We start from the raw sequence: 57,671 nt of genomic DNA, 5'->3' as shown, positions 1-57,671 counted from the left end.
GGCGCATATCGGCGTTGAGCGCCGCGGCGATCTGCTGGGCTGTCCAGGCATCGAGGTCCAGGCCCGATCGGGTCAGCGCATCGCAGATGTGCCCGATGTGCCCACGGGCGAGACCTCCGCAGAGCCCCCGCCGGCCGTACTCGTTGCCCACCAGCTCGTCGGCGAGCTTCTGCACATGCAGGGCCCGCGGCGCGAAGCGCCGGGCCCGCTGTGCGGGTCGTTTCGAAGGAGATTTCCGTGACTGCGGCGCGCGCTTGCGCGTGCTTGGTGAGTTCTTACCAACGGGAGTTACCCGCCTATCCCTTCGGGATGGCGGTAGGTCGCAAACGGCCGAGTTATCCACAGGCTCCTTCCGGCTCACCAGATGCCAGACCGAGGGCCGCCGCAGGTCGATCGGCGCGTGGGCCGAACCGGTGCCGCGGCGGATCTCGACGGCCAGTCCGGCTTCGGCGAGCAGCCTGCGCACCGTCGTTACTGTGCGCGCCGAGCAGCCGGCGGCCGCGGCGGCAGCAGCATTGGTCACGGCGCAGTGCCGGCCGCTGCCGTGATCGGCGTGGGCCGCCAGGACCTCGGCAACCCTCAGCAGCAACGCCGGCCGCAGATGTGCGCGGCCGCGCGCGGCATCGCCCTCATCAGTAGCCAGCCACCGCTCGAGTTCGTCGAGCCAGCCGGCCCGGCTGACCCACACCGGCATCGAGGCCGGCGCCTGCCCTATTTCAACGATCCAACGCCGCCGTGCACGACCCTGCTTCGCGCGTAATGAACGCGGGGTGTGCGGCAGCGGAATATCACGATTTAGCTCACGAAGTAGCGCGTCCTGTAGCCCTGATTTTGGGTGTGCGCTACCGTGGCACCTGTCCGCCAAGACAAGTCCCCTTCGGGATAGGGCGCAAGCCCACGAGACGAGTTCGTAGCTCGGCTCGACAACTTCAGATCGAAGCCCTTAGCGCTGCCAGGCTGAGGGCTTCGATGTTTCTCAGACCCTCCGTTGAACGTGTGGGGTCTTGCGCCGCGTATTCAGATGTTCGTTTGGCCCCTCTGCCAGGAAGGGCCCCACCTTCTACATCGCCAGCGGCAAGCCCTCCTTGCGCCCGAGTTCGACTACGAGATCCTCGCGACCGACATGCATGGCCAGGACGTCAGCGACGTACTGGCTGACCGAGGACACCCCTGCACTCTTTTGGCGTTCGTGAACCGCGGTCCACACCTCGCGGTGCGGGCGCGTCTGCACCAGAGTGCGCCGACCCGGGTACGGGCCCGCCTGGGTCTCGGTGTCCTGATCGAGCGGTAGAGACTGCGTGTGCCCGAGTTCGGTCACCAGATCCTCGCGGCCCACGTGAATCGCCAGGACGTCGGCGAGATACGGGCTCAGCTCCTTGATGCCGGCAGCGTGCTGCCGACCGATGACGAGGTGAAGCACCTCGTCGTACGGGCGAGTCTGAATGAGCGCCCGGTCTCCCTTGTGTCGTCGGCCAGCCATGGCGTTCACCCTCTCACTCAAGATCGCAAATCTGATTCGGACACGCCGGAGATGAACCCTGCAATCCGTAACATCGCGCACTCCCCCTCGGCACATTCGTTCTCCTGCGAAATCGACCAGGAGTTGCCCTCTGGCGGGAAACGCGACTCTCCCCCAGGTTGCTCTGCACTCCCACCCTGTAGGAATCGGCGCGAACTTCTCGAATACGTGTCACCTTGCAAATCGCACGGTGACCGCAGAGCCCCAACGGGACTCCGCGCGAACCGACCTCACAGGAGGATCTCGTGGCTAAGACCTTGAAGCCTCGACCGCTGTTCACCGTGCGGACCGCCGTGGTGCTGCTGACTGCTCTTCTGCTCGCCGCAGTTGCCGGCGGTCTTACGTTCGCCGGCACCGGGAACCCCTCCTTCGCGGTGCTCGCCGCCGTCAGCGGGTTCCTGGGCGGGACGCGGTGGGCCCACCGCCTCATCGAGTGACGCCGATCGGGCGGGCCCCCTGCGCGGTTACTGAGCGTTGGGGCAGCCACTGTTGGCATGCTGCAGCGCGGTGCCGGCCTGTCCGTACCCGCCGGGTGGGCTGATCTGTGCATGGCATCCGGGACAGAACACCGACCACGTGTGCAGCCCGCGGTATCGCGTGGGCAGGACGCGGGGTTTGTGCACGCCGGCGGCGTGCTCCTTCGCCATCTGGTCGGCCTCGGCGGTCGACATCGGGGCGTAGGGCTCGTCAGCGCCAATGCCGGCCAAGGCCGTTTGATCTGGTGCGCAATCTGAAGCCGCGTAGGCCTGCGCCCACTGGTGAGCATCGGCGGGACTGGTGAAGCCACCCTCGGGAGTCACGAACCCGTCGCACCCGCCGCAGTGCGCGCCGAATGTACGCAACCCGTACCACCTGGTCTTCAGGACCTGCAGGGTGTGCCCCGCGGCGGATATCATCGGCTCGAACAGCGACTCGTCGGCTTCCACCCGCAGCGCGGCTTCCACGCGCTCCAGCGCTGATAAGTCGGCCGTCGATCGCTCCAGCGTCGCGCGAGCATCGCCGCTGCACCGCTTCGGGCCGCCTGTTTCATGGGCTGCCTTGCACATCAGTACTTCCCCTTCCCGCTACGTCCGCCCCCCCAGCAAGGAAGGTGTCGAACAGGAAGTACCTGCCGATGGCGCCGATTCCGTCAGCAGAACCAGCCGGGAGTGGTGTCCCGCGCCTACGCGCTGGTCCCGAGGAGTGGATGGCCGAGACAACTAATCTCGGAGATCGACGTCGACGCATACTCGCGCAGTGCCGCGCGGCCGTGCGCGGCGGCTTCTGACAAGTCCACTGCGTCCCGGTCAGCGCCTGCGACGGCCGCAGCAAGCCAGCCGCGGTAGAGGGCAGCCGGCTCTTGGACCTGTTCCCGAACACTCTCGTATGCAGTGGCCCACCGTGCGACGCTGGAGTTCAGTTGTGCGGCTGCGCCGGCTGCGTCCGTCTCAAGCCACCCCCCGAAGCGATCCAGCATCGCCGCGGGCCGGTCCCCGCTGCTCATCGCCGCGCGTAGAGTGCGCGCGCTGGCGTGTAGTGCGGTGGCTGCGGCGCGCAGCTGTGTGACATCGACGGGTGACTGTGCGCGAAGGTCCGCCCCCTGCGCGAGAAGCAACGCCTGGCTCAGCGCGCCATGGAGGTCGTCGGCCACACCCGGGGGTGGGGTAGGGGTGCCAGCGGTGCGCGGCGATCGCCTGATGCTGGGCTCGCTGGACGGTTCGAATTCGCCGATCTCAAGGCCCATGAGGGCCAGCTCAGTCCGCCGAGCGAGGGCGGCGCCGTCGTGGGCATAGGCGAGGATGGCCTCCAGCGCCCGGCCCAGCTCGTCGGCCGCCGCCTCCAGCAGGTAAGCGAGCCGACGTGATTCCACGCTGACGCCGCGGCTCAGACGAATCGTCAGAGCGTCTGGAGCCGGCGGCATCGTTGGTAGTCGCAGGCGAATCGACTGAAGTGTCAGGAGGCCAACGACGTCAACGACTCGGTTTGCGACATCGCGTACCGCAGCCATGTCGAGCTGTAGCGTGGTGGGCATGAGCCCTATCTTGCCCCTGAAAGGGTCACGGATTGGGCACCGGCGACTCATCAAGCTGCATGAACGCTTGTTCACGACGCATTCACAAACATTGTGAATCGTCCGTGCGGAGCCACTCACGACTCCCGAATATGAGGCTCACGTGCGTATCACGTCGAAGCATCATCGGCGTATCGATAGTTCGTTGTCAGCTTCATCACCCGATCATGTCGTCATCACAATCACTTGTCGTGCGATAAATAGGGACACGATAACGAGATCGCATGACGGCAATGAATGCCTCATGTAGGTCGGAGATGATGAACACATTGTCGGAATGTCCTCCGCACGTACAGTTCACCAACTAACTACATGACAACAACATGCACAACATGTGGCGCTTACAAAAAGCCGTGGTGAGCAGTACGCAGAACTCACGTTCATCGCACAGCACATTCACCTAACCAGCGCCCAATGACGGGATCACACTCACGACAGGTTCATGTCAGAATCGCATTACATCCACATCAGATAATCACGGCACGATCCGTCACTGTGACAGATCAGCACCGTTCACACTTCATATGAGACTTACGCAGACTGGGCGATCGCTTCACGGAAATCTGATGTTGAGCACGAATGCGCCGTGCGCAGATTGATCGCACGGCACGCTCACAATCCGCGCACAATTCATGTGTGCTGCAGAACGACCGTTAACAAGCCTGAACTGCGCAGATCACTTCACGGCGAGTTAGCTCGCTGGATTGCGCAGGCCCGTAACGCCGCCTCGCGAGGCCGCTGTGGGACGCCAGGGCGGTAGGGGGTGTCGTTACATGCGGATCGCCGTTCTAGGCCCGCTACGGGCTTCTCAGGGCCGATTTTCTTCGGCGTCGAAGGTTGCCGTCCCGAGCCCATGCCGCTTCGCCGGCCTATGTCCGCTCTTTGGACACGACCGCAAAAGCCCGTCTAGCAGGACGAACGTCGAAAGTCAGGCTCTGGCGTTACGCCGTAACGCGCGTGCCAGCGTCTCCCGGATGCTGCGTTGTGCTTCTAGGCGCGCCGGGGAGGGCTCCAACGGCGGGCGCGGTGCGGGGGAGTGGCAGGGGTCGCCGCCCTTGACGGTCGTAGTCACCGGGCGGGGCCGATCAGCCGGTGGCCGCGCGGGGAGATGGCGAAGACGCTGCGCGAGGAACGGGCCAGGACGCGTGATCTGATCCGGCCAAGTGAACCCGCGCTGCCGCATGTCCTCGTTGAGCGCCTGGACGAGCTGGGGCCCGGTCCATGCAGGCAGATCCAGGTGGCTGGCTTGCAGTGCGTCGCAGAGTTGTCCTACGACGTGGTGCCCATTGCGTGCTCCGAGGCCGGTCGCGGTCGATGCAAGCCAACCGGCGAGCCGCTGAGTGTGCAGCGGCCGTGGTGTCCGGCGCTGTCGGTGCTGCTTTTTGGAAGATTGATTTCGCCGCGGGGCGCTGTGCGCCTCGCTTGGAGTCTTCGAACTCACAGGACTAGACCCCGTAACCCTCCGGGAACGGGGTAGGTCGCAAAATTCTGCTTTATCCACAGGCTGCCGGCGCGAGGTGAGGTGCCACACCGAGGGCCGCCGCTGGTGAACCGGGGTACTGGCCGATCCGGTGCCGCGCCGCACTTCGACGGCGAAGTCCGCGGCGGCGAGCACGCCCCGCACGGTGGTCACGGTGCGCGGGCTGCAGCCGGCCGCCCGGGCGACGCGCGCGTTGGTGACGGCACAATGGCGGCCGCTAGTACCGTCGGCGAAGCGCGCCAGGGCTGCGGTGACGCGGCTGAACAGCCGCTGAGTGAGGTGAACGCGGCGGAGCGTCTGACGCCCAGCAGTACTGGCGGCCCAGGCAGCGACTTCGCAGGTCCACGAGGTTCGAGAGGTCCACATCGGGGTGGTGGGGGAGACGGCACCAGCGGCCCGAATCCACTCGCGGCGCCGGATCCGGTAATCGGCCTGTTCAAGGCGGGCGCTGCGGGCCTTCGAAGACTGCGTGGCGAAGTTCGATCCGTGACGGTCCTGTGACCGCGCGGACGCATTTTCGTCGCATCCAACGTTTGCCAAACGTGCTGGTAGCACGCTAGAATGGCGGTGTCGCCAAGACATCCGCTTCCCTCCGGGGGAGCCCGCCGGTTGGTAGTGCCAGCTACCAACCGGTTTTTGGTTTCTGGGTGAGGTATTCAGTTGTTCGAGCGCTGCCAGGCGCCCGATGAACGCAAATCGTGCCATGAGTTACCACCAGCGGCAATGTTCGTGCATGCAACCTCAATCCATTCAGGTGCCTTGTGAAGCAAATCTGATATGCCTGACCAGCGCTTTTGGCTGCCTGTGACAGGAGTGAAATTAACCCGTGTCGGCGTGTTGCGCCGTCTCGGTACCTGTGCCGGGAACATTGCGGCGGTTATAGTCAACGTGCCAGTAAGAGATCGTCGGGTCAGGGAAGGGAGACGCGCTTATGCGTTCCACGCCGGCAGCCATGCCCGGGGTCTTCAAGTACCGCAAAATGCAGGACCTGGCCAAGAAGCAGGGGCTGACCAATCGCGCCCTCGCGGCCGCGGTTGACGTCAACCAGGGCACAGTTACTCGGTGGGTCAAGGGGGAGGCGGCGCCGTCGCCGAAGTACATCGCACGGCTCGCGGAGCTTCTCGGTGTGGAGGCCAGCGAGCTGTACGTCGTCACCGAAACAGCCCGCAACCTCGCCTACTACCGCATCCTGGCTGGTTACAGCCTCGCGCAGCTTGCACCGCTGATCGGCACCAGCCCGGTGCACCTGGGGCGGATGGAAGCCGGCCGCAGCTCGATCCCCCCGCAGGTGCGGGATAAGCTCAAAGAGCATCTGAACATCGACGAGGACCGTCTAGCAAAGGCGATTCGCCGATCGCAGACCCGCCGCCGCGCACCGGTCGCCCGCCCGCTGGAGCCGTACGAGTTCGTGCCGGCCGTTCAGCCGACCAGGCGCGAACTGATCGGCGCCTAACGCCACTCCCGTCTCTCGCGCGGAGCCTGTCAGGCTCCGCGCAACTTCGTCGTGCCGCGCCGCAACCGTGTCGAGGCATGACGGACAGGCTCTTTCACTTTCCCAACTTCACCGTCACGGGGAAATCTCGCTAGCGACTGAATCCGCAGCGGGGTAGTCGATGGCCGTCCGGCGGAGAACTGACCCGGGGCCGTCTAGGCCTGACCGCCAGGCTGGCCCCTCAGCGGGGTGAGTGCCTGCGGCTCCACCCACAGCTGCATACGCAGACGAGATTGACCGTTGGCGCTCCCCGGCCAGCAAACGCAGTTCGCTAGCCATCCCCCGTCCGCTCGGCGGACCCACGCGAGTTGACGGCCGGGGATCTGCAACTCTAGGCGCAGACCGCACGCTCGCACCCACAGCGGCAGCTCGTCCTGGCGCCGCGTGACGTCTCCCAGGCCGGGGAACACCCGGGTGAGGTCGACGTACACCTGGCGATCCACCTTGAACAGCGTGGGATACGTCGCCGAGGAGACCCACTGATCAAAGGTCGGGTCCATCTACTCTCCCCGGAAAGAGTCGTCCGGCTGCTCCATGGGCCGCTCATCCATCTCGCGCAATTCGCATCTTCTGCCAAGCGGCGGGAGATAGGCCACGAAGTCACACGAGCAGCACGTATGGGTGCGATGCATGTGCCCGCAAACGCAGTGAGCTACGCCCACTAGGACCTGATACGGGCCCAGGGGGTGACCGCATCGTCGGCAGGAAGTCGGCCGCGGCTCAGCCCACCCTCGACGTGTGCGGCGCAGCTTCACAATTCAGGATCGTACATGTGTTCGAATGCGCCGACGGCTGCGTGAGGTGCTGCGAAACTGGGGTCCGGAGATCGGCGTCGGGCGCGCCGTTGTGAAATCGGCGGCCACCGAAAGATGACGTCACCACCCGGGCGCCACCGCTATCGCCCGTCGCGCGACGCAGTGAAAGCCGTCAGCATCTTCGCCGGCGTGATCGGGTTCGCCTCTGCCTCGTACGGCTTCATTCAGGCCTTCGGCTGGCTGCGCGGAGTACTCCTACTCCTGACAGCGGCGGCGATCGTGGCTACCGCCAGCGCCTGGCTGTTCAGTGGCCCGACGATGAAGTCGAAGCCCACCCGCGGCGGGGCAACCTTCGCTGGATTGTCCGTAGTCATCGCCATTGCCAGCGTCGCTGCGTTTGTGCTCACGCACACCAATGACACGCAGCGCCTCATGGAGGAATGGGATGGCAAGTTCGCGAAGGACGTCCTCAACTGCGGCCACGGCGTCGAGGCCAGCGTGCCCGTTGAGGGCCTCAAACCAGAAGTCATCGGCCCGGACGGAACGCCAATAGCCCAGATCCATCTTCGCCAGTACTCCAAACGGGAGTGCCCGCCGGCGGTCTGGGCATGGGTGCCCTGGGATGGCGATCCCGACGTCATGCTGCCGGTGCCGCAGGGCTGGACCATTCACGTGGTGATTCGCCGCGACAAGACTTCGACCAGGCTCGACGAAATGGAGTCGAACTCAGGGCAAGCGGTCCAGTACCCGATCAGCAAGATCCTCATCGCCACCCCAGAGGCCGGTTGCGTCGCGGTCGACGTGTTCTTCACCAATGACGCCGGCACTGCTCCGCCCACTCCGACTGCTACGACGGGGTGCGTGACCGCCGACTAGGTGGTCCCCTCCTGGTCCGCGACCGGCGTTGTGCATGACGTGTGGTCAGCCAGGGGGAGTAGGTCGGCCTCACCGCGCCGCTGGAGCAAGCCGTCCAGCTCGTCGGGATCGCAGCCGACCGCGCGCGCCAGAGCGGCGCGTGGGCTCGGTGCCACTGGCCCGCCGACCAGTGCGGCCAGACGGTCCACACTGTTGGTTCTGGCGACCCGCTGCACGGCGACGGTGGAGTCATGCACGTTGAAGGCGAACACCAGAGTGTCGGCGAGCTGGGCGTCCAACGCGGTGGCGATCGCGCGCAGCGATCCCACGCCGGCGCCGGTGGCGGAGAACAGCCTCCAGTACACGGTGACGTCGCAGGGTGTGCCGGTGAACGTCCGCTCGCTGCCAGGATGCACTCCGAGGGCGGTCGCGGGGGCCGCGTGCAGCTTCTGCCCCGAGCCGCGCAGCAGATCAGCGGTCACCGGATACGCGATGCGAAACTCATCCGGGCGGGGGTGAAAGACACCGCGAACGGAGTTCAGCGCCGGCACCGGGGGCCACCCGTCGGCGGCGGTCCGCCGCCGCACCGTGCGCTTGTCGACGACGAAGGCCGGGGCGCCCATGTAGCTCCGGATGGAGCTTTCATTGACGTCCGGCACGTTGGCCAGGATGTCAGCGATGACGTCCGACGTGGCGATGGAGCCGCCGGCCGCGTCGATCCGCGCGGCGATCTCGGTGAACAATCCGCCGTATTCGTCGAGGCCCCACCTCCTCAAACCCCAGGTGGTGCGGGTGGCGCGGCTGAACCGGGAGTTGTCGTGCAGCGCCTGGCGTATTGCCGCCTCCGCGTGAAGGGCACCGGTGAACTCGGCGATCGCCGCCGGTGACATCGGCTCCCCGCAGACGTGCAGCGCCGCCTGGGCCAGCTCGGCGGCGGTGGAACCCCACCTGACCCACTGTTCGCCGAAGCGGCGCAGCCCTGGTCGACTTTCGACGAACTCGAGTGCCGTCTCCGACGCGATACCCAAGCTGCCCAGCTTCGTTGTCAGCGTTGTGGTGGTGGGGGCACCCCAGCGGGTGAGCGCATCGTCGATCACCGCGACCGCCGAGTCCACGATGTCGGTGGTGGTCACCGCCAGCCACCCACCATTGCGCTCGGCGTACGGGCCCGCCAGGTGCAGCAAGATCTGCCCGGCGTCATCGGACAGGTTCACACCGAAGCCCTGTAGCGCCGCCTCGGCATCTGGCTTTCGCGTCAACGTGCCAAGGAGCCGGCCCAGCTGTTCGGCGCCCTCGGTGATGACTGCGTGCGACGGCTCCGGGAGCAGACTCTTGAACCTGGCGTACGCCCGCGGGAGGTTGCGGGTCACGTTGATCTGGGTGACACCGAGCTGCTCGGCGGTCACCGGCACCGTCTTGGGATGCAGTGCCCAGCCCCGCGCTGCCAGCAGCTGGTAGTCGTAATCGGTCAGCCGATCGACGAGCAGCGACACTGCTGTGGTGACGTCCGCCCCGACGTCGGGCGGCAAGATCGCCTGCGCGCGGGCAGCTGCCTCCCACCCCGCGATCAGGATGGCCCGGACGGTCCCGATGCCACCTTTCGGACGGTTGACCAACGACTCGATGGTCTCGTCCGCGAGATCGGACCACACCTGGAAACGGTCGCCGTAGAACGTCTCCGCGCGGCCAGGGAGCCAGTCGTAGGGCACAGGCAAGGGTGCGATCTGGTCGAAACCGTCGAGCAGCTCCCGCACTGGGGTCTGCGTCGAATCGCAAATGGAACGCCACCACTGGGCGGCATCGGGACCGATGCCGGCGGCGGTGTTCACCATGGCAATTCTTCCAGCTTCGCGCCCTACACCCCGCCGTCGCCTGGGCGGCCGTTCGTCTCAGTTCTTGGTGGCGGCCCACTCGTCGAGGCGCTCCGGGCGCAACCGACGTTTGTCGAACTGGAGCTGCTTGCCCTTATTCAGATCGAGCGCGATCTGCCGCAGTTCCTCGGGCCCGGTGCCGCCCCATTCGTTGCGCAGCGCCTCCACCATCAACGCGTCAGGATCGAGCTCAAAACCGCGGCTGCGCAAGTAGGTCAGCGCGTGGATGACCTCCGATCGCTCGCGCTTGTCGATTAAGCCTTGGTTACCGACCGCGAGCCCGGTGAGATCACGGATCGCCGCCCGCAGGGCTGCCGGCGCCGACGCAATAGGCGCGATCTCTCGTCCACCGAGGTGTTCGGGGTTGAAAGCAGTCACCCACGGGCCGTGGTGCGGCACCCCAGGAAAGCGTGACGGTCCGTTCGCGTAAACAACGACCAGGCCCTCGATCCCGCCGCGGCGCTCGACCTCCAGGACCTCGGAAAGGTTCAAGAACGTCGCAACGACCGTGCCTTCCGGGCGGCCATAGAACCGCGACTTCGATGACGGCGACGTCACCCTGATCCCCAGCTCGTGGAGGCGGTTCTCCTCGATGCTGCGGGTGTCGGGTGCGTGGATGGTGGCGCTGTCACCGGCCCATCGCAGAGCCTGTGCGAGGGCTCGGGGGAAGGGCTCATGGGATTCGACGTACGCGCGGCGCATCCTTTGACCCTAGAACCGGCCGCCGACACGGCCCGCGACGGCTACGCGGCGCGGTGGCCGATGATGCTGATCGACGACACCGCGAAGTCGTTCAGGTCACCGGTCTTGGGGGTGTCGGAGGCAATGACACCACCTTGCCCGGGAATGGTCGTGGTGTCGGCAACCGGACCGGTGGGTGTGCCGAACTCGGTGATCGTGATGGTCATCGCGGACGCCAGAACCGGCGGCTGCACCGGCGTGACCACTTCATCGCGCAAGTTCTTGGTCTGCTGCGTCAGCCGCGTCTCGTCGGGATCGTTGAACTGGTACTCGACGGTCGCCGCGGTCTTGTGCTTCAGCCACTCATCCGAGCCGTCCGGATTGACCCGGTTCCAGCCGGGCACGATGGAGACACCGGTGACGACATACCAGTTGTCGAACTCCACACGCAGGACCGTGCCGGGAACTCCGTATGCCGGCACGCACATCCACGCGGTGTTCACATCGGTGTCGAAGGCCTGCATCGGATCGGTCGACCCGGCAGTGCACCGACTCGCGGCGGACTTGATCCCGATGGGCCCGTCAGCAGCCGATGCACCGGGATCCGCCGGAGCCGGAGAGGAGGGCGGCTGCGCAGTCATTGTCGGCACCGAGTACGCCGGCGTCGTTGATGCGGTAGTCGACGATTGCTGTTCTCCACCACTCGGTAGGACCAAGACGACCACAACCAGAACAACCACCACCGCGGCGGCGATCGCACCGAGCCGATGCGAGCGCCGGCCCCCGTCGAACCACCCGAACTGCCACCACGGCTTGTCCTTGCCGCCATCCAGATCGACATCCCCAGCGCCCGGGTCAGGCACTGCAACGTCGTCATCGTCGCGATGGACGTAGGCGCCCCGCCCGGTTCCCGTCAACAGACCGTGATCGGCGGGACCCGTCATCACGCGGCCCAGCTCGGCCAGATCGGACTGCTCCTCATCGGTGAGGTCGCGATCGCGGCGATCATCACCGTCGTACGCCGCGTAGGCCGCGTCGTACTCCCCGGCGCCAGCACCGAGATCGGCGTCATCGGTGTTAGGCATCCACTCGCCGTAACCTTCATCGGAGTTCGACGCGAACTCAGCGCTCACGTCCTCGAACAGTTCCGGGTCTGCGAGCAAGTCATCGGCGATCTGGTCTGCATGGCGGTGATACAGATCGGACATATCGACATCACTTTCGGGGCCTGGAGCCGCACGCCACTCCGAGTCGAGAGCGTTACCAGCGTCGGGGAATTTTATCCCGTCCGGCCCAGAGAACCCGGTCATGCGGCCGCACCAGTTCCGGCGAACACATCGGCGCCGACGCGGCCCCACCGCGCCTCAACACAGGCCCGATCCAGATCATCGCGATCTGACTCCACCGCCTCGCGCAGTCGAGTCAATGCGCGCCGCAGACGCGACTCCAGCTTGTTCTCCGTGACACCCAACACCGCCGCGACTTCACGCACCGGCAGTGCGGCGTCACCACCAAACCGGATCTTCAGAGCACGGTGATCCTGCTCGACCAGAACACCGCGAGCCAGCGCCCAATCCAGGAGAACATCGGCGGTCAGGTAGGTGTCAACTTCGGCGTGCACATCCTCGCCGGCGACATCTTCAAACGACGGCTCCGCGGAGCACAGCGGCGCCTCATGCAGCTTCGTGACAGTGCGCAAAGTAATCCAGTACAGCTGCGCGTCGGCGTGCTTGTGCGTCGGCTTCACCGCCGGCAAGGCACGGGATAGGAACGCATCAACGGTGACCTGGAAGCGCTCCTCCAGGGAATCGCCGGGAGCGTGCCGCGCAACAGAGGACAGCATCACTGCCTTGGCTCCGAGCAGCACGGTCGCGGCCAGGCCGACGCCGCGGCGATGCTCAGCAAGAAGCAGAGCCGTCGATGTGGTGTCCCGGCCACCGAGCGCGTCAAAGAGTTGCTCGATGCTGACGACATCTACGGCGCGCAGCCAGTCGGTGACGTGCGCGCGGTGGGAGCGCAGGCCGGCAGTGCGGAGCGCATGCTCACGAAGCGCGGCGGCCGGGCGGGGGAGGGCAAGAGGTTGAGTGGTCATCGCCAGTCTCCTGAAGGAGTCGTGGTGCGCCAGTGCGGCGCAGCTGATGACCACAGCCTCGGAACCAGTTGTGAGCTAACCGTCAGCTACGACGTGAGCGACGGCGTGAAAGCGCCCCCGCAGAACTTCTCACGCATGTGATCTACGACACAAAACGAGGTCTCACACGTCGCTGATCAGCGCGCATGGGATGCCTGAGGGGTGCGCGACCGTAATTCCCAGTTCTCACGCGACGGAAAATCCAGGGCCCGAATTTCACGCTCACAGCACACTGATGGTGGACGTGCGCCCAGCGTGCGCGTCGATGAGCGGGCGGCGTGCACCCGGTCGTGCGCGTCATGTGCGCGGAACGTGCGCGGCTCTGCTGATAGCTGGTCATGCGCCCTGTGCGCGGCTCGTGAGCGGTCGCGCACAATTCATGTGCGCGACCTGCGAGGAAGTTATCGGCAACGGTTGTGAGGTCACATTCACACGGTTGACCTGCGAAAATAGCGCCAGCTACGTTCCCTCGGGTGGGCTACGCTGTCCTTATCGCTCCGCTGCACGGCCAGCGTACCCCCCCTGTCAAGGGGGGTTCAGCAAATCAGATACGCAGCAGGGTGCCCATCTTAGGGACGCGCTATTCCCAATAGCGGGTTAGCTGCTCACGCCCGGAACGAAATTCGACGCCCCGGCGCGCGACGGAAACCGCACCCGCGGCCGGTACTTCACGGATAGAGGCGGCACCCAGCCCCGCTCCCATTCCGAGAAGGACACCCAACCATGGCGACCTCCGCATCAGCTCGCTCGCGCAACATCGACATCAGCCCCGCGATCGCCGCAGTGCGCGCCTACTCACGCGACGTCAAGATCGCCTGCGACGAGCTGCACGACGATCCGTTCGACATGAACGCGCGCGCCGCTCTGCTCAAACTCATCGTCGATGAAAGCCCTGAGGCGGACGCCGCATTCACCCGTGCGCTCGCCGAGAATGGCGCCGGGACTGTGGGAGACTGATTTACCGTGACAGGTAAACTTCCCTCTCAAAGGAAGCACTTCGACGAGCTGGTCAAGCCCCTCGATCGAGGCCTACTCCTGAGCCGCTCCGTCAATATCCTCGGCATCATCGGCGGGCTCTTCGCCGTCATCTCTCTTCTCACATCGCTGTGGCCGGACACCGATCAGAGCGACCCCACACCGGGTAACGCCTCAGTGCCCGCGTCCACACTTGTCACCGGTTTTGCGCGCGATTACGTGACCACATACCTCACGGCGAAAGCGGGCGACGAACAAAAGCTCGCCCACTACGTGACGCTCAAGGACGTGAAGCTGCCGCCGATTGCCGGGCAGTTCACCGACACCGATGTGGCCTTCGCCAAGCAGATCACCACGACCGGCGACGGCGTGGCCCTGTGGACAGTGACGATCTCCGGACTGGTCAACGGAGCTACCACCACAGCACCGCAGCGGACCTACTACCGCGTGCCGATCACCGTGCTCGACGGTGCTCCGCGCGCTACCGCGCTGCCGATGCAAGTGGCCGGGCCCGGAGTCGGCGTCGACTTCCGTTTGGGCTACCGCTACACCGTCGCGGCGGATTCGCCCCTGGCGATGACCGCCACCGGATTCGTCCGCTCCTACTTGACCGGCGGAGCCGATTTCGCGCGCTACGTCACCGCCGACGCCACCGACAAACCAATCCAGCCGGCCCCCTACGCCAAGGTCGACACGGTGTCCATCGACGCGAACGTCAGCGGCAACGGCAGCGGCGCCGACACCGCCGAGGTCTACATCACCGTGGCCGCGCGCACCAAGAACTACACCCTCACCCAGCTCGCCTACCCCCTGACGCTCAGGTCGGTCGAGGGTCAGTGGCAGGTGGTCTCTATCGCCTCAGCGCCGCTGCTGCAGACACGGCCCGACACTCCGCAGGACGACAACGCCACCACCTCCACATCGACGACTCCGCCGCCACCACCGACGCGCGGCTGAACCCTCAACCGAGATCGAAAGGAACCCTCCAATGACCGACCTCCAGGTCCTCCTTGAGAACATCCGCGTCGTCGCCGTGGGCTGCGCCGGCACGCTGCTGCTGCTCTGGGGAATCTTCTACTTCTTCCGAAACCTGTTCGGCGAAGCGGGCCGCAATCCGGTGAAGATCGCCGTCTCGGCGTTGGCAATCACCGGTGCCGCCGGCGTCTTCGCCATGATCCCGTCACTGATCAGCGCCGGCAGCAACACCGGCGAGCAGATCGGCGGCGGTGGCGGCTACTCGATGCCCGCGCCGGCCCCGCTGCTGCCCGCGGCGACCGACCTGACCGGCGACCTGGCGGCCGCATGACCTGGGTGCGCTGGGTGCGTGTCGCCACCTCAGGACGACGCTTCCGGACCTACGTCGGACGCCTCCCCGGTGGGCGCAGACTCCCCGGCGGCGCTCGCCCCATCGAGCAGATCGTGGGGTTCACGGCGACTCTCGTCGCGACCATCTTCGCGACCCGGCTGCTGCCCTATAACGCGATCGCCGTGTTCGGAACCGGGCTCCTGCTCGCCTTCGCGGTCACCGCGGCCCTGAGCCTGATCAAGTACGACGGAGTGCCCGTCCTGGGCAAGGCCGCCCGCGTGGTGAGCCTGATCGTCGACCGCAAGCCGACCGTTCTGGCCCGCGAGGAGCTGGATCGGCAAGCCTCGGCCAACCCGCACGCATTCGTCATCGACGACACCCCCCTCAACGCCAGCTGACCTCCGCAACGCCACACCTGCATACGAAGGACCCGAGCGCACCGTGAAGCTCCGCCAGCCGACCGCAGCCCGCCGCCACCATCTGCAGTGGACCCACCACGGCGGCGTCTTCGCCACCTACTTCGTCGAGGCAATCGACTACGGCCTGCGCCAACCCGAAGACAAAGCCGGCGTCGCAGACGCGCACGAATCGCTCATCCTCAACTGCCCCGACAACACCTTGCTGCTGAGCCTGCAGGCGCCGCTAGATCTCGTCGACGTCATGAACCGATCACTCGATCGCGTCGACCTGCACCGCACCCCGGACTACATCAAGGAAACCCTCGCCGGCTACAAGCGCATCGCTGAGATCGCCCCGCTGACCCGCATCTACACCATCACCTTCCCTCTCGGGAAGAGCGCGCTTCGCGGAGAACCCTCCGCCCGCGACGTCGCCGAGCAGCTCGCCGCCGCCGAGGAGCTGCTCACCGTCATCGACCCCGAATCGAACTTCCGGTTGCAGCCCGTCCCCGAGGGGCTGCTGCCTTTCATCTGGAACCACAACCTCATGCGTGGCTCGGCACTCGAACACGCCCCGCACAACCCAGCCAACGCCTCACCGAGCACGACGGCCCCCACCCCGTACTTCCTCCCGGGCATCCTCGACGAAGGCGCCCGCACCGAGAAGTCCTTCCGCCGCAGCTTCGACCCCATGCTCAAAGCCATGATCCGGCTCGACGAGGGCGAGGTCATCAACAGCTACCAAGCCATGTTGACCCCGATGTCGTTCCCACCGGCCATGGGATTCCCCGGCCATTCCGAGTTCCTGTCCGTGCTCGACGGGATCCCCGACGTCAGCGTCGACTGGGCCATGCGCGTGCGCCGCCGCGACCGTGAGTCCGCGATGCAACTCAACGAAAAGGTGCTCGGCAAGCTCGGCGTCCAGCTCGGCGAACGCGACACTGACGTCGGCTTCCACACCCAAGAGCTGCGACGCAAAGTCGACACCCTGGCTGCCTACAACGACAGCCTCGCCACCAACGAGAACGCTGAAGAGGTCGAGTTCACCACCGTCCTGGCCGTCGGCGCCCCCACCCAAGCTGACCTGACCCGCAGCATCGGAACCCTCAAAGCCAAATTCCGTCGCCTCGGCATCCGCGTCGACACCCCCCGCGGAGCCCAACGCAAGCTCTGGATGATGCTCAACCCCGGCGCGCCGGCCGACAGCGTGTACACCGACTACCAGCACGTCACCGCCACCCCCGACTGGGCGGGATTCGTTCCCTTCACCACCGCGCGGCTGCTCGACGACACCGGCCCGATCATCGGCGTCAACCTCCTGTCAGGACTCTTCGAGCCGCTGCACTTCAACTTCCTGAACAAGGTGCTCTCCGACATCAGCCCGGCCATCGCCATCGCCGGCGAACTCGGCTCAGGCAAGAGCTACTTCACCAAGACACTGATCAGCATCATCGCCGACCTGCTCGGACAGTTCCTCGTCATCGACCGATCCCAGCAAGGCGAGTACATCCCACTGCTGCAGTCGATCCCCGGATCGGTCCTGATCACCCTCGACGACCCCCGGTTCACCCTCGATCCGCTGCGGCTGTTCAACGACCCGCACAAAGCCCGACGCATCACCCTCGACACCATCCTTCCGCTGCTCAACATCCCGGTGGTATCCGCGCCAGGCACGCTGCTGGCCGAAACACTGCAACCCGAACGCCGCGCCGCCCACCACCTGCGCTCCCTGGCCGACGTCCGCGACTACCTGGCCCGCCAGGCCGAGCGCTCCACAGGCCGCGACGCCGACGACCAACACGCACTCGTGCGCGCCATGGACGCCGTGGAAGCCCCGGTGCTCTTCGACCGGGCACTGCCACCCATGCCGCTCACGGCCACCGCGACCGTCGTGCGGACCCACACCCTGGCGCTGCCCACCGTCGACGAACTGACCTTGACCCACGCCTACGCGAACCTGCCGTGGCGCAAACGGCTCGGCCACACGCTCTACGAACTGGTCGGGCTCTTGGCGCGCGACCAGTTCCTCAAGCCGGGCCGCTTCGGCGCCCTGGTCGTCGACGAGGCCTACCACTTCACCGCCACCACCGTCGGCAAGCAGATCGTCGAAGAATTCGTCCGGGACGGCCGGAAACACGCCGCCGGCATCATCTTGTCCTCGCAAGATCCCAAGGCCGACTACGCCTCCACTGCGCACAACCTCATCCCCAACCGCTTCGCCTTCCGGCAACGCCACACCACCTTGGCGACCAACAGCCTGGAGTGGCTCGGCGTCGACATCGAGCGCGACGCCTACCTCATCAAGCAGCTCCGCGAGAACACCTCGCCGCCAGTGGGACGCGGCGAGACCGTCGCCCCCAACCGCCGCGGCGAGTGCTTCATCGCCGACGGCCGCGGCCGCATCGGCCGAGGAAAGATCTTCGGACCCGCCCGCGAAGACCGCGCCCGCGCGGTGTCCACCACACCCGAGCAGGTGACGATCTAGTGCTCGCCGCCGCCTTCTTCCGACCCGGCTGGGACCCCACCCTGCCCACACTCGGCCAGCTCTTCGCCCACGGCTGGGCACTGTCGAATGCCACCCGCCTGCGCCGGTTCACCATGCTGCCGATCTACCTGCAACTGTGCCTGTGCCTGGTCGCGCTGCTCTTTCCCGCCGAAGCACACGCTGCGATCGGGCCCCAAAGCCCCCTGCTCTACGTCCTCGGGGTCACCGACTCCTACGGCGTCCCGCTGTCGCGCTACGCCATCTCCACCGACTACGGATCCATCCTCGACGGCGGATCCCAAGCCGTCCTGGCCACCCTGCTCGAAGCAGAAGCCGGACTGTTCGTCGTCATCGGCGGCGTCGCCATCTGGTTCCTCATGTACGTCATCAGCTTCGGGTTCCTGCCCGACCTCGTACAGCCCGTGGCATCCGTCGTCCAGGACTACGCCGGCCAGATCCTGCCCGGCGTCGCCGCGATCGCCGCGATCGTCGCCGCCACCTTCGTCGCGGTGAACATCCTGCGCGGAAACCTGCCCCGCGCCGCCTCCCAAGGCGCGGCCGCCGTGCTCATCGCCCTCATCGGCGGAGCCCTGGTCTACTCACCCATCAGCTGGGTCATCTCCGACTCCGGGCCCCTGGCCCAAGGACGCGACGTAGCGGTCAGCCTGGGCTCGAACTCCGTGGCAGGCCTCGACAACACCTCCGACACCCTCAACCGCCTCGAAGGGACGCTGGCCACCTCGTTCGTTCGCCGGCCACTGCAGACCTGGAACTTCGCCGGGCAGCCCGACAGCACCCCGAGCTGCGCGGCGGCCTGGAGCGAGGGAGTGAGATCCGGGGACCCCGACAACATCAAGGACGGCATCCGGGCATGCGGTGCCTCCGACTCGGCCGCGATGAAAGCGACCGCCGACAACCCCAGCCCCGGACAGTTGGGCACCGGGGTCCTGATGCTGATGTTCATCGGCATCTTCGCGCTCTTCTGCGCCGTACTCGGATTCCACATCGTTCTCGAGTTCTTCCGCGCCGTGGCCAACGCCTTCAAGCTGTTGTGGGGCTTCGCTGTCGGCGTCATCCCCGGGGGACCCCAGGCGTCACTGGTGAACACGTTCGTCGCCATGCTGTTCTCCGGCGTGGCGATGTTCGGCTACATCACCATGACGATCTTCATCGGCGAGATCGTGACCGTCGTCTTCCGCCAACAAGGCAACGGCGTCGTGGCGATGATGTCGGCCCTCATCCTGATGATGGTCGCCATCCGGCTGGTCTTCGCGATGTCCAAGAGCCTCAAACAGTCCAGCGCCAACGTCGCCTCAGGGGTCATCAGCAGCGTCGGCGCCGCACCACCGCCGCCGACCACGAACATCCTGCAGGAGAAGGCCGGAGGATTCCTGCGCGACAGCAGCGTGGTCGCCATGGGCCTCGGCGCCACCATGGCCGGCGGCGCGCTCGCCGCCCGCTCACCGTCGGCCTCGCACGCCCTGCACGTCGTCGCACCGTTCGTCCGCGGGGGACGCAGCTCGATGGTCCGCCATCTCGACCGCGGCGCCGACATCTACGAGAACAAGAAGGCCGCCGAAGCTGCAGCAGCCGATAAAGCCGCCAAAGAGGCCGAGAAGGAGCAGAAAAAAGCGGCCAAGCAGGGCAGCGCCCCACCCACCGCGTCCACGGCGACGGCGCCGCCGGCGACAGCAGCATCTACACCCAGCAACGGGGCCCCCGCGGCGACCGGTAACGGTGGGGGAGCGGCGCCAGCACCGCAGAGCGGATCGGCGCCGGCGACCACACAGTTCAGCGCCGCACCCGACAGCGGGGACGTGGCATCGTCGCAGGCCACGCCGCTAACGGCCAACGACCTCCAGCCCCCGGCGCCCTCAGCGCCGCCATCGGCACCCAGCCCTGGGTACAGCCCGCCAGGAGGCAACCCCGCCGGCTCCGGGCCCCACGACGGACCACCCCCCGCGCCCAGAACGGGATCCGCGGCACCGCTTCCCGACTGGGGTAACGGTCCTACCAGCGACGATGACACGTCCCTACCGTCGGGGCCGGCGCCCGGGCCCGCCGGCGCCGAAGCGGCGCCACCCTCACCGTTCGAGCCGCCAGCGCACCCCGCACCGCCACCCGCTCCGCCGGCCACACCGCCTGCCACCGGATCCACCCGGCCCCTGCCGCCACCCCCAGGGCCCCGACACCGCGATGAAGGAGACGCCCCGTGACCTCACCGGACAACGAACCACGTCGCCAGTCGGCGCTACGCGGACTGCTCGGCGCCGCCGCCGTGCAGGGGACCCGCAAGGTCGCCGTCTCCGCGGGATCGGCCGTCGTCGGTGCCGTTGGATGGCCCGTGATCCTCGCCGTCGCCGCAGTCCTGATCCTGCTGGCCCTCGTCCTGGTCATCACCGCGATCGTCGCACTCAGCCGCATGTCCGATCAGCAGCAAAACTTCGCCTACCAGTGCGAATCCCGGCTCGGCTATTCCGTCGGCAACACCGCGGCACTGGCCGTCGTCCCCCGGCTGGCCACCTCGGTCCCCTTCGACCAGGCCCCGTCGACAGCCTGGGAGACCTCGGCGCTGCAGCCGGCGACGACCACCAGCGCCACCACCACGACCGCCACCCCGACGTCGACCCCCACCACGGCAACCACCAGCGCAAATAGCACGTCCCCCGCCAATCCGTACGCAACGCTGACCCCACCACCCACCGCGGACGCCAACACCACGGCATGCGCAAACGCCGTGCGTAACGGCGATGTCGTCGGCCCCCCGCTGACCACACCAGGCGATGAGATCGGCCGGCAAGCGGCCACCCTGGCCAACAACCAGGTCGGCCTACTGGCAACCGACGCCGACGGAAGTACCGCTGGCCCCACGAATGAGGCCTTTTCGGCAGCTAACTTGGTCAGATACGCCTACTACCAGGCCACCGGGGGAGAGGTCACCTTGCCCAAGGACGTCGCACAACAGATCGACACTGGCGATCGCGTCGACCCGAGCGCGATCAGCCCCGGCGATCTCGTGTTCTTCAACTTCACCCCCACCCAGGGACCGACCGCCGTCATGATCGCCATCACGCCGACCCTCGGCATCGACGCCACGACCGTGAACCAGCCGATCGCCGTAGGAGTTCTGCCCACCGGCAACATCATCATCAAGCGACCCCGCACCCAGACCCACCAGGAGGTGCCGACCCCGTGAGCGAAGAGCAGCTCGCCGAGACCTCCGCACCCCCGCTACCTCCAGGCATCGGCACATCCCCTGACACCGGCTCCCGCGACAACCGACGGGCCCCGATCCTGCCGATCACGCCGCGCCTACCCGGCGGCCCGGCCGCACCACCAGCACAGCAGCAACCGCCGGCAACCACGCCGACCGCCCCAGCGGCCGCGCAACCCGCAGCCACGAGTACGCCCGCGCCAGGACAAGCAGCACCGGTCCCGCCGCCAGGCACACCGGGCGCCGTCCCTCCGCCGGCCGCCAGCGACCCCGCCGCCGCGGCCGAACCCGCCGGCGGCACCGACGATCACGGCCACGATCACTCAGAAGGCGCCGACGACACAGCGGCCACCCCCGACGACGCGGCGGCCGACGCCGCCAAGCCCCCGATCAGCGCGCAGGACGCCGCCGGAATGCTCTCCGGCCTGGCCGAACCGCTGGCCAGCCTGCCGTCGGCACTGATGGGCATCGGCTCGGGCCTGCTCGCGCCCTTCGGCCAGATCCTCAACCAGTTCGGCCAAGGCAACCCGGCCATGCCGAACTCCAGCGGCTTCCCGCAAGGTGTCCTCGATCGACTCGGCTCCACCGATGCCAGCACCGGCATGCAAGGGCAAGCCGGAGACGCCTACCAGTCCGACGTCGACAAACAAGCTAACCAGGCCCGCGCCATGGACAACCTGGAGCGCAAACTGCGTTCCTCCCTTGAAGATTCGGCGTCGAACTCCACCCTCGGCCGCGACAAGATCGAACAGATCATCAACCAGGTCAAGTCCGCCCTGCAGGCAATGGGGCCCATCGCCAACACCCCAATGGGTCAGTTCGGCGTCCTGACCACCATCGCCCAAGGGCTCCAGCAAGCTGGAGCGGTCCTCACCGATGCGATCGGCAAGGACTCACTCAACGCCGGCACCATCAAATCGATGTCCGCGGACTACCTCAAGGACCTCAACGCCAGCGGGCCCGACGACCAAGAGCAGCAGCAGCTGCTCGCCGCCGGCGGACCCAAAGCCTGGGCGATCAAGGCTCTCGCCGCCAACGGCATCACCGACCCCCGCGCGGTCGCCAACTGGTTGCCCGGCCTGATGACCATGGGACAGCGGGAGTCAGGCAACAACCCCCGAGCCGTCAACGGCTGGGACTCCAACGCCGCCAAGGGAACCCCGTCCAAAGGCTGGATGCAAACCATCGATTCGACGTACGCGGCCCACTGGCGCCCGGGAACGTCACGCGACATCTTCGATCCCGTCTCCAACGCCGCGGCCGCCATCCACTACATGATGAGCAGGTACTCGGTGTCCGCCGACGGATCAGACCTGATGTCCAAGGTGCAGCAAGCCAACCCCTACGCATCGCCGAAGGGTTACTGATATGACGAAAACCGAAACAGCACAACGCAATCCAGGACTCGCCGCCATCGTCGCGGTGCCCGTGGTGATCGGCGCGTTGTGGTTCAGCGGCGCCGCCACCGCGACGTCGTGGGCACTGCGCAACGGATACTTCAGCACCACCAACCCGCTACTGGCCCTGCCCGGAGCCAACCCCCGCGGAGCCGGCCCCACCGTGCTGACCGTCGCCGCACTGGCCGCCATCGCCATCGGCATCGTCGCCGCGGTCATGATCGGGATCCGGATGGCCGCACCGGTTCAGCACGACCCCGACGACCGCCGTCCCGTCCCCTCCGTCGCCGCCCCCGTCCTGGCCGCCACCGCGCTCACCGGCGGTGTCCTCATCCTCGCGCTGATCCCGTTCATCCCCGACCTGATCGCCGCAGCGATCGGCGTCATCGCGGCCTACGGCGTGGCCGACCTGCTCACCGAGAAGCTGCGCGAGCGCCGCGAACGCGCCCGCTACCTCAACGAAATCGAATGGGCGCTCTACCCGTATCTCGGCTACGACGAGCTGCCACGCCGACGCCTGGTCGCCATCACCGAATGGGACGAGGAAGTCGAAGGACAACCAGAGAAACCCAAGACAATCCTGCTGGCCTATCGCGGCCGACGCGAAGAACTCAAGCCCGAACTGAGCCGCCGACTCGACGATGCGGTCGGCTCGCACTACACGCTGTCCTACGCGACCACCGACCAGCTGATCACCGCCAGCCTGGCCAGCGTCAACACGGAGTCCCCCACCGTGCGCGGACTTCGCGAGCAGATAGCCAGCACAGAATTGTTCGCCTCCGGCGCCACGGTCACCGATGTGCAGTACAGCGAAAGCGGCGACATACGCCAATTCACCGTCCATCACCAGATCGGCGCGAAACTGTCTGGCACGGACCGCCTTCGGTCGATCGCTCGCAAGATCAGCGACCTGCTTCCCGGCCGATGGCGCGCCACCCGCTGCGATCACCTCGCCGGTACCGCCGTCTTCGAGCTGCGCCCCGAGCTGCCCACCAAGGTCTACCCGCCCGTCCAGGCGCCGGTGTCCACCGTGGAGCAAGCGTGCGCCACCTACGACCACGCCGCCATCCCCCTGGCCGTCGACGAAGAGGGCACCGTCATCGAATGGAACCTCAAAGTCAACCCCCACATGCTGCTGATGGGACCCACCGGCACCGGCAAGACTGCCACCATCCACAACGCGATCGTGCAGGCCGCCCGCCTCGGGGTCCGCATCTTCATCATCGACTTCAAGGGCGGCGAGTTCACCAGCTACCGCACCTATCCCAACGTCGTGGCCGTCCTCACTGAACCGCACGAAGCAATCGCCTTGGTCAACACCATCTACAAGGAGATGCAGCAGCGCTACAACCTGTACAAGCGCAACCGCCGGGCCCTGTCCACCAAAGAGCCCTTCATGATCGTGTTCGACGAGTACACCGAATTCCAGGAAGCCATCAAGACCTTCTACGCCAACACCAAGGAGAAAGGCGCACCCCGGGACTGCCCGACGCTGCGACAGTTCTCCTCACTACTGCGCCTGGGCCGCACCAGCCGCTTCCACTGCGTGGCCGCCCTGCAGCGCGCCGACGCCGACTTCCTCAAAGGTGAGGCCAAAGACAACTTCACTCAACGACTTTCGCTGGGCAAGCTGTCCACCCAGGCCGCGATGATGATCCACAACGACGCCAACGCCGGACGCACCGTCCCGATCGGCGTCCGCGGCCGCGGCACCGCCCTCAACCGCGCCGGCTGGCCCACCGAAGTGCAGGCCTTCTACGTCCCCGACCCCTCAGACCCCGCCGACGAGGACGAGAAGCAGATCGTCGACGAGCTGCGCCCCCCGGTCGCGCTCTACGAACGCGGCATCGTCATGCCGCCGGAGACCGATCCGACCACCCAACCCGAGGGCTTCGGCACCTACCAGAACCTGCCCCTGCTCAAGGCCGCCGACTACCCCCACTTCGACCCGCACGCCGCCGGCTACGCACCCCCAGGATGGCTGGACTTCCAGGACCGCGGCGTGGAATCCATCTTCGGCAACGCCCCCGGCGGCCCCCGACCCGCGTCTGCTGCAGAGTTGGCCGAAAGCTACGTCGACCTCGACGTCGAAAGCCGACGCGTCGACGTCAGCGAGCTGGAGGTCGGCGACTACCTCTGCCACCCCGAGACCGGGGACTGGGCCATCCTCGACGAAGAACCCAGTCCAGGAGAGGACCCGGACACCACCGTGCTCATCCTGCGCGACGCCTTCTCCGGTGAGCGCGAGGAAACCGAAGTTGCCAGCGACGCGACGATCGAGGTCAAAGACCTCGCCGAAACCCATCTGGCGGCCGTATGAGCACCCCCAACCGACTCGGCAAATCCAACCATCAAGAAAACACGCGTTGACGTGCAGAAAATTGCCGGGTATCGCCAATAATGGAAACATCAGGGTTAACGAAAGGAGCCTCCACCGGTGGCTAAGAAGAACGACTTCACCAAACGCGCCAACGAGCTGCTCACGGCGCGATTGGATCCGGTCAAGCGCCTCGGCGAGCTGCTCGACGCCAAGGCCGAGAAGGAAGCCGAACTCAAGAGCCTGGACTCCGACATCGAGAAGGCCGCCCAGTCCTGCATTGAGGCGGGATGGAAGCCCGCCGAGCTGACCGACCTCGGTGTCCCTCGGGCAGCACTTCCACGCCGTCAGACCCGCACGGCAGCCCTGGAACCCCGCACCGACAGCAAGGATCAGCCCAGCGGCGGGGAGGGCGCCGCAGGCGGCGCCGCACCGGACCCCACCCCGTAAATGACGTCAGGCGGCGCAACTCGTGACGAGATCACAGCCATCCTCAACCAACTCCGAGGCCTCCTCGGAGAGGGGACACCTGTGACTGCGCCGCTGCCCTCGACCATTCCCGACGACGTTGGCCAACGCCTGGAGGCGCTGCCCAACGGCCTAGGCGACTTCATCGAGAAGCTGGTGCTCTCGCGGAAAAGTCAGGCCCAGATCAGTGCAGCGCTCGCCGAAGTCGACCCGTCGCTGGTGCCGGTCGTCGACGAGTCGGGTGCCCACGTGAACGCCGGCCGCGAGGACATCGACAACACCACCAACCAGTACGTCAGCCGCGACGACGCACTCACACCCGTGGAGAACACCCCGATGGGGGCCATGGCATCGCTGCAGAACAAGGCTGACGCTGTAGCCAACGGCTCCAACGCCGTCCGCACCCAGATGCCGCCGGCCGAGATGCGTCGTGTCCTCGTCGACGCCTTGGCCCAGAAGTACTACCAGCAGGCCAAGTCCGCCGGCTCCGGCATGCCGGGCATGGGCGGTGGCTCCGGTGGCGGCATGGGCGGCGGACCCGGCGGCGGCATGGGAGGCGGATCTGGAGGCGGCGGCGGTAACCCGCTGAGCGCCCTGTCCGGGCTGTCCTCAGCGCCGGCCAGCATGCTGTCATCGCTGTCGTCGGGCAAGGGCGGATCCGAGGGCACCCGCCTGGCCGCGCGGGCCACCCCAGACGGTGCGCTACCGCAAGGCGTGGCCCCCGAAAAAGGCTTGCAGCGCAACACAATCCTGCTGGCCCGCGCGATCAGCGCCGCGTTCCCCGAGATCTCCGACATCGGCGGATACCGCCAAGACGCACTCAAGTGGCACCCCAACGGCTTGGCGATCGACGTCATGATCCCGAATTACTCCAGCGCAGAGGGCAAAGCGCTCGGGGACCGCGTACTGGCCTTCGCCATGCAGCACGCATCCAGATACGGCCTGGACCATGCGATTTGGCGACAGACGATGTACACGCAGGGATCGTCGCCGCGGGGAATGGACAGCCGCGGAGGAGACACCGCGAACCATTTCGACCACGTGCACATCGCCACAGAAGGCGGCGGCTACCCCACCGGAGGGGAAACCTATGCCCTCTAACCGCTCCGCACTCCCCAGCTCCCGCGCTCACCGCTTCACCGCACCCGGAGGTATGTAGGCCCGTGACCGACAACAAGTTCAGTGACCTGACCCATTGGGAACCGCTCCAAACGGTCGGCTTCGGGATGGGTTGGTCACCCGGATGGCGACCCGAGGGCCAGTCGTGGAACATCGGCACCAACGACACCTACTGGGACACCGTGCTCGGGCGGGCGCGGGAGGCGTACGGCGACCCCAACATCCGCTTCGACAACACCGACGACACCTCATCTGGACGCCACCTGGTCTTCGGCGACGGCACCAGGTTGCCCGCCGACGGCACCCTGGCCTACCGGGACAGCGCCAGCAATCAGAACTGGATCAACAACGGTGACGGCACCTTCACCAAGGCCGACGAAAACTTTCAGCCGGTGGGACAACCGTTCCCGCCCGCGGGTTTCCGCAGGATGGCAGATGGCAAGTACGCGCCGGTGGACGCGCGCGGCAATCAGGTAGGCCCGCTCCACAGCCAGGCGCCCCCCAACTTCCCCGGCAGCCCGGCCTGGCACCATTCACCGCTCACTGACCTCTTCACGCCCGTGAACGCCAACGGCGATTACTACGAAATCGATCCCGCCACAGGACAACACAAGTACTTCGACAAGAGCGGCAACCCGATCAGCAAGGAGAAGTACTTCGCCGGGGCGCCGTCCCCCCAGCAGACACCCAACGGGCAGCCCGCACCCGCACCGGGCGCCAAGCCGCCGCTGCAGAGCACCCAAGTAAGCGTGCCCGAGGGCATGAGCACCCCGGAGTACCCCGCCTGGGCCACTGACATCGATCCCGACGTCCCCAACCAGATGACCGGCGTCGTCGTGCGCCTCTACGAACTGTTCGGCAGCGGGACACCGGCCACCAGCGAGTTGCCCGAGTTCCCGTTCAGCACCGACACCGGCGAGCAATCCGGTATCGACGCCTATGACAACGTCAAACCCGACTTCAAGCGCATCGAGTCCGAATTCGACGCCGCAGCACAAGCATTCAAGACCGCTGTCCAGAACTCGGCCAACGTCACCCAGGCCGGCCGCGATGCCATCAACAACGCCATCGGCACCTTCAACTCCACCGCCAAAGCTCTCGACGAGGGTGACTGGGACGGCCTGCTGCAGGCCGAGTCCACCCTGCTGGACACCGTGAAGACCGCAGTGGAGAACGCCGCCAACACCCAGCAGAACGTGCCGTCCAACCCAGCCGGCGGCCCTCCCACGCCGATGGGCCCGGCAGGCGCCCCGGCGCCGGGAATGCCACCCGCGGCGGGGGACCCCTCACTGAGCGCACCGCCCGCCGACGACAAGAAGAGCCTGGAGGATCTCCTCAACGGAGGCATGGGTTCACCGTTCGGCGGGGGAATACCGATGGGCGGCAACCCCTTAGGTGGACTCGGCGGCATGAACCCGCTGGGCGGGCTCGGCGGTGGCGGCAACCCGATGGGTGGCGGCGGCAACCCGCTTTCAGCACTGTCGGATGCGGCCAAGCCGCTGAGCAAGCTCTCCGAGACCGACACCGGCAAGCCCGACGACAAGAAGTCGCCGATCACCCCGCTCAACGCCGGGCCCCAGAACGCCCCGCCGCCGCCAGCCGCGCCGGGTGCAACGCCGGCCGAGCCGGCCGCGGTCGCCGGTGCCACCCCGGGACCGGCCGGCGCGAACAATCAGCCGGCCACCGCCACACCCGCGAGCAACCCCAGCGGAGCCAAGCCCACCGTCACCCTGCCCGACGGCAAGGTCATCGAGGCACCGAACAAGCAGGCCGCCGACGCGGCCCAGAACGCCATCGACAAGGCCTCGCCGGGCGGAGACGCCGCGCAGAAGGCCTACAGCCCGACCGGCCTGGAGCTGCCCGGGGATGGCAAGAACCTCGGCGCCAAGGTCGACCCCTCCGACATGCAGCCGGGGGACGTGCTGAAGTGGCAGGACAAGACCATGGTGGCGGTCGCGCCGGGTCTGGTCGCCGACCCGAGCGAAGCCGGCAAGATCCACACGCTGGAGGAAGTGTTCAAGGACCAGAAGGGCTTCGAAGGCGTCTTCCGACCCACCGAAACCGACCCCACGCTGTCCACGCACACCTCAGCCCCACCGCTGACAGATCCGCAGGCCCCACCGCAGCAGCCGGGTCAAACCCCTCCCGCTCCCGCGGCCCCGCCGTCGGACGAGGCGCCGGCACGTAAGCCGCAGACGCCCCCGCCCACCTCGGTGCCGGCCGAGCCGCCCCCGGACAGCGTCCCGCTGTCCGGCCCCGGGCCGGCCGGCGCCCCGGCGCCCCAACAGCCCGCGCCACCCCAGCCCAGCTCAACGGTGCCCCAGGCCGCGCCGCCGTCGCCGTTCGAAGACGACGCTCCGCCGCCGGCAACGCGCACCACCAAGCACGAACGCATCGCAGCAGGACTGGAATAGCCGCCCCATGAACGCCATAGAGGATCGGAGAGAATCATGACCACCTTCGACATCGCCGACATCGTTGAGCTCGACCCCAGCGAGCTAGGTCCGACAAACTCCATGGAGCTGCTGCCCGGCCTGTGGATCCCCGACCCCGGCGTCAACCAGATGAAGCCGGGTGTCGTGTCTGACAACAACGTCCGGATGCCGCTCTACGCCAGCGACATTCAGGTCACCGTCCCCGGCGCCCTCGGGCCCACCGGGATGCAGGAACTCGGCAAAGGCAGCGGCGTCTGGATTCCTGACCCACGCGCCAACGAGTTCCGGCCCGGGTCCTACACCCCGCCCAAGGGGGAGAGGCCCATCCAGATCGAGGACATCAAATTCCTGCGGCCTGGAGAGCTGGGTCCGCGCGGCTACATTCCCCTCGGTGCCAGCGGGGCGTGGATCCCCGGGCCCGACACCGTGATCAAGGGTGACCGCCCGGCCAGCAACACCACCGATCCCGACAACGAGCACACACAGTCCGACAAGGACGTCTTCGCGGTCAACTACGCCCAGCTGGAAGGGTTCGCGCAGAACCATGATCAGCAGGCAGAGCAGGTCGCACAGTGGGCGAAGACTGACACCGACTTCGCCGAACGGCTGCTGGCCACCCACGGAAAAGTCGCCTACGCGACATATCTGAATGTGAAGGGCTACAACGAGAGTCGTGTTTTCGAGGCAGGCGCCTACGCGCAGCGCAACTCCGACACCGCCGTAGGCCTGCGCGGCGCGATCGACTCGACGAAGGCCACCGACGAGAACTCGGCCAACGCCTTCCGCGCGCCGACCGTCAACACCTAGACACCTGGGGATGTGAGACACGATGTCCGACAACGATTGGTTCGATTCTCCCAACTGGCATGACGCCCACGAAGCGGTGGATCCCGGTGGTGCGGCCGCCGGTCCCGGCGCGATCGGACCCGTCCCGGCCCAGCTGATCAGCAGCACCAGCAGCCCCGGCGACTACCACTACGAAATCGGCGACGACGGCATGTGGCTCTACGTGCCCAACGAGGACCCCAGCGATCCAGGTGGCGCGGCTGCCGGCCCTGGCGCCAGCGGTGGACTGGCTCCGATCAGCAACGCCACCACCGAAGGCGGCCCCGCCAGCACCCCGGCCGGCGCCTCTGGGGCGCCGTTCCAGCTCAATTACTCGGAGTTGGAGAAGTTCGCCGAGGAACACGACCTCAACGCCGCTGAGCTGGCCGAGTGGGCCTCCGGAGACCCCGACTTCGCCGAGCGGTACCTCGCCACACACGGCAAGGTGAACTTCGGCACCTACCTCAAGATCAAAGAGTTCATGGCCAGCAAGCAGATCGCGGGCGCGGCCTTCGCCGAACACAACACGCAGACCTCCAACGCGCTGCGCTTCTCCATCGCCTCGACCAAGGCGCAAGAAGAGGCTAACGCGAGAGCGATCGACGCGACGAGGATGGTGTAGGAAACAACCATGGCCGTCATCCACCCTGATGTGAAAAACACCCTGCTGTACGCGGATACGGTCCATGACCATCTCCTCCGGCACATCGAGAAGATGAAAGGCATCGCCGCCGAGCGCCTTTCGGAGGACAAGGACATCGCCGTCAAAGTCGACATGAACGGGCAGCTGCAAGACCTGTGGCTCAAGCCCGGCATCCTGGACAGCAAGACCGCCGCCGAGATCGCCAAGGAGATCACCCGACTCGTCACCGTGGCCGGACAGGAGACCGCCGAGCAGATCGCCTCGATCTTCCAGGCGGCGCACAACCTCCCTGACTTCGACGAAGTGGTCGCCCAGCAGGAAAACGACCCCAGCGCGGAGCCCGAAATAGCCCGTCAGCCTCGATAGACTCACCTGCGTGAACGAGCAAGCAGCCAAGCTGACACGGTGGCTGCTCGCTGGGAACGGGGCGCTGAAGAACGTCGCCCAGCTACTGACCGAGGCGTTCGGACCCGTTGGCGCGGCCGCTGCGTCCATCGACGCCTCGACGATCACTGCCTACCCGGTCGACCCTGCTACCGAGCCCCAAGGGCATGACTGGACCCGGGCCGAGCAGGGATGGACCCATCCGCTGCGCTCGCAGTTGCTGCCACGAAGCATCTCGGCCTCCCACCACGTCGTCGCCGGCATCACCTCCCGCAACGAGGTCCTGGTGATCAACCTGGCCGCGGTGGGCTATCTCGGCATCGAGGGCGGCAACCCCACCTTGATCATGCGGTCGTGGCTCATGCAGGCACTGTCGAAGACACCCGCAGCAGTTGTCGCCGTCACCGACGCCGCGCTCGCAGTGCCCGGCGCGGAACGGCTGCACCTCGTCGACGACCCGCTGCTGCTTCCCGAGGGGACGTCGCTGCTTCTGAGCACCGAACACACCAACGCACCCGGCCCCGGGAAGCCGCACCCGATCCTCGTGTCCTCGCAGGCCGTCGACGCAGCCAACGTCGTGCTCTGCAACGAGGCGGTAGCCGGCATCTACCTAGCCAATCGCTACTGGCCGATCTGGCGGCGAATGGAAGTTGCCGATCAGCAGTGGCAGCACCTGAAGAACGTCTTGACCCCCACCGCGGCCGCGGCGCCCGAGGGCCCCGGCGAGTCGCCTGCGGGCGCGCAAGGACTCCTCGTCGAGGAGAGCCACTCAGCGGAACGGCAGACTACGACCCTGAACAGCGACGATGACACGTCCCCGCAGACGGCGCCGGGGCTGGGGGCGCCGTCTGCCGATCCGCACCCCAACCCCCTGACCAGCGAATACGACACGTCCCTGACCCTGGTGCCTGACGGGGATGCGGCACCCACCTTCACCGGCGACGCGTCGGCGCCGGGCCATGACGAGCCGCAAGAACCAGGCTCCGCAGATCTCCAACCCCCGGCGCCGCAACACACCTCGGAAACAGCTCCCACCAGCGCGAACGACACGTCCCCGGCTGGACCCGCCGTAGCCGCGGCGGCCACTGAACCCACGCCGGCGAGCCACACGGTGCCGGTGCCTGGAGCGCCGCTGCTAGTCGCCGACGTCCCGCCGCCGTTCGCCGACTTCGCTGACGGCGCCGGCGACAGCAGCGTCGAGGCGATCGCCGCGCTGCCCGGCCGGCCCGCCGAGGAACCCACCGAGCCCGGCCTCTACGTCTTGGGCCCGGTCTACGCTCTCGGCCGCGACCCCGAGACCGGCGAGCCGGTCAAGCACTCCGCGGTGACCCGACAAGGTGTACGCAAACCCGTCAAAGCGTTGATGGCGCTGGCCACTTCCAACGGCGTCACCTCCACGGAATGGGAAGAGAAGATCCTTCAGGTCACCCCGTCCAACCGCCGCCAGCTGCGCACGCAGATCCGCAAGATGATGGGCGGGAGCGACCCCATCCGCAACGACAACCGCGGCCTGCTCGTCGTCGACATGTTCTGCGACTGGAAGGAATTCAACCGCCTCGTCGGTCACACTCCCGAACGCGCCAGCACCGAAGCGCTCACCGCCGCAGTGCATCTCATCCGCGGCGCCCCGTTCGAAGACGTCCCCGACGAGGACTACGCCTGGCGATCGGTTCAGCTACTCAAAGACGAACTCATCGACCGCTGCAGCACTGCGGCCACCGAACTGGCTCAGCGCCAACTAGCAGCCGGCGCACACGCCGCGGCCTACCAGACAGCCCGCCTCGGCCTGCGGGTCTACGCCAAGCGCGAGGACCTCTGGCTCGTGGCCGCCGGCTCGGTCGCCGACACCGAACGCAAGGCGCTGATCTGGGACCTCAAGCAAGCCATCCCCGTGCCCACCCACCCCGAGCTGAAGCAGCTGCTCGCCGCTTCCCGCGCATCGTGACCCCCACCCGCCAGGAGACACCATGACCTCACCCAAAGATCAGAACCCGCAGCAACAGGACCGCTACGAGATCTTCAACCGCAACCGCACCATCGGCGTCTCCACCGTCCCCGGCGGCGCCGTCAACGGCGTCTTCCTGCACGAGAGCGTTCGGCAGATGAACGAACGCAACCTGACCCGAGAGATCCTCTCCGTCGCCAGCGTCGCCTCCATGCGTGGCCGCCTGGGCGTGCGGGAACGCATGGAAGCCGCCGCGGCCGCCAACGGAACGACGGTCCCCGCTTCAGCGTTCGAGGTCCTGCCCGACGCCCCCACCGCCGAGGAATACGAGCAGTACAAGCGAGAAACACTGCGGTACTGACGATGCGCCGAATACTGACCGCCCTGGCCGCCACGGTGATGGCCACCATCGCCGCCCTGGCCACCGCCACACCGGCCAACGCACTGGCCATCACAGCTGGCTTCATGATCACCAGCGGCGGCCGCTGGTGTACGGTCAGCTTCCCTGACCCCCAGAACCCCACCATCGTCTACACCGCAGGCCACTGCTACAAAGACGGCATCACCGAGGTTAGCCTCGGGAACATCAAAATCGGCCAGTTCATACCGGAAATCCACGACCCCGCAACCGATCTGATCGCCATCCGGCTCCACTCCAACATCCCCAGCGAGTACAGCCTCATGTCACGCGAACCCCTGCTGAACCCGTGGGTGCCCAACGAAGGCTCCACGGTCTGCAAATACGGGGCGACCACGCAGGAGACCTGCGGAACCGTGGTTTCGGTGGACGACACCAAGTTCGCCGTTCAGATGCCGGCTGACCACGGCGACAGCGGGGCGCCCATCTACGAAAGACTCAAGCCAGGCAGCAAGGGTGTCCATGTGGTGGGCACTGTCATCTCTGAAGACCCCCGCCGGCCGGGCGTCATCTACTGCTCCACCATCGGCGCCATCAACAATTTCCTGTCCCAGACCTGGGGCACCGACTGGGATATGGATTGACTAGCAGCGCATATCGCACGTCCGCGCCGCCAACGCCGCCGGCGGTGTGACCGCCGCTCTACGCGTACGCCGGATAGCCCTCTGGCATCGGAAGCGGCAGCGGCACAACGGTTCCCCCGTTCTGCTCCGCATAACTGCGGGCCTCGGCTTCTTCATCTGCAGTGAACGCCCGAAACGTGGCCGGCTTGGTCGGTATCCGCACCAGCGTGGTGAAATCCGCGACCGTCACCTCGGCGGAACGCTTGCGCGGGCCCTGGCGAACATGGTGGCTAGTGGGTGTTTCGGTCACGCCGCTCATTGTCCCCGCCAGGTCTGACACCGACATCGAGGCCGCCATCAGTCGGCGAGTTCGGTCAGCCACTGCCCGAGGTCGAGCACATCCACATGTGCAGCTGGGCCCGCGGTGAACTCCGCGATTGTCATCGCCTGGTCGAACCGCGCCTCGAACCGTTCCCGCGTGCTGCGCGCGGCGCGGCCCAGCGCCCAACCATACCGGCGCGTACATCCCGCCTCGTCGGTGTCTCGCTTCTACTTAGCTTAGTTTCGAACCACCGCTGGTGTCCTCGCGAAGGCTGTAACCCAACCTGGTTGTCGAGGCCCCTCATGAGACCGGCTTCGTGACGCTGCTGGTGGTGGTTCACCCTTGCGGCCCCGGCCATCGGCAAATGCCTATCTCATTTCCGGACCCGGAGTCCTTTCTCTAGACCGTGCATGTCGCGGCGGGGTCGCAAGGCATGAGTTCGGTGGGATTAGCCCGTGGTTCTTGCCCGCCCGCACGGATCAACGCCTCAACGTTCTTGAGCCGAGAGTCTCGGCGGCCTCCTCGATGGTCTCGGGCAGGCGTGGCCGCGGCCGGCGGGGTGGGCGGCGCGCAGGACGTCATGGCGCCGATCACCAGACACGCGACACCGACACGCGTGACCGCTCGACCGCGTTGAGACGCCGACGCTTCTGGCCTCACAGCCGTAGCACGCTGGCAGCGAGGCTCACCTTGCAGCGTGAAACGCACGCCGCGCCGAACGACGTCGACGCGCCCGCACGACGGGCATAGCGGCCGGCTGCTGTCCTCCGACGATTCGGTGCGCGGCCTGGTGCCCGACGCGAGGGGTCGGAATGCCAACCGCGCTCCGCTATCGTTATTGCCCCGCAACATTTCTTGATCACCGTCCTCAGGGAAGCGCGATCCGAAGTGCCCTGCTGATCTCCGCCACGGCCGTTAACCGGTTCGCAGCTTACGGTTCGTCGGATGGCGGCGCGGCTCGCGTGATGAACTGTGCGGCTGCATCAGCTCACGAGCTGAAGCCGCTGCCAAGTTTGAATGGACAGCATCCGGCCCGACTGCAAGACGTGAGGGCGTACTCCGTCGATAGGCTATAGCTGCGGCGGCGAGCAAGGCGGAAACCGCGGCTACGCACCACCCGCCCACCCAAAGGCCCACCAGCACGCCGATCGACGTGAACATAAGAGCCACTGCTCCGGCGCTAACAGCTGCTAGCGCGGCGGCATCCCCGAAGGGGACGAAGCGGATATCGCTGGCCACGGCTTCCCGCCGCCATGCCTCCCGCACCTCAGCGACATCGACGTAGGGGTTTCCCAAAAGTTCGCTGTTGGCGGCATCGCACCAGTCGCTGAAACGGTGTGCGGCATTGAGCATCCCAGGAAGTGTGGGTGAATCGGGGTAGTTGCGTTCAGCCAGCCGCTGCCGCGTATACGCAGCATCTTGCCGGAGGTCATAGGCTAAAACCTCACGCTCAGTGGGTAACATGCGTGCTCAAATCCCTTCTCGTAGTTGGTCACAGGTGAGGCGACTGCTAACAACGCCGAGCATCAGTTGAGGTGGGGGACGATCAGGGCGCTCATGGTATCGATAGTCCTCTAGGGGTACGACAAGTCACAGGATGCGGTATCCAATCTCGGAGGCTGCCGATTGGGCGATCGACCACACGATCGGGTGAGCCAGCGGGCGCGAGAACGACGGGGCACGCAGAAACCTCATCAGGGCGGCCACAGCCGCTAGGTCGTCCCCGTGCTCCATGCTCTCTGTCTACCGGCCGACTGCCGCCGGCGCGGCGAGGAAGCTCCGAGCGGCTCCCGGTGCGTGGCGTAGGGCCTTGGCGTACCGGGGCTCGAACCGCGGGGTCATCTTCACCGCAGCCCAGTAGCTGGACCCGGTGTGGGCGGCACCGATGACCGCGCCGGCGATGCTCGCGATCGAATCCGAGTCCCCGTTGCTGGTGGCCGCCCACGCAAGGCCTTCGCGGCCGTTGAGGGGTGCGCGCCGCCGCCCGGGCGCGGTGGCCATGTCTGCCACGAGCAGCCCGACCGCCACAGCTGAACCCGACTCCCAACCCTCGCCGATCCCGGTGCAGGGGTCGCCGTAGTCGGCGGGGGACAGCGTGACCAGCTCCTGCTTGACCGTGTAGGCGTCCAGCAGCGCATCGAGCAGCACGTCGCGCACGCCCTCGGCGAGCATGCCGGCGACGTCGGAGTTCATGGGGGAGAGCACGTCGAGCAGGAACTCGTCGCGCAGCCAGAGGCTTTCGCCCGTCACGATCGACATGGCCGCACTGATCGCGTGTTCGAGGAAGTGCCCGCGCAACCGGGTGGCCGATCGGATCGCGTCCGCAAGCACCAGCGCCGAGGCGATCGCGCGGGGATGCTTATGGGTGAGGACGGCCTGCAGTGCGGTGATGCCGAGCCACACCGGCTCCGGGCACAGCGCCGCCGGCGCCAACCGCATGACCGCCCCGCATCCGTATCGCGGCAGCGCCCCGTCGGCGTCATACCAGTGCGCACCGTGACGCAGCCGTGCCAGCGACCCCATGCAGGTGGCTCCCGGGGCACGGTTGTTGTCCCGGTCGACCTGCCACTCCAGGAACCGAGCGGTGATGGCCTTGGTCACGACCTCGATGTCGTCGAGCTGGTCGCCGGCGTCAACGAGAGCGTCATGCAGCGCCAACGTCATCTGGGTGTCGTCGGAGATCCGCCACACCTTCTTGGGGGCCGGCACGGGGTAGGCAGGCATCTGCGCGTACTTGCGGAACTCGACCTGATAACCCCAGGCGTCGCCGGCGGCCAGGCCGATCAACGCGTTGCGGTACCGGGCCTGCGTCGCTGTTCGAGTCGTCATTGTGCACCTCACCCTCCCGCCACCAATGTAAATGGCTTTACATCAAAAAGCAAGACACTTACACCGGGTGGGGAGGAAACAGTCCCGACAACTTCCGGGTCCCCGCGACGGAAACACCCCTGCCGGCCGGTACTTCAGGGATAAGACGCACACCAGCTCTCCTTGCCGGGCTGGCGCTACTCCAGTAGCGGTCCCCGCGTCCAGCCCGAGGAGGTACCAACCGTGTGTCGCGCCACCACAGACCCAGGGGGGCCACGCCGCTGCTCCGGTGACACCCGAGCCGCCTACAGCCACTCCGCCCACGCCGTCGAGGTCCTGGAGGAAACCGAGGCAGTCCTCAAGACCGCGCTGGCCGACACCACGGCCGCGCCGACGCCCACCCCACCCAAGACGGTGAGCTTCGCCGACAAGACCACCCGCGTGGAAGACATCCGCCGCGAGATCGACGACGCGATCGCCAACCTCAACACCGGCGAGCAATGGCAGGACTGGCTGCACTACGCCAGCCAGTTCCACCACTACTCGCTGCAGAACCAGCTGCTCATCAAAATGCAACGCCCCGACGCCACCTTCGTCGGCGGACTCAAGAAGGTCTGGAACAAGAAGTTCAACCGCAACCTCGTCGCCGGCTCGAAGGCGATCTGGGTCCGCGCACCCCAAATCGTCAAGAAGAAGGCCGACGGCACCGACGAGGAAGTCCTGGTGGGCTGGCTCAGCGTCCCGGTCTACGACGTCGACGACACCACCGGACCGCCCCTGCCGCAACGCCCCGAAGTCACCTACACCCGCGAAACCGGCGTCGCGCCCCCGGAGATGCACACCGAACTCGAGAAGCAGCTCGCCGCACACGGTTACACCGTCGAACGCGTCGAACTCCCGGAAGGCGGGCCGGAGGGCTACACCCAGGACAAGCCCACCAAGAAGGTCGTGATCAGCACGCGCTACAGCGACGCACATCAGGCGACCGTGCTCGCGCACGAGTTGGCACACGTCCAGATGGGCCACATGGAACGCCACCACGACTACCACAGCGGCCCGGGCGGGCAGCGCCCCACGATGGAAGTCGAAGCCGAAAGCGTCGCCTACGTCATCGGCCGCCACTACGGACTCAAGCCCGGCGGCAGCGCCTTCGCCTACATCGACGGCTGGGCCAAGGGCGACCCCAAGAAGGTTCAGGAAACCGCCCAGCGCGTCAACAAGGCGTGCAAGGCCATCATCGGCGCACTCCCGCAGACCGCCCCCGCGGTCGTGAAGTAGAAGGACACCAAATGAGCACCCCCGAGCAGCACGCCCAGGTCGAGATCGAGATCGAAGACCCCGACACCGGAGAGCGGCACACCTTCACCGCGGCCACCGAAGAGGAGGCCACCGCCGCCGCCGAGGACTACTTCGGCGTCAACGAAGCCCAGGAGCGAGACAATGACTGACACCATGACCCAGGAACCCACCCGCGAAGAACTGCTGCGGGAACTCGGCAAAGTCCAGTCCAAGCTGGAGAAGGCCCGACGCCGCCGCGACGCCGACGCCATCGCCTACGCCTCCACCCCCGACGGCGCCGCCGAAACCTTCCGCCGCTACGAACTCGCCCGCGACGACCGCGAACGCAAAGACCTCAAGACCACCTATCTGTCCGGGCTGGCCATGGCCGGCGAGGAGTACGAAGAACGACTGCGCCGCGGCAACGCCGGCGACAACGACGGACCCCTGGCCGTCATCCCCGTCGGCCCGTTCCGCGACCCACTCACCAAAGCCCTTGTCGAGCAACGCATTATGGCAACCTTCCGCACCACCGCCGCATCAGTGGACTCCAACACCGTCACCATCACACTGCTGCGGCTGCTGCCCGACCAACAGACCCGCAAGCGGCTGCGCCTGGACACCACCGCCGAACTCGGCGTCCTGACCGCAGACCTCACCGAGATCATCGCCACCGCCTGGACCGATCCGGCCACCCGGAAGCGCCTGACCGCGTTCCTCGACGACGCCGACGCACCCATCGACACCGCGATCGCGCAGCGAGACCAGCGATGAGCGCCGATCTCGTCTTCCAGGAACCCGGCATCGCCGAAACCCGCCAAGAGCGCGCCCTGCGCCGAGCCCAACAGCTGCAGAACGCCTTCCAGACGGCGTTCGAGGTGCTCGCAGAGATCTACCGCGACGAAGACTGGCGCTTCATCAACGACGGTGCCGGCCGCCCCTACACCGGCTTCACCGCGTTCGTCCAAGACCAACTCGGATGCGCAGCCTCCAACGCCCGCCGCTACCAGCAGGGCATCGTTGGGCTCATCCTGCCCCTGCAAGAACTCACCGCCCCGGGAACCCGCATCCCTGTCACCTCCTCCGACGTCGCCCGCCTCGGAGTCACCGGCGCCCGCGTCGTCATCGAGCAAGCCCCCAGCGCCCTAGACGGCATCACCGAACCCGACGCCCAGACCGACGCCCTCCGGGACCTCATCGACTCGGTGACCAAACGCACCACCGACCCCGGATTCGGCCCACTCACCGAATCCCTCGCTCCACCAACCGAATCCCCGCTCGGCGCCCTGGTCCCAGCATCCTTACCCGATGACCACGACGACATCGACGATCGCGCCCCCAACACCGCAAACAGCTACAGCTGGGATCAGCCGACACCGAGTACTCCGCCCTGGGACGACGGACCTACCAACACCGGCAACACACCCGCCCCGACTCCCGCCGGCCAGCAGCCCCCCACCCCGGAGACCGCACCAACTGCATCAACCGAGCCAGCCTCGGCGGCGCACTCTGCCGAGCCGGCCGCCGCAGCTGCTCAGGTCATGATCGACCTGGAAACCGCGATCGCCGCCGTCATGGCCGCCGGCGAACCCACCGCTCTCGCCGAGCAGCTCTCCGGGGGACCGGGAGCCGCCCTTGCCCCGAAGTGCCTGGCATCCGGCCAGCGCCTCGTCCGGCTCGGTCAGCTCCTGCGCAGCCTCACCTGACTGTCGCTTCACCGATTCGCCGCTGCGGCGCCAAACAGCCACGCGTTCGAGATAGATCGCCAACTGCTCCTGGCCCGCAGGTGTGTTCTGAAACGGCCGCAACCGGTCAACTTCAACACGAATGCTGCGGGAAAGCCACCGACCCGGCAACATCCCGAGTAGCTCGAAAATCTCTGCAATAAAACGCAATTGCGATGACTGCATGTAAAGAATGGTCATGGCGGGGGCCATATGGAGCGCAGCGGTTACGCGCGTCCACCACCAGGGGCATAATCGCGAACAACGAATTTTCTCCCTCCCATCGCCGGGCCGCTCCTGATCGGCCCGATCGTGCGAAGGGGGGACATGCCGTCATGGCAGCTAGATCCCTATAACGGGATCCAGGATCGGCGATCGGGATCCCACGTACCGGCCTGAACCCGCCCGTCGAGCACTACCCCCACGAACCGATTCGCCTCGACGAGCGCAGCATCGGCGTCCCGCAGCTCCGCCGGCAAACCTGCCTCGGCGACCCGTGCAGGATAGCTGCGCCGCCACTGCTCACTGGGCAGGGACAGGGGAGTGGGTACCACGATCCCGCGGCGCTGCTCCTGCCCGCGGACCGCGGCCCGCAACTCCTCGGCGTCGACCCGCGCGCACCGCGACAAGATCACGATGTCGGCCAGGTCGTGGGAGCGCGTCGACGGCGACTCATCGCTGCTGCCATGCAGCTCGTACATCGCCGCGACCTTATCCGCAACATGCGAACTCACCGAGTACGTCCGGACCGTCGACATCGGCCGCACATCGTCGATCGCCACCACAGGATCGGGGACCAGCGTGTCCGGCTCGAACGGAAACTCCCGTCCAGCAGCAACATCGAGCTTGGCCACCGAGAACCGCGACCCGTTGAGCAGATAAGTGATCTTGCCGGTGAACGCTCCCGGGCCGCTGCCGGGACTGACCGCCACCACGAAATCACCGTGCTCGCCGGCACGACGTCGCGAGGCCGCGGTCAACGCCGCAGTCAGGCCCTCGACACCACGGGTCGCCGCCAGATCCAGATCCGCGGTCGCCCTCGCCTCCGCAGTCCGGAACTGCAGAGCCGTCCCGCCGGTCACCAACCAAGACTCCGGATCCCGATCGAACAGACGGGACACGAACTGCTGCAACGCAAAACGACGCGCGACCTCAGCAGAATCAACCCCAGACGCCCGCGCAATCGCCCGGATCCGGGTGTTCAGCGCGGCCCGAAACGCAGCCTCAGACCCGTAGGTGCGCCGCGCGTCGAGCAGCTCCTCGATCTCACGCTCACGTTGCTCCAGCGCCGCCACCCGGTCATGGGACTCCTGCGCCCGGGCCCGCATGTCGGCCGAGCAGCGTTTCGGTCCGCCGGGCTCGTTACTGGCCTTGCACATGCTCCGCGCTATACCGGCAGCCGCAACGGACGCCCGGCGGCCGCCGCAAGCCGGTGCGCCAACGCGATCCCGTCCCGCTCACCCCACTGTCCGGCGAACGGCTCCAGGCGGGCACCCACCTCGGGCAGCGTCAACAGATCCTGCTCCAGAACATCGGCGATCACCGTGCCTTGATGGGAGCCATCCAGATTGTCACGGGCCAGGTCGGCAATGATGCGACCGGGCGTGGCCACCGGAAGACCCTCGGTGATGTCCCAGTCGATCCCGCGGGCCCCGATGTCGCGCCGGTACGCGTGCACCCGCGGCGATCGCGTGTTGATGCGCCGCGGGCTGGTCAAGAACAAACCCCGCGCGACCAGCGTGCCCAGCTCGCGGATCACCGCCGCGCTGTCGTGGCTGATCACGCAGTCCGGATCCGCGCGGCGGTGCTCCACGTCGTCTTCCGGGCGCAGTGCCAGCCACTGGGCAGCCCAGTCCTCGAACGCGAACATGCCGGCGGAATCCTCGGTGAACCCGTATACGCCGTGGTGGGCACGGAACAGCTCACCGGAGTCGGCGCGGCGGGCCAGCTCGTAGCGGGCGACACCGTGCTGGCGGGCCTGGGCTGCGGTGAACAACCCGAATTGGCCGGCGGCCAGAGCATGCAGCCGGCCCCACGCCTGTTCGTCGGCCATGCAGCAATAGTAGCAATCGGGGGACGTGGTATCGGGGCTGCTCAGCGTTGTTTTCGCTCGCTGCCACAGCCGCCGCGACCTCATCCGCCGCTCCTGTTCCGCGGTCGGGTAGCTCCTTCGCCCAGCCAGGAATCCAGCGTCGGACGCGAAACGCCCAGCGCCTCGATGATCTCTCGCTTGGTCCGGCCCTCTTCGAAGTACTGCCGCGCCAACTCCCGGGCGGCCTGCTTCTCTGCGCCCAGCCGAGACTCGGCTTCCATCAGGCGTCGTCCTTGCTCGGCCAGCCTGCCCAGGCTGCGCTCGACGACGCGGGCATGGACATAGGGCTCGCCGACGACTTCCGGGCCGCCGCGCTGCACGGGCTCGGCGCCGGCCGCGGCGGTCAGGACCTCGGCATCGCTGGCGCTGTCGTCGAGATCGGGCAGGTCATACTCGGCGACCAACTCCGCCGGCGTCCGCACAATCACCCTCACAGCGAGCCTCCCTTTAGTGGGGCGCGCAGGCGCGCCCGTTTCGCGGCCGGTCGACTACCCGGCGGCATCACAGTACTTCTCAACTCGAACCATGAAAGGCACTTTACAACAAATGTAAAGCGGTTTACAGTGGGGAAGACGAGAACTTGGGAGGCACGATGACCAACACCACCCCGCCCGCCGGCTGGTACCCCGATCCCACGGGCGCTGCCCAGCAGCGGTATTGGGACGGACAGCAGTGGACCGAAGCCCTGGCCGCGCCCACCGTCGTCCACGTGCCAGTCGCGGCCCCACCCGCCAAGGACTGGTTCCAGCGCCACCCTGCCTGGACCACCCTCATCGTCTTCTGGGTCGCCTGCATGATCTGGCAGTGGGAATGGCTGGTCCCCGTCATCGCCATCGTCGCCGCCACCGTATGGACCATCCGCTGGATCGAACGCCGCAACAACCGCCTCGCCGCCGACGCCGACCGCCAGAACAAACTCGCCGCCCTGGGCGACAAGCGCGGAATCTTCGGCGACTACCCACCCGCCGACGCGTCCTGACCCGCCACCACAGGACAAGGAGTACTTCCCATGCCAAGCACCCCGAGCTGCCACTTCCGAGCCGGCGACTACCTCTACGCCGGCCAAGCCCACGACGACGCCATCGCCCGCCTCGACGGCTTCGATGACACCGCCAAGATCGTCGCCCGCAACTCCATCACCGAACTCATCGACCTGCAGAACGGCACCATCACCTGCCACCAGGTCGCCGTCATCGCCAGCGCCATCGCCAACGCCCTCCAGCGCAACACCTACGGAGAGACCCTCTGATGACCGACCTCACCACCCAGACGCCCGCCCAAATCGACGCCACCCTCAACGAATTGGGATTCCAACGAGCCAAACGTGTCGCTCACGCCGACAGCCTGCGCAGCTCTGCGCACCACGCCCGCACGGGCCGCTACCCCGACCCGGCTCGCGCTGCCCGACTCGACGCCCAGGCCGACGAGTACGCACCCAAGATCGCCGCGATCACCGCCCAGATGCGCCCCTACCACGACGAATACGACCGCCGAGGCGGCTGGACCCGAGCGTTCCTCGTCCAGAACACCGGCGGCCACGTCCACAGCTCCATGGGCTGCGCCACCTGCTACCCGAGCACCCGCTACGCCTGGCTCACCGAGTACAGCGGTCACGACGAAGACCAGATCGTCTACGCAGCAGGCGAACTCGCCTGTACGGTCTGCTACCCCTCAGCCCCAGTGGAAGTCCTTGCCCGCGTAGGCGAAATCCGCCGACCCACCGACCTCGAACGCGAACAACGCGCCGCCGAGAAGGCCGCCAAGCACGCCGCGGCCGCCGCAGCCGCCGTGGTCGACCCCACCACCGGCAAGACGCTCTTCAAGACCGAACGCGCCGCAACCAACGCGATCGCCTCAGCGCTGGACAGCATGCACTGGTACGGCGACGACCACCCCTCCGCGGATGAATGGCAGCGCACCGTCGACACCACCGTCGCGGCCCTGGCCGCCAAACTCGGCCGCGCCGCCGACGCCATCGAGACCGAATGCCGCCAACGCGCCGACAAGAAGTTCGCCGGCACCGCTCGCAAGACGTTGCGTGAACTCAAGCGCCAGCGCGGCGACATCATTGTCGAGGACCTCATGCCCGGCCTGCAGAGCTGGATCGAGCAGAACGGCATCCCCGCCTAAATCACGGTAGGCAAACGGGTCTCGCTGACATGAACCTCGCGCAGGCCTTTCCAGCTCGCGTGACGAAGACCTCGCCCCGGGGCCCACTCACGGAAGGCCACCTCGCCCACATGATGCGGCGTCACCCACCGCCAACCCCGCTGTTCACCAGGATTCACCACCGGGGGGACATCGCACACAAGCGGATGCAGCGCCTCGAACAGCTGCCGACGCATCACTGCGCTGAACCCCGTGCCGACCTGCCCGACCAACTCCAAGGCGCCATCGTCGCGGTACCCCGCCACCAACAACGCTCCCACCCGCCCAGGCGGCCCGGCGAACGCCACCAACGCAAGCTCAGCCGTCTGCCGCACAGGGCTTTTCACCCACCAGGGCGAGCGACCCTCCCGGTAAGGGGAGTCCACCCTCTTCGAGACAATGCCCTCCATCTGGTGCTCCCGGGCCACCTCAAGCATGTCCGCAGCCGGCACACCGAAGAACGCTCTCGGCACCGTCAACACCCCAGGATCCTCGGACACTAACGACTCCAACGCCTCGCGTCGCCTCACGTACGGCTCACCAGTGAGATCACGCCCGTCGACCGAAAGGACGTCAAAAGCCATGAGCCGCACAGGAACCTCACGCAAGAGGGTAGGCCCAGGCCGCCGCTGCTGCGGCCAACGCCGCTGCAACCGCGTGAACGACGGGCGTCCCTGCGCATCGAGCGCGACAATTTCACCGTCGAGCACCACCGACCGAGCGCCGACGACCTGACTCACGGAAGTCAATTCCGGGAACGTACGGGTGATGTCAGCGCCGTTCCTGGAGAAAATCAGGACCTCGCCACGGTCGGCGACCAATGTGGCCCGCTGGCCGTCAAACTTCCATTCCACCGCCCACTGGTCACCGGTAGGCGGGGGACCCAGGGTGGCCAGCATCGGCGCCGGCGTCGCCCGCCGGCGCACTACAGAACGCGCAGCGGCCACCTATCGACGCTACCCACCGCCACCCACACCTGGTCTGCGCTTCGCAGCGGGCTAAATCCCCAGCTCACCCAGTCGAGCGCCCCGAGGTGTGAAGTCGAAGTCGGTCAGCACATCAGGGCCCTGAACACGCCGCACCCCGTCCCACCGTCCACGCGTGCGCAGCGTCCCGCGGCCCTCGCCGCGGTTGAAGATCGCCGCCGTTGTCATGCTGGCCAGCAGCCCGTTGCCCAGCGTCGCGGTGTGCACGACGCGTTCGAGCACCAACGCCGGGGACATGTCATCCGCCGAGGTCAAAGCGGTGGGCGGGGCGATCGGCGTCCCCACCACGAGGTTGAAGCCGGCCGACCGACCCACACGCAACCAGTGCGCCAACTCCTGCGAGCGCGCCCAGATGCCGTCAGTGTCTTCAATCAGCACCACCGTCGTTGGCACCTGATGGCCGTGCCGGCGGGCGTCCTCGATGTCGCGCGCGCCGATCGACCGGAAGAACTCGTACCGGGACTGCAGCAGCTCGTCGACGATCTCGGCCAACTCGCCGGCGTCGACCCGGCGGTAGTGCGTCACCTGCAACCGCACGTCCTCGCCCGCGCAAAGCACCAACTCGAGGTCACCCGGAGCTTGCCCGGCGGCGAGCCCGGCGGCCAGCACGGCCAGCAGGGACGACACCTCATCGTCGACGACCACGCAGTGTGGACCGCTCCCGCCGCGGCTCTCCCACTCCAGGTTCACCTCGACCGCACGGCCGTCGAGGCCAGTGCCGAGAACAGCTGCCAGCGGCCGCCGGATCCGCCCGTGGGACACCTGCCGCAGAGCGCGGGTGTAGGACGTGCCCGGATTGGCTGCCTGAAACTCACGCGCAGCACGCTTACGGGACTCGTTGTCAGACAAGGGGAATCTCCCATCCAAAGTCGTTTCCTCCGCGTCGCCCACATCTGCGCGGAAGTGCCTTTGCTGGGTAGCTACACGGAACCCGTGGGGTCTTGTCCCGGACTGGAGGTGACTGTCCGATGTGGGCGGCTGCAGTCGATGCCGGGATTCACGCCACCGTGTGCGGCGATACGCAGAGTCTAGGGCCGTCGCTGGCACGAAGAGGTGGCCGCCGCCCAGGAATCTGAGCGGGAAATGGTGCGCCCCCAGCCGCAGGGGGGAGGAGCGGCCAGGGGCGCGGTGACGTCCTCCGGGGGGTCGAGGACGTGCCTCCACGCTAACAGCGGCCAGAGCCAAAACCCGGCCCCGAAACAGCCCGTTTCCAGGACCAACCGAAGGCCCAAGAACCTGCCGCAAGCTCGGCGACGGAAACCGCGCCGCCGGCAGGTACTTCTCCATCGAACGACCACAGAAGGAGAACACCGGTGTCCGGCGACCGCGACGCACCCCAGCACTGACCATGTGCCTGGCCACCAACGACCCCGGCGGACCCCGCCGATGCTCAGGCGACACCCGCGCCGCCTACCAGAAGTCCGCGGCCGCCGCCGACGCCCTCACCGCGCAGGCCCAGCAGCTGCACACCGAACTAACGGTTCGCACGGTCACCGAGCACCTCGGAGCCGCCCCCGGCCCCCAGCGTGACGAGCTGCTCGCCACCCTCACCGACACCGACGTCGACGCGCTCATCACGGCATGCCGCGCAGACATCCGCCCAGACGTCGACGCCGCCTTCGCGACCCTGCCGCCGCACCTGACCGGCGCCGTACGAGACACCACCATCGCCGAGCACGCGGAGATCCCCATCCACCGCCCCGGCGGCCTCGTCGACACCACGCCGGCGACCCTGCTCGACGCCAACACCGCGGTGTACCGAACCCGCCGCGGCGACTACGCCATCGCCTACCGCGACGGTGAGGCCTACCGCGTCCTCGCCACCGCCTCCAAGTACAAGACCGCCGTCACGATGGCCAACCGCATCCCCGTCCTCACCCCACTCGACCACCCCCCAGGCGGCATCGACGATCTCCAGCAGCAGGCGTACCGATCCCACGCCGACACCGCGCTGCAGCTGGCCACCCAGGCGGCCTACGGCCGGCTCCCCAGTCCCGACGAGCAGCAGGCGTTCCTGGCAGAACACCTGACCCATGCCCGGGACGAGATCGTCGATGCCGCCGCCACACCGCTGCGCACCGAGCTGCTCGACGCCACCGCCCGACACCACCACCGCCAGCGCCTGGCCGCCGCCGAAGCCGCCGCCGAAGCCGCCGGCCAGGCCGCCCGCCACGCCGCCACACAATCAGGGGACAACCCCGAGCAGGCCTACACCACCGCCTACCACCACGCCCTGGGCACACCGACCCGCGGCGGCGCCCGCATCCCACACTTCGCGCACCACACCCTGCCCGCGCCCAGCCTCGGCGACGCCACACACAATCTGCTGCAGCACAGCGGAATCCGCTCCTACGGCACCGAAACCGCTCACGACTACACCGTCATCACCCGCCGCGGCGGAGACCTGAAAGCCTGGGGACTGCACGACGTCTACGGCACGCTGCGCACCACCCCGATCGGCGACCTCGCCAAGACCCACGCCCGCTTCGTCAACACCGTTCTCACCGCCGACGAACGAGACGCGCTGCGCACGTACACCAGCGGCCGGCACATCGGATCCGGGGCCTACATCCAGATCAACGATGTCTTCACCGGCCGCACCACCTCACCCACGCCGGCGATCGCCAACACCTGTACCCACCTGCGCAGCGCGTTCGACAAGTTCGCCCGCCACAACACCACCCGCGAACCCGTCACCGTCATCCGCGGCACCCGCGTCCCCACCGGCTACACCGGCACGCCGGCCGACTACCTCGCCACCGCGTTCCCCGTCGGCGCCAAAGTCGAACTGGGGCAGGTTGCCTCGGCCACCACCCGCACCGCCACGGCCACCCGATTCGCCGACCGCGGGTCCGGCTCCTACCTGATGGCCATCCGCACCCGCGACGGCCTGCCGGTGAAGGCGATCTCCGCCAACGCCGGCGAAGACGAGGTGATCATCCCGCCCGGCACCGCACTGCGCTGCGTGCGCGTCGAGCCGGCGTCCGGCGTCGAGCGCCGGCCGACGGTGTACCTGGTCGCCGAGGACCTGGTGGCCGAGGCCGAATCCGAGGCCCTCAAGAGCAGCCAAAAGGCATCCTGAACAGCGACGACGACACGTCCCCGCGTCGTCGGCGGCCATGTTCGCCCGCGGCCCCGCCGACTACCCATGCACCGAGGGCCGGGCTGCTGCGCTGGAGCCGCCGCCGACGGCAGGGACATGTCATCACCCCAGCGCAGCGCACTTAGGGGGCGAGCGTCAGTGGGGGAGCGCCGCGACCGCCGGCATCCAATAGCGCCACCAACACCTCGCCGGCAGCCCCACGAACATCCGACGGCCGGCCACACCGCTGCCACACGTCGTGCTCGGCCGAGTACCGCCACGGCCGGCGGAAGAACTCGACGACATCAACAGGGGACACCAAGGAGCCGGCCGCGGCGAGGATCTCGGCGAACCCACACACTTCGTCGAAATCGGCGAACCACCGCGCATCCAGCTGCGCCGCGATCGAACGGGCCTGCTCCACCAACAACGCGTCATCGCTCACCCGCATCACGCAACCAGCAGCGCCGCCCAGCACGCCACCCCGGCGCTGATAAGCCCGCTAATCAGCGCGCATGCCAGCCCACCGAACAGCGGTGATGCCACGTCCCCACCTTCCGCACGCGCCCGCAGCCCTATCCTTGAGCCCATGCCGCCGGCGTGCGGCTGCACTCCTCGAACGGACGCCCCACACCGGCACCGCCACCAGGACAACGCCCCCCGGGCGCCGCGCCCGAGATGCCCGTTGCACCGCGGCCGCCGCGGAAGGTGTGGATCCGCACCCACGGCCGCGCGCACAACGAGGAGATCCGCCATGACCCCCAACGCGCGCAAGAACGCCGCACGCGCCTACCAGCGCCGACACCACGTCCCCTACACCGAAGCCCTCCGCGCGGTCACCCCCGCCGGCACCCTCGACGACAACGACCCCCACCGCGGCGTCCCCTCTCCCGACCGCCGGCTCCTCGACGCCCTCCAGATCGCCGATCCCGCGACCCACACCCCGACGACCGCCTGGCACCAGCACGCCGCCGACCGAGACCTGACCCTCCCGATCGCCACAGCGATCGACGAACCCACCACCGCGGCGACCCTGCACCTGGACGCCGCCAACAGCGTCATCGCCCTGCTCGCCATCCCCGGCACCGGAAAGACCGCCGCACTGAGGACCATCACGCTGGCACTGTGCGCCTCCTACCCGCCCGAGCGCGTCACCTTCGCCTGCGCCGGCGGCAAATGGGGCTTCCTGCACGACATCACGGCACTCCCACACCTCGCGGTCCAATGCTTCGACACGTGGGACAACCGCGACGACGTGCACCCCGACGTCGCGAAGTGGTGCGCCTACATCGACGACGAGATCGACAGACGGACCACCACAACCCACGCGGGCCTCGAACCGGAACTCGTGATCGTCGTCGACGACCTCGACGAGTTCCTCGAACCCAACCCCGCGGCCGCCGCCACCGTGCAGCGGATCATCGACCGCGGCCCCGACCTCGGGATCCGCCTCATCGTCTCCACCAAGCAGCTCCACCCTGACGGCGACCTCTGGACCGTGCCCGCCTTCGGCCCGGCAGTGCGCTTCCGGCCGGACACGGTGATCGCCTTCTCCACCTTCCGGCGCGAGGAGTCCATGGCCGCCCTCGGCCACCCGGGCGCCTGGAGCCTGCAGCGCGGCCAGGGCCACGCCTACATCCGACCCGCCACCGAACTCGGCGACACCCCGGCGCACATCCTCACCGTCAACAGCGACGACGCAGCAACCCTCTCCGCACAAATAGCCGCCTACCAGCGCAAATAGCACGTCCCCGCGTCCTCTGCGCCAGTCCGGTCAGCCCCGACGAGGCGCCAACAGCTGCGGCCCTGACATAGGTCCGGCCCCTCGGGGTGTCTCGGCCGCACCCTTCTGACCTGCAACAACGACACGTCCCGGAGCCAGGCCGGTGAAGTGTCCGACCCTGGCCATGTTCCCAACGGCACAATCCACACCGCTAACCTTGATCAACGTCTTGGGCTGGCATTCTGCACCGAAGGCGAACGGGTGCACTGAGGGGACGAATGCCGAACATCTATGACAACCTCGCCGATCAAACGCGTCTTCGGCCGGCCCTCCGAGAAGCGCTGGAAGAGTACGACACGTTCGACGTAGCCACCGGCTACCTCGATCTGCGCGGCTGGTCGAGCCTGGCCGATCTCGTCGACGCCAAAACCGCGGGCGGCGCACAAACCGACCCCATCGCCAGGATCCTGGTGGGAATGGTCGCGCCGTCGGACTCCCAGCAGATCCTCGACTCCCTCCAGCATGAAGTCCAGCCCGCCCCGTACGGAGCAGACATCCACGACGCCGGCAAAGCCCGCGCTCGAAGAGACCAACTGGTCAAGCACTTGCGCAACCAACTCATGCGCGGCCTGGCCACATCCCAGGGACAGCAAACGCTGCAAACGCTGAAGCGCCAACTCGAAAGCGGATCGGTGCAGATGAAGGTCTTCACCGAGAAGCCGCTGCACGGCAAGACCTATCTCTTCCAATCGCCGAGCAAGAAGCACCACTCACGCTGGGCATTCGTCGGATCTTCCAATCTGACCAATGCGGGCTTAACCACGAACCTTGAACTGAACATCGACGTACAGGACTCCGACGCCAGCGCCAAGATCGCCGAATGGTTCGACGCGCGCTGGGAAGACCGCTACTCACTCGAAATCAGCGCCGACATCATCGATCTCATCGCCGAGTCGTGGGCATCGGAACTCCAGCCAACACCGTTCGAGGTGTACCTCAAGGTCTGCCATGCGCTATCCCAGGACGCACGCGACGGGCTCGGCTACGTGCTGCCCGAATCGATGCGCACGCTGCTTCTCGACTATCAGGAGAGCGCCGTTCGCACACTGGCGCGCCGCATCGTCAGCCGCGGAGGGACGATGCTTGGCGACGTCGTGGGCCTGGGCAAGACACTGACCGCAGTCGCCACCGCCCTGATGCTGCAAGCCGCCGAGGACTATTCGACGCTGGTCCTGTGCCCCAAGAACCTCGAACCGATGTGGGAGCGCTACATCGACGAATACGACCTCAACGCCAAGGTCGTCCCTTACTCGATGGTCGACAAAATACTTCCCGAGTTGAAGCGCTTCAACCTGGTGATCTGCGACGAGTCGCATAACCTCCGGAACAGCGGAACCGTTGCCTATCAAGCGATTCACGACTACATCCGGCGTAACTCGTCTAAAGTGCTACTCCTCACCGCCACCCCCTACAACCTCGCCTTCCTCGACGTCGCCAGCCAGATCGGCCTTTATATCGACGACGATCAAGACCTCGGCATCGTCCCCTCAGCGGCACTCGCGGCCGAACCCGGACTTCGCGACAAGGTGGACGGCAAAATTAACACCCTCCTCGCGTTCCGACGCTCCGAACATGCTGACGACTGGCGTCGCCTCATGAGCGACCACTTGGTGCGCCGCACAAGAAGTTTCGTCAAGCGCACGGCCGCCACCGAGACCATCGACCTCGCCGACGGAACCCAGCAACAACGCCAATTCCTCCGATTCGCCAACGGTGAGAAGTTCTACTTCCCGGAACGCATCGCCCGACCGCTCAGCCATGACTTCGCATCCGACGACCCAGCCGCCCTCATGGAAGACGACGCCACCCTCAACACAGTCCAGGCCCTGACGCTTCCCCGGTACCGCCTCGCCGACTACGACAACCCGCGCGCGCCACACTCCAGCACCGACACCGCGGCGCTGGCCGACATACGCTCCGGCCGGGGCAACGTCAGCGGGTTCGTGCGTACCGGCTTGTTCAAGCGACTCTCGTCATCGGGACACTCCTTCATCCTGTCCCTGCAGCGACAACGCGCACGCAACGAGCTGTTCGTGTACGCCATAGACGAGGAGCTGCCCATTCCCGTCGGCAGCTTCACCGACAAACAAATCAATGTCACCGACGAGGACCTCGAAGACTCCGCAGTCACCCACGGATCCCTCGCTAGCCGCTACGAGGAACTACGCGCCAGTGCGCCGGCCAAAACCAAGTGGATCAACAGCGCGGTCTTCACCCCTGCACTGCGCCGCGATCTGGCAGCTGACAACGAACGGATCACGCTGCTGCTAGACCGTTTTGGTAGCTGGGACCCCACCCGTGATTCGAAACTCAACGCCCTAGTCGACCTATTACGCAACGACCACCCAGACGAAAAGGTGCTGATCTTCACCGAGTACGTCGACACAGCTGACTACATCGCCCAATCCCTAACAGAAGCCGGAATTTCCAACGTCGGCTTGGTCTCGGGCAACACCGACAACCCCGCAGAGATGGCTCGCCGATTCTCGCCAGAATCCAACGCTGTTCCCGGTCAAACCGCCGAGGAGGCCACGCCCGAGCACCCCATCGACGTTCTGGTCGCTACCGACGTCCTTTCAGAAGGACAGAACCTCCAGGACGCGCACATCGTCGTCAACTACGACCTGCCCTGGGCCATCATTCGGATTATTCAGCGGGCCGGGCGCGTCGATCGAGTCGGCCAGAAATCCGAGACGGTGTACGTGTACCTCATCAGCCACGACAAGATCGAACAGCAGATCAACCTACGGCAGCGCATTAAGACCCGGCTCGGGGCCTCGGCAGAGGCGTTCGGCTCAGACGAACAGTTCTTCGGGGGGCCCGCCGAGATCAAGATCCTCGACGACTTCTACAAGGGCAAAGTCGCCGATGACGCCGAAGACATCGACGGCGAGGCGGACGCCGTGAGCGAAGCCTGGCTCGCCTGGTCCAACGCACAAACCAAACACCCCGAGATCGCCGCAAAGGTCCTCGCCATGCAAGACCTCGTGCACTCCACCCGAGACCAGTACCTCACCGAAAACCACGGCTCAGTCGCGTGTTTCGTGTCCACAGACTCCGGCGTTGAAGCGTTCGCATCGGGCACCACCGACCCCTCCGGCGAGAACGCATACCAGCTCCTCACACCCCTTGAAGCCATGCGGATCTTCCAAGCCCAGATCGACACCCCCACCGCCGACCAACGACCCGACCACTTCGAACTCGAACGCCAACTGCTGCAGGGCCCCCTGACGCTGGAAGCACTCGCCGCCGGCAACCTCAAAGGCATCCGAAAATGGGTGTGGGAACGCCTCGGCGGCAACACCCTGTTCGCCCAGGCCTCCGACGCACTCAATGCCCTCCAAGAGCGGCCCCTCACCGAGCACGCAACATCGCGACTCACCCAGGCCCGGCGCAACCGCTACAGCCTCGACGACCTCTCCGACCTGATCTCGCAACTGCACCGCGACGACCGGCTCGTCATCCGCTCAACCGACACCGACAACATAAAGCTCGTCTGCTCGATCGGAGTCCGCGACGCATGAGCGCACCCACCCCCATCGCCCTCGCCGACCAGAGCCGCCACCAGGACCTGTTCCTGCACGAACTCAACTGGAACGCCCCCGACCACCCACCAGTCAACTTCACCGCCGAAGGCGGCCAGATCCACACCGCGACCAACATCGCCTCCTACCGAGGCATCAGAGTGTGGTCCTGCCCAGGAATACCCGGCTCCCGCATCGAAGCCGAGATCGACAGAGTGATCGCCACAACCACCACCGACCGACTCGTCATATTCCACAACGAGTCCGAGCAGGTGTGGCGCTGGCCCGCACGGCGAAGCGCCGACAACACCACGGCAACCCGCCTCACCCGCCACCGCCACCGCCACAACGACCCCGATCCACCATTCGAAGCCCGACTCAACGCAATCCGCCTCCCCCTCGACCAAGAACTCGACGCCAACACCCTCCTCGCCCGCGTCCGCGACGCCTTCGACATCGAAGCCAAGAACGAGTCCCGCCGCGCCTCCAAGCTGATGGCACGCATGTACACCACCCTCGAACGCGCCTACCCCGACAGCACTGACCGTCCGATACGCGACCACGAAATCTCGGTCACAATGGCCCGGATCCTGTTCCTCATGTTCGGCGACGACACCGAAATGTGGGAACCAGACGGCAAACCAGACGCCTTCCGCGACTTCATACACCGAGAAACAACCACCGACGCCTCGACCCTGGCTGACCAACTCAACGAACTGTTCGCCGACCTCAACAGCGCAACCGCCTCCCGCACCGTCCCATACATCAACGGCGGCCTCTTCAACGAACAAGTCACCATCCCGGCCGTAGACAAAGACTTCCGCGACGCAGTACTCGAAGCCTGCGCCGTGGACTGGTCAACAATCAGCCCCGCCATCTTCGGATCAATGTTCCAATCGGTGCGCGACGCCCGCACCCGCCGCGAACTAGGCGAGCACTACACCTCCGAGGACAACATCCTCAAGACCCTCAATCCACTCTTCCTCGACGAATTGCGAGCTGAATTCGACACCGCTCGCACGCATCCCGATCCCGCCAAACAACTGCACAAGCTCTGGAAGAAGCTCGGCGACATTCGCTTCATGGACCCCGCCTGCGGCTGCGGGAACTTCATCATCGTCGCCTACCGCGAGCTTCGCGACCTCGAACTCCAGATCATGGAGCAACTGCAGGAGATTGACGGCGACAGCCAACTGTCCTTTGACCCCACACTGTCGCTGAAAGTCACCCTCGATCACTTCCACGGCATCGAAGTCGACGAGTGGCCCGCGCGCATCGCCGAAACCGCAATGTTCCTCGTAAACCGCCAGTGCGACCTCAAACTGAAGCAACGATTCGGAGACGCCCCCCGGCGCCTTCCTATCCAGACCCAAACACGCATTGTGGTGCAAAGCGCGCTGTCCCTGGACTGGGAGACCGTCATGCCCGCCGGGCCAACCAGCATCATCGCCGGAAACCCGCCATTCCTCGGAATCAGCCAACGCACAGCCCAACAGACAGCCGAACTCCAAAATGTGTGGGGCACCGGCTATCACGGCACACTCGACTACGTAACCGGCTGGTATGCAAAGGCGATCGACTACTTCTCGAACCACCAAGGCGTCTGGGCATTCGTATCCACCAACTCGGTCCTCCAAGGCGAAGCGGTAGCCCCGCTGTTCCGCCGAGTCGTCGAACACAAATGGCGTATCAAGTTCGCCCACAGGACATTCCCGTGGACCTCAGAGGCCGCTGGTAGGGCTGCAGTGCACTGCATCATCATTGGCTTCGCCAGAAAGGTCACGCAGCCCCGGCTCTTCGACTACCCGAGCCTCGGCGGCACGCCCGTTGAGCGGGCTGGCGTCACCAACATCACGCCATACCTCACCGACGGCCCCCATGTCCTCGTCGAACCGCTTACCAACCCTCTCAACCCGCAGATCGGGGCGGTGGCATACGGCAACAAACCAACCGACGGAGGAAACCTCATCGTCGAAGCCGACGACTACGCGCACGTGATGGCCGATCCCATTGCCGCCAAGTACGTCCGCCGCTACGTCGGTGCGCGCGAACTGCTGCACGACACCATGCGCTACTGCCTATGGCTGCGCGACGCGGACAAAGGCGACCTGCGGCGAAGCCCCGTTCTCAAAGAGAGAGTTGCCGCTGCGACTCAGTTCCGCCTAGACAGCAGGGCCGAGTCCACCAGAGAGGCAGCATCGACCGCGCACGAGTTCCGCCAGGTGTCCCAACCCGACACTGCCTACCTATGCATCCCGCGTCACATCAGCGAGAACTACCCCTACTTCCTGTCCCAACGCTACGAGTCTGACGTCATCTGCAGCGATGCGAACTTCCTCTCCCCGGACCCCGACGGGTTCATCTTCGCTGCCATCTCGTCAACCATGTTCATGGTTTGGCAGCGAACGATCGGGGGTCGCATCAAGTCCGACCTCCGCTTCAACAAGCTCCTCGCCTGGAACACATTCCCGTTGCCTACCATTGACGATGCTCGTCGAGCAGCGATCATCGCCGCTGGCGGAGGCATCATCGCCGCCCGGGCCAGCGTCACGAATATGGCGCTCGCCGACATGTACGACCCCGCCAAACTTCCCGAGCACCTCCACCAGGCACACCGAGAACTCGATTACGTCGTCGACGATGTATTCGGCATCAAGGACCACGACCTGCCAGAACTCGACCGCCAGGACATCCTGTTCGACCACTACCGACGTTTGACCAAGCGGAGATAAGTAACCCTGAATCACCCCCAGTTTTGTGCCGTTTCCTTCTGAGTTAGGAAGGATGGCGATTATGCCGAAGAAGATCGAGCCGGAGGTCCGGGAGCGGGCCTTCACCCTGAATCACCCCCAGTTTTGTGCCGTTTCCTTCTGAGTTAGGAAGGATGGCGATTATGCCGAAGAAGATCGAGCCGGAGGTCCGGGAGCGGGCCTTGCGGTTGTTGGAGACCCATGGCGGGGAGTATCCGTCGCTGACCGCAGCGTGCCAAGCTATCGCCAAGCAGGTCGGAGTGGGCGCGGAAACGGTCCGTCGCTGGGCGGTGCAGGCGCAGATCGATGGGGGCGTACGCCCCGGTGTCACCTCGGAGGAATCGGCCGAGATCAAGAAGCTCAAAGCCGAGAACCGGCAACTGCGTGAGGATGTCGCGATCCTCAAAGCAGCAACAACTTTCTTCGCGGGGGAACTCGACCCCCGCAACCGATGATCATCGCCTTCATCGACACGATGCGATCCAAAGGTGCTGCGGTCGAGTCGATTTGCCGGATCCTGTGCGAACAGGGCTGCCNGATCGCCGCACGCACCTACCGGGCCTGGCGCAGTCGCCGACCCGCCACACGCACCATCACCGACGCCCAGACCATCAATGCAGTCGGTGACGTCGCCTGGCGTATCGATCATCACGGTCGGCGTCGGATGACCCCGGAAGGGCTTTACGGGCGCGTGAAGATGCGCGCCCACTTGGATCGCACCAGTATGCCCGGGGTGTCCTACGGGGCGGTGGATCGTGCGATGAAGACATTGGGGCTCAACGGTATTCGTCGATCTAAAGGGATCCGTACCACGATCCCGGCTGCCGACGGGATCCGTGCCGGCGACCTCCTCAACCGGCAGTTCCGCGCCGAGGAACCCAACCGCGTCTGGGTCACCGACTTCACTTACGTTCGGACCTGGGCGGGCTGGGTGTACGTGGTGTTCATCGTCGATGTGTTTTCCCGCAAAATAGTGGCTTGGCACGCCTCGACGAGTAAGGACGTCAGCCTGGTCACCACCCCGTTACGGATGGCTTTGTGGCAACGCGCCCACGACGGAAATCCAGTGAAAGATGGTGAGCTCATACATCATTCGGATGCCGGGTCGCAATATACCTCCGTTCGGCTGACCGAGCGGCTATCCCTGGAACACATCGCGGCATCGATCGGATCAGTCGGGGATGCCTACGACAACGCGCTGATCGAATCAGCGAACGGCCTCTACAAGACCGAGTGCATCCGCACCACGATCTTCCACGCCGGGCCTTACAAGGCTATCGCCGACGTCGAGTTCGCCACCGCGGCCTGGGTCGACTGGTACAACTGCAGCAGGCTGCATTCCAGCGTCGGGCTGCTCCCACCCAACGAGTTCGAGACTCTCTACTACGCTGCCCTCAACACCGAGGAACAGCCCACAATGGAGGCGGCACAAAACCTCAGGTGATTCA

Annotated in this window: 52 protein-coding genes (1 of these 52 running past the window's edge); 34 read left to right on the top strand and 18 right to left on the bottom strand. The window is 66.5% G+C overall.

Annotation, left to right across the window (positions count from 1 at the left end; all coding sequences use genetic code 11):
• Nucleotides 1-694: the 5' portion of a hypothetical protein gene (locus H7J06_RS03690; RefSeq protein WP_264037110.1), read on the bottom strand. It extends 311 nt beyond the left edge of the window; 694 of the gene's 1,005 nt are visible here — the first part of the coding sequence; its start codon is at nt 692-694; its stop codon lies off the left edge, out of view.
• Nucleotides 695-1,060: 366 nt separating this feature from the next.
• On the bottom strand, nt 1,061-1,480 hold the full coding sequence (locus tag H7J06_RS03685) for a hypothetical protein (protein WP_236728559.1): 420 nt from the start codon (nt 1,478-1,480) through the stop codon (nt 1,061-1,063).
• 284 nt (nt 1,481-1,764) lie between these two features.
• On the opposite strand from H7J06_RS03685, the gene H7J06_RS03680 reads away from it, so the two are divergent.
• A complete protein-coding gene (locus H7J06_RS03680; protein WP_046364667.1) occupies nt 1,765-1,956 on the top strand; it encodes a hypothetical protein in 192 nt (63 codons plus the stop codon).
• Between the two features lie 27 nt (nt 1,957-1,983).
• Here the strand turns inward: H7J06_RS03680 and H7J06_RS03675 are convergent, their stop codons facing one another.
• Together H7J06_RS03675 and H7J06_RS03670 are read right to left on the bottom strand one after the other, a co-directional pair.
• A complete protein-coding gene (locus H7J06_RS03675; protein ID WP_264037106.1) occupies nt 1,984-2,463 on the bottom strand; it encodes a hypothetical protein in 480 nt (159 codons plus the stop codon).
• 218 nt (nt 2,464-2,681) lie between these two features.
• Entirely contained in the window at nt 2,682-3,368 is a 687-nt protein-coding gene (locus H7J06_RS03670; protein ID WP_131705558.1) for a hypothetical protein, read from the bottom strand.
• 1,772 nt (nt 3,369-5,140) lie between these two features.
• Here H7J06_RS03670 and H7J06_RS03665 point away from each other — a divergent pair.
• A complete protein-coding gene (locus H7J06_RS03665; protein ID WP_264037102.1) occupies nt 5,141-5,323 on the top strand; it encodes a hypothetical protein in 183 nt (60 codons plus the stop codon).
• A gap of 657 nt (nt 5,324-5,980) precedes the next feature.
• Nucleotides 5,981-6,502: a helix-turn-helix transcriptional regulator gene (locus tag H7J06_RS03660; RefSeq protein WP_076051635.1), complete on the top strand. Its 522-nt coding sequence runs from the start codon at nt 5,981-5,983 to the stop codon at nt 6,500-6,502.
• Between the two features lie 194 nt (nt 6,503-6,696).
• Here the strand turns inward: H7J06_RS03660 and H7J06_RS03655 are convergent, their stop codons facing one another.
• Nucleotides 6,697-7,041: a hypothetical protein gene (locus H7J06_RS03655; RefSeq protein WP_264037100.1), complete on the bottom strand. Its 345-nt coding sequence runs from the start codon at nt 7,039-7,041 to the stop codon at nt 6,697-6,699.
• Between the two features lie 369 nt (nt 7,042-7,410).
• Here H7J06_RS03655 and H7J06_RS03650 point away from each other — a divergent pair, with 369 nt between their 5' ends.
• Nucleotides 7,411-8,172: a hypothetical protein gene (locus H7J06_RS03650; protein ID WP_264037098.1), complete on the top strand. Its 762-nt coding sequence runs from the start codon at nt 7,411-7,413 to the stop codon at nt 8,170-8,172.
• Here the strand turns inward: H7J06_RS03650 and H7J06_RS03645 are convergent.
• From H7J06_RS03645 to H7J06_RS03630, 4 genes are all read right to left on the bottom strand, one after another.
• Complete coding sequence (locus H7J06_RS03645) at nt 8,169-9,980, bottom strand: hypothetical protein (RefSeq protein WP_264037096.1); 1,812 nt, start codon at nt 9,978-9,980, stop codon at nt 8,169-8,171. The two genes, H7J06_RS03650 and H7J06_RS03645, sit on opposite strands and share 4 nt — an antisense overlap.
• Before the next feature lie 60 nt (nt 9,981-10,040).
• Nucleotides 10,041-10,724, bottom strand: a complete 684-nt coding sequence (locus H7J06_RS03640; protein WP_264037094.1) for a DUF1889 family protein — start codon at nt 10,722-10,724, stop codon at nt 10,041-10,043.
• Nucleotides 10,725-10,765: 41 nt separating this feature from the next.
• Nucleotides 10,766-11,911 (bottom strand): hypothetical protein, encoded by a 1,146-nt coding sequence (locus H7J06_RS03635; RefSeq protein WP_264037092.1) that lies wholly within the window; start codon nt 11,909-11,911, stop codon nt 10,766-10,768.
• Between the two features lie 98 nt (nt 11,912-12,009).
• Complete coding sequence (locus tag H7J06_RS03630; protein ID WP_264037091.1) at nt 12,010-12,795, bottom strand: hypothetical protein; 786 nt, start codon at nt 12,793-12,795, stop codon at nt 12,010-12,012.
• 762 nt (nt 12,796-13,557) lie between these two features.
• Between H7J06_RS03630 and H7J06_RS03625 the strand changes: the two genes are divergently transcribed.
• The 18 genes from H7J06_RS03625 to H7J06_RS03540 all read left to right on the top strand — a co-directional run bounded on the left by H7J06_RS03625 (nt 13,558) and on the right by H7J06_RS03540 (nt 33,747).
• On the top strand, nt 13,558-13,791 hold the full coding sequence (locus H7J06_RS03625) for a hypothetical protein (RefSeq protein WP_264037090.1): 234 nt from the start codon (nt 13,558-13,560) through the stop codon (nt 13,789-13,791).
• Nucleotides 13,792-13,797: 6 nt separating this feature from the next.
• Nucleotides 13,798-14,766 carry a conjugal transfer protein gene (locus tag H7J06_RS03620; RefSeq protein WP_308205693.1) on the top strand — a complete coding sequence of 323 codons (969 nt, stop codon included), beginning with the start codon at nt 13,798-13,800 and terminating at the stop codon, nt 14,764-14,766.
• 31 nt (nt 14,767-14,797) lie between these two features.
• Nucleotides 14,798-15,115 carry a hypothetical protein gene (locus tag H7J06_RS03615; RefSeq protein ID WP_067391712.1) on the top strand — a complete coding sequence of 106 codons (318 nt, stop codon included), beginning with the start codon at nt 14,798-14,800 and terminating at the stop codon, nt 15,113-15,115.
• Nucleotides 15,112-15,513 carry a hypothetical protein gene (locus tag H7J06_RS03610; protein ID WP_067391709.1) on the top strand — a complete coding sequence of 134 codons (402 nt, stop codon included), beginning with the start codon at nt 15,112-15,114 and terminating at the stop codon, nt 15,511-15,513. Before H7J06_RS03615 ends, H7J06_RS03610 begins: the two co-directional genes overlap by 4 nt.
• Nucleotides 15,514-15,556: 43 nt before the next feature.
• On the top strand, nt 15,557-17,998 hold the full coding sequence (locus H7J06_RS32320; protein ID WP_264037088.1) for an ATP-binding protein: 2,442 nt from the start codon (nt 15,557-15,559) through the stop codon (nt 17,996-17,998).
• Nucleotides 17,998-20,214, top strand: a complete 2,217-nt coding sequence (locus tag H7J06_RS03600; RefSeq protein WP_076051651.1) for a hypothetical protein — start codon at nt 17,998-18,000, stop codon at nt 20,212-20,214. The genes H7J06_RS32320 and H7J06_RS03600 overlap by 1 nt, the downstream gene beginning before the upstream one ends.
• Complete coding sequence (locus H7J06_RS03595; protein WP_264037084.1) at nt 20,211-21,194, top strand: NlpC/P60 family protein; 984 nt, start codon at nt 20,211-20,213, stop codon at nt 21,192-21,194. The genes H7J06_RS03600 and H7J06_RS03595 overlap by 4 nt, the downstream gene beginning before the upstream one ends.
• Nucleotides 21,191-22,579: a DUF4226 domain-containing protein gene (locus H7J06_RS32315; protein WP_052765079.1), complete on the top strand. Its 1,389-nt coding sequence runs from the start codon at nt 21,191-21,193 to the stop codon at nt 22,577-22,579. Before H7J06_RS03595 ends, H7J06_RS32315 begins: the two co-directional genes overlap by 4 nt.
• Nucleotide 22,580: 1 nt before the next feature.
• A complete protein-coding gene (locus tag H7J06_RS03585) occupies nt 22,581-24,929 on the top strand; it encodes an FtsK/SpoIIIE domain-containing protein (protein WP_046361217.1) in 2,349 nt (782 codons plus the stop codon).
• Between the two features lie 117 nt (nt 24,930-25,046).
• On the top strand, nt 25,047-25,376 hold the full coding sequence (locus tag H7J06_RS03580) for a hypothetical protein (protein ID WP_046361216.1): 330 nt from the start codon (nt 25,047-25,049) through the stop codon (nt 25,374-25,376).
• 81 nt (nt 25,377-25,457) lie between these two features.
• Nucleotides 25,458-26,495, top strand: coding sequence for a VldE C-terminal domain-containing protein (locus H7J06_RS32310; RefSeq protein ID WP_052765078.1), 1,038 nt, complete (start codon nt 25,458-25,460; stop codon nt 26,493-26,495).
• A 62-nt stretch (nt 26,496-26,557) separates the two neighbouring features.
• Nucleotides 26,558-28,927, top strand: coding sequence for a hypothetical protein (locus H7J06_RS03570; RefSeq protein WP_264037078.1), 2,370 nt, complete (start codon nt 26,558-26,560; stop codon nt 28,925-28,927).
• 36 nt (nt 28,928-28,963) lie between these two features.
• On the top strand, nt 28,964-29,755 hold the full coding sequence (locus H7J06_RS03565; protein ID WP_264037077.1) for a hypothetical protein: 792 nt from the start codon (nt 28,964-28,966) through the stop codon (nt 29,753-29,755).
• Nucleotides 29,756-29,777: 22 nt separating this feature from the next.
• A complete protein-coding gene (locus H7J06_RS03560; RefSeq protein WP_264037075.1) occupies nt 29,778-30,395 on the top strand; it encodes a type VII secretion target in 618 nt (205 codons plus the stop codon).
• Nucleotides 30,396-30,404: 9 nt separating this feature from the next.
• Nucleotides 30,405-30,782, top strand: coding sequence for a hypothetical protein (locus tag H7J06_RS03555; protein WP_264037074.1), 378 nt, complete (start codon nt 30,405-30,407; stop codon nt 30,780-30,782).
• A gap of 10 nt (nt 30,783-30,792) precedes the next feature.
• Nucleotides 30,793-32,745: a hypothetical protein gene (locus H7J06_RS03550; RefSeq protein WP_264037072.1), complete on the top strand. Its 1,953-nt coding sequence runs from the start codon at nt 30,793-30,795 to the stop codon at nt 32,743-32,745.
• Between the two features lie 22 nt (nt 32,746-32,767).
• Nucleotides 32,768-33,106 carry a hypothetical protein gene (locus tag H7J06_RS03545; RefSeq protein ID WP_264037070.1) on the top strand — a complete coding sequence of 113 codons (339 nt, stop codon included), beginning with the start codon at nt 32,768-32,770 and terminating at the stop codon, nt 33,104-33,106.
• A 2-nt stretch (nt 33,107-33,108) separates the two neighbouring features.
• Entirely contained in the window at nt 33,109-33,747 is a 639-nt protein-coding gene (locus H7J06_RS03540; RefSeq protein WP_264037067.1) for a chymotrypsin family serine protease, read from the top strand.
• Between the two features lie 58 nt (nt 33,748-33,805).
• Here H7J06_RS03540 and H7J06_RS03535 read toward each other — a convergent pair whose 3' ends face one another.
• The 3 genes from H7J06_RS03535 to H7J06_RS03525 all read right to left on the bottom strand — a co-directional run bounded on the left by H7J06_RS03535 (nt 33,806) and on the right by H7J06_RS03525 (nt 36,877).
• Nucleotides 33,806-34,036, bottom strand: coding sequence for a hypothetical protein (locus tag H7J06_RS03535; protein WP_264037065.1), 231 nt, complete (start codon nt 34,034-34,036; stop codon nt 33,806-33,808).
• 927 nt (nt 34,037-34,963) lie between these two features.
• Nucleotides 34,964-35,401: a hypothetical protein gene (locus H7J06_RS03530; RefSeq protein WP_264037063.1), complete on the bottom strand. Its 438-nt coding sequence runs from the start codon at nt 35,399-35,401 to the stop codon at nt 34,964-34,966.
• Between the two features lie 390 nt (nt 35,402-35,791).
• Complete coding sequence (locus tag H7J06_RS03525; protein ID WP_264037061.1) at nt 35,792-36,877, bottom strand: ADP-ribosylglycohydrolase family protein; 1,086 nt, start codon at nt 36,875-36,877, stop codon at nt 35,792-35,794.
• Between the two features lie 222 nt (nt 36,878-37,099).
• Here H7J06_RS03525 and H7J06_RS03520 point away from each other — a divergent pair, with 222 nt between their 5' ends.
• From H7J06_RS03520 to H7J06_RS03505, 4 genes are read left to right on the top strand one after another with little or no spacing between them, the layout of a single operon-like run.
• Nucleotides 37,100-38,134: an ImmA/IrrE family metallo-endopeptidase gene (locus H7J06_RS03520; RefSeq protein WP_264037059.1), complete on the top strand. Its 1,035-nt coding sequence runs from the start codon at nt 37,100-37,102 to the stop codon at nt 38,132-38,134.
• 11 nt (nt 38,135-38,145) lie between these two features.
• On the top strand, nt 38,146-38,304 hold the full coding sequence (locus H7J06_RS03515; RefSeq protein ID WP_264037057.1) for a hypothetical protein: 159 nt from the start codon (nt 38,146-38,148) through the stop codon (nt 38,302-38,304).
• On the top strand, nt 38,297-38,908 hold the full coding sequence (locus H7J06_RS03510; RefSeq protein ID WP_264037055.1) for a hypothetical protein: 612 nt from the start codon (nt 38,297-38,299) through the stop codon (nt 38,906-38,908). The genes H7J06_RS03515 and H7J06_RS03510 overlap by 8 nt, the downstream gene beginning before the upstream one ends.
• Nucleotides 38,905-39,840 carry a hypothetical protein gene (locus H7J06_RS03505; RefSeq protein ID WP_264037053.1) on the top strand — a complete coding sequence of 312 codons (936 nt, stop codon included), beginning with the start codon at nt 38,905-38,907 and terminating at the stop codon, nt 39,838-39,840. The genes H7J06_RS03510 and H7J06_RS03505 overlap by 4 nt, the downstream gene beginning before the upstream one ends.
• 368 nt (nt 39,841-40,208) lie before the next feature.
• Here the strand turns inward: H7J06_RS03505 and H7J06_RS03500 are convergent, their stop codons facing one another.
• From H7J06_RS03500 to H7J06_RS03490, 3 genes are all read right to left on the bottom strand, one after another.
• A complete protein-coding gene (locus H7J06_RS03500; protein ID WP_264037051.1) occupies nt 40,209-41,153 on the bottom strand; it encodes a nucleotidyl transferase AbiEii/AbiGii toxin family protein in 945 nt (314 codons plus the stop codon).
• Between the two features lie 92 nt (nt 41,154-41,245).
• On the bottom strand, nt 41,246-41,911 hold the full coding sequence (locus tag H7J06_RS03495; RefSeq protein ID WP_264037049.1) for a type IV toxin-antitoxin system AbiEi family antitoxin domain-containing protein: 666 nt from the start codon (nt 41,909-41,911) through the stop codon (nt 41,246-41,248).
• Nucleotides 41,912-41,991: 80 nt separating this feature from the next.
• Nucleotides 41,992-42,384, bottom strand: a complete 393-nt coding sequence (locus H7J06_RS03490) for a hypothetical protein (protein WP_264037047.1) — start codon at nt 42,382-42,384, stop codon at nt 41,992-41,994.
• 158 nt (nt 42,385-42,542) lie between these two features.
• On the opposite strand from H7J06_RS03490, the gene H7J06_RS03485 reads away from it, so the two are divergent.
• The 3 genes from H7J06_RS03485 to H7J06_RS03475 are packed head-to-tail and all read left to right on the top strand — an operon-like array spanning nt 42,543 to nt 44,080.
• Nucleotides 42,543-42,929, top strand: a complete 387-nt coding sequence (locus H7J06_RS03485; protein ID WP_264037045.1) for a DUF2510 domain-containing protein — start codon at nt 42,543-42,545, stop codon at nt 42,927-42,929.
• A gap of 30 nt (nt 42,930-42,959) precedes the next feature.
• Nucleotides 42,960-43,199 (top strand): hypothetical protein, encoded by a 240-nt coding sequence (locus H7J06_RS03480; RefSeq protein WP_114739703.1) that lies wholly within the window; start codon nt 42,960-42,962, stop codon nt 43,197-43,199.
• Nucleotides 43,199-44,080 (top strand): hypothetical protein, encoded by an 882-nt coding sequence (locus tag H7J06_RS03475; RefSeq protein WP_264037042.1) that lies wholly within the window; start codon nt 43,199-43,201, stop codon nt 44,078-44,080. The genes H7J06_RS03480 and H7J06_RS03475 overlap by 1 nt, the downstream gene beginning before the upstream one ends.
• Here H7J06_RS03475 and ligD read toward each other — a convergent pair.
• Entirely contained in the window at nt 44,077-45,045 is a 969-nt protein-coding gene (ligD, locus tag H7J06_RS03470) for a non-homologous end-joining DNA ligase (RefSeq protein ID WP_308205690.1), read from the bottom strand. The two genes, H7J06_RS03475 and ligD, sit on opposite strands and share 4 nt — an antisense overlap.
• Nucleotides 45,046-45,096: 51 nt before the next feature.
• Nucleotides 45,097-45,933, bottom strand: a complete 837-nt coding sequence (locus H7J06_RS03465; RefSeq protein ID WP_264037039.1) for a hypothetical protein — start codon at nt 45,931-45,933, stop codon at nt 45,097-45,099.
• Between the two features lie 499 nt (nt 45,934-46,432).
• Here H7J06_RS03465 and H7J06_RS03460 point away from each other — a divergent pair, with 499 nt between their 5' ends.
• Nucleotides 46,433-48,166: an ADP-ribosyltransferase domain-containing protein gene (locus H7J06_RS03460; RefSeq protein WP_264037038.1), complete on the top strand. Its 1,734-nt coding sequence runs from the start codon at nt 46,433-46,435 to the stop codon at nt 48,164-48,166.
• A gap of 142 nt (nt 48,167-48,308) precedes the next feature.
• Here the strand turns inward: H7J06_RS03460 and H7J06_RS03455 are convergent, their stop codons facing one another.
• Nucleotides 48,309-48,611 (bottom strand): hypothetical protein, encoded by a 303-nt coding sequence (locus H7J06_RS03455; protein ID WP_264037036.1) that lies wholly within the window; start codon nt 48,609-48,611, stop codon nt 48,309-48,311.
• A 309-nt stretch (nt 48,612-48,920) separates the two neighbouring features.
• On the opposite strand from H7J06_RS03455, the gene H7J06_RS03450 reads away from it, so the two are divergent.
• From H7J06_RS03450 to H7J06_RS03435, 4 genes are all read left to right on the top strand, one after another.
• A complete protein-coding gene (locus H7J06_RS03450; protein ID WP_264037034.1) occupies nt 48,921-49,910 on the top strand; it encodes an FtsK/SpoIIIE domain-containing protein in 990 nt (329 codons plus the stop codon).
• Nucleotides 49,911-50,167: 257 nt separating this feature from the next.
• On the top strand, nt 50,168-53,473 hold the full coding sequence (locus H7J06_RS03445; RefSeq protein ID WP_264037031.1) for a helicase-related protein: 3,306 nt from the start codon (nt 50,168-50,170) through the stop codon (nt 53,471-53,473).
• A complete protein-coding gene (locus H7J06_RS03440; protein ID WP_264037029.1) occupies nt 53,470-56,205 on the top strand; it encodes a class I SAM-dependent DNA methyltransferase in 2,736 nt (911 codons plus the stop codon). Before H7J06_RS03445 ends, H7J06_RS03440 begins: the two co-directional genes overlap by 4 nt.
• 161 nt (nt 56,206-56,366) lie before the next feature.
• Nucleotides 56,367-57,667 (top strand): IS3 family transposase gene (locus tag H7J06_RS03435; protein ID WP_264037027.1). Its coding sequence is split into 2 segments (ribosomal slippage): nt 56,367-56,640 and nt 56,640-57,667, totalling 1,302 coding nucleotides; the frame shifts between segments, so codons are not numbered across the junction.
• Nucleotides 57,668-57,671 lie beyond the last annotated feature (4 nt).

Source organism: Mycolicibacterium hodleri, from assembly GCF_025822245.1.
Taxonomy (GTDB): Bacteria; Actinomycetota; Actinomycetes; order Mycobacteriales; family Mycobacteriaceae; genus Mycobacterium; species Mycobacterium hodleri.
The sequence above is the reverse complement of the archived record's forward strand: the minus strand, read 5'-3'. Positions and strand labels throughout refer to the sequence as shown.

Bases quoted from the DNA above. Each gene is read 5' to 3' on its own strand.
- H7J06_RS03685 (WP_236728559.1), bottom strand. From the start codon at position 1,480: ATGGCTGGCCGACGACACAAGGGAGACCGGGCGCTCATTCAGACTCGC.
- H7J06_RS03660 (WP_076051635.1), top strand. From the start codon at position 5,981: ATGCGTTCCACGCCGGCAGCCATGCCCGGGGTCTTCAAGTACCGCAAA.
- H7J06_RS03655 (WP_264037100.1), bottom strand. From the start codon at position 7,041: ATGGACCCGACCTTTGATCAGTGGGTCTCCTCGGCGACGTATCCCACG.
- H7J06_RS03650 (WP_264037098.1), top strand. From the start codon at position 7,411: ATGACGTCACCACCCGGGCGCCACCGCTATCGCCCGTCGCGCGACGCA.
- H7J06_RS03640 (WP_264037094.1), bottom strand. From the start codon at position 10,724: ATGCGCCGCGCGTACGTCGAATCCCATGAGCCCTTCCCCCGAGCCCTC.
- H7J06_RS03635 (WP_264037092.1), bottom strand. From the start codon at position 11,911: ATGTCCGATCTGTATCACCGCCATGCAGACCAGATCGCCGATGACTTG.
- H7J06_RS03630 (WP_264037091.1), bottom strand. From the start codon at position 12,795: ATGACCACTCAACCTCTTGCCCTCCCCCGCCCGGCCGCCGCGCTTCGT.
- H7J06_RS03625 (WP_264037090.1), top strand. From the start codon at position 13,558: ATGGCGACCTCCGCATCAGCTCGCTCGCGCAACATCGACATCAGCCCC.
- H7J06_RS03615 (WP_067391712.1), top strand. From the start codon at position 14,798: ATGACCGACCTCCAGGTCCTCCTTGAGAACATCCGCGTCGTCGCCGTG.
- H7J06_RS03610 (WP_067391709.1), top strand. From the start codon at position 15,112: ATGACCTGGGTGCGCTGGGTGCGTGTCGCCACCTCAGGACGACGCTTC.
- H7J06_RS03585 (WP_046361217.1), top strand. From the start codon at position 22,581: ATGACGAAAACCGAAACAGCACAACGCAATCCAGGACTCGCCGCCATC.
- H7J06_RS03565 (WP_264037077.1), top strand. From the start codon at position 28,964: ATGACCACCTTCGACATCGCCGACATCGTTGAGCTCGACCCCAGCGAG.
- H7J06_RS03560 (WP_264037075.1), top strand. From the start codon at position 29,778: ATGTCCGACAACGATTGGTTCGATTCTCCCAACTGGCATGACGCCCAC.
- H7J06_RS03555 (WP_264037074.1), top strand. From the start codon at position 30,405: ATGGCCGTCATCCACCCTGATGTGAAAAACACCCTGCTGTACGCGGAT.
- H7J06_RS03545 (WP_264037070.1), top strand. From the start codon at position 32,768: ATGACCTCACCCAAAGATCAGAACCCGCAGCAACAGGACCGCTACGAG.
- H7J06_RS03540 (WP_264037067.1), top strand. From the start codon at position 33,109: ATGCGCCGAATACTGACCGCCCTGGCCGCCACGGTGATGGCCACCATC.
- H7J06_RS03530 (WP_264037063.1), bottom strand. From the start codon at position 35,401: ATGCTCAATGCCGCACACCGTTTCAGCGACTGGTGCGATGCCGCCAAC.
- H7J06_RS03525 (WP_264037061.1), bottom strand. From the start codon at position 36,877: ATGACGACTCGAACAGCGACGCAGGCCCGGTACCGCAACGCGTTGATC.
- H7J06_RS03515 (WP_264037057.1), top strand. From the start codon at position 38,146: ATGAGCACCCCCGAGCAGCACGCCCAGGTCGAGATCGAGATCGAAGAC.
- H7J06_RS03510 (WP_264037055.1), top strand. From the start codon at position 38,297: ATGACTGACACCATGACCCAGGAACCCACCCGCGAAGAACTGCTGCGG.
- H7J06_RS03505 (WP_264037053.1), top strand. From the start codon at position 38,905: ATGAGCGCCGATCTCGTCTTCCAGGAACCCGGCATCGCCGAAACCCGC.
- H7J06_RS03495 (WP_264037049.1), bottom strand. From the start codon at position 41,911: ATGGCCGACGAACAGGCGTGGGGCCGGCTGCATGCTCTGGCCGCCGGC.
- H7J06_RS03485 (WP_264037045.1), top strand. From the start codon at position 42,543: ATGACCAACACCACCCCGCCCGCCGGCTGGTACCCCGATCCCACGGGC.
- H7J06_RS03480 (WP_114739703.1), top strand. From the start codon at position 42,960: ATGCCAAGCACCCCGAGCTGCCACTTCCGAGCCGGCGACTACCTCTAC.
- H7J06_RS03475 (WP_264037042.1), top strand. From the start codon at position 43,199: ATGACCGACCTCACCACCCAGACGCCCGCCCAAATCGACGCCACCCTC.
- H7J06_RS03460 (WP_264037038.1), top strand. From the start codon at position 46,433: ATGTGCCTGGCCACCAACGACCCCGGCGGACCCCGCCGATGCTCAGGC.
- H7J06_RS03450 (WP_264037034.1), top strand. From the start codon at position 48,921: ATGACCCCCAACGCGCGCAAGAACGCCGCACGCGCCTACCAGCGCCGA.
- H7J06_RS03445 (WP_264037031.1), top strand. From the start codon at position 50,168: ATGCCGAACATCTATGACAACCTCGCCGATCAAACGCGTCTTCGGCCG.
- H7J06_RS03440 (WP_264037029.1), top strand. From the start codon at position 53,470: ATGAGCGCACCCACCCCCATCGCCCTCGCCGACCAGAGCCGCCACCAG.